The organism is Nonomuraea sp. NPDC049480 (assembly GCF_044465905.1).
Classification (GTDB): Bacteria; Actinomycetota; Actinomycetes; order Streptosporangiales; family Streptosporangiaceae; genus Nonomuraea.
On sequence record NZ_JBITMD010000001.1, the window covers coordinates 698,531 to 755,434 of the forward strand.

Below are 56,904 nucleotides of genomic sequence, written 5' to 3' on the forward strand. Positions count from 1 at the left end.
CCACCTCGGCACCTACTACGCCGCGTACGCCACCGCCGAGATCCCGCGGCCCTGGGACCCCGACGAGCTGATCGAGGCGGTGGGCCTGACCGAGCACTCGGGCAAGAAGATCAAGACGCTGTCCGGCGGCCAGCGGCGCAGGCTGGACGTGGCGATCGGTCTCGTGGGCCGCCCCGAGCTGCTCTTCCTGGACGAGCCGACCGCGTCGTTCGACCCGCAGGCCAGGCACGAGTTCCACGATCTCGTACGCGGCCTGGTCGACACCCACGAGACCACCGTCCTGCTCACCACCCACGACCTGGACGAGGCCGAGAAACTGGCCGACCGCATCCTCGTGCTGAACGGCGGCCGGATCATCGCCGACGGCACGGCCGCCCAGCTCGCGCGTCGGATCGCCGGCGAGGACGAGGTGCGCTGGGTGCGCGGCGGGCGACGCTACGCGGAGAAGACCACCGACTCGACCAAGCTCACCCGGGACCTGTTCGCCCAGTACGGCGACGACGTGCAGGAGCTCGAGGTCCACCGTGCCTCGCTGGAGCAGACCTACCTCGCCCTGGTCCGCCAGGCCGAATCGACCCTGGAGGCGACCCGATGAGCCCCGCCACGACGGCACTGCGCGCGGGCTGGTCCCGCGGCCTGATCGAGCTGCGGCAGTCGTTCACCAACGGCGCCGAGCTGTTCTCGCACTTCCTCTGGCCCGGGCTGATGGTGGCCGCCATGTTCTTCCTCCGGGACATGTCGTTCGGGTCCAGCGGGCTCCTGCTGGGCACCCTGGCACTGCCGGGCATCCTCGGCATGAACGCCGCGACCGGCATGATCAGCATGAGCCAGCAGCTCACCGCCGACCGCGAGGACGGCACCCTGCTGCGGGCCAAGGCGACCCCGCACGGGATGCCCGCCTACCTCGCCGGCAAGGTGATCTCGGTCGCCGGCGGCCTCCTCGCCGACCTGGCGATCTTCCTCGTGCCCGGCATGCTCATCGTCGAGGGCCTGCGGATCGGACCGGCCTCCTGGCCCACCCTGGCCTGGGTGCTGGCGCTGGGCCTGCTGGCGACCCTGCCCCTCGGCGCGGTCCTGGGCTCGGTGTTCGGCAGCGCCCGTGCCCAGGGGCTGATCCAGCTGCCGTACCTCGCCGTGATCGGGATCTCCGGCATCTTCTACCCGCTCACCGCGCTGCCCGAATGGCTGCAGTGGATCGCCCAGATCTTCCCGATCTACTGGATGGGGCTCGGCATGCGCTCGGCCCTGCTGCCGGACTCGGCGGTCGCGGTCGAGATCGGCGAGTCCTGGCGGCACCTGGAGACCGCCGGCGTGCTTGGCGCCTGGGCGGTGTTCGGCCTGCTCGTGGCGCCGATTGTGCTGCGGCGGATGGCGCGCGGGGAGTCCGGTTCGAGCGTGGCGGCGCGCCGCGAGCGCGCCCTGCGGCGGGCCGGGTGACGCCATGACCGTCACGACACTGACCGGCCGGTCGCTGGCGCCTGACCTGGCCCGCGGCTTCATGCTCCTGGCGATCGCGCTCGCGCACGCGCCGGTGTTCGTCTCCGGCGCGGCCCCTGGCGTCCTCGACGGCGTCGCCGCGTTCCTCGATCACCTGCTCGCCCACAACCAGGCCCGGCCCATGTTCGTGTTCCTGTTCGGCTACGCGCTGGGGCAGCTCGCGTACCGGCACAAGGGTGACTGGCCTTCGCTCAAAGGGCTGCTGCGGCGCAGGGGCCGGTGGCTGATCGTCATCGGCTTCGCGCACGGGGTGCTGCTCGTGCCGCTGGACATCGTCGCGGTGTACGGGCTGACGCTCCTGGTGCTCGCCCCGCTGGTGCGGGCCCGCGACTCGGTGCTGTGCTGGACGGCCGCCCTGACCCTCGTCCCGGCGGCGCTCGTGGTCTCCGGGCCGATCATCCTGGCGTACGCCGGCGCGGTGCCCATCACGCCGGCCGAGATCATGCCGGCCGACCTCGGCTCCCATCTCCTCTCCGGCCTCCAGCTGTGGCCGTTCAAGACGGTTCTGGGCACGATCGACGTCGTGCCGGGCATGCTCCTGGGCATCTGGGCGGCCCGCCGCCGGATCCTGGACGAGCCCGAGAGCCACAAGACCCTGCTGCGCCGCGTCACCGTGATCTGCCTCGGCGTCGCGCTCGTGGGCAGGCTCCCGGGGGCCCTGCTGATGGCCGGCGCCTGGACGGCCCCCTGGCCCGGGGCCGTCGTCCTCGCGCACACCCTCACCGGCTACGCCGGCGGCGTCGGCCTGGCCGCCCTCGTCGGCCTCGTCGCGACGCGGGCGGACCGCGGCCGCACCAGTACGCCCGCGGCCATGGGACCCGGCCCCCTCACCACCGCCATGCCCATGGCCTCACTGCGTTCGGCGGGCTCGGTCGCCAGACGCCGCCGCCTTCCCCCGCTCTGGTCGCTCCGCTCCCGCCGCTCCTCCAGGCGACGGCACTCCCTCGCCATCGCCGCGCTCGGACAAAGGTCACTGACGTTCTACCTGTTGCAGTCGGTGGTGTTCCTCGTGCTGTTCTACCCGTTCACCCTGGACCTGGGCGACGACCTGGGGTTCGCCGCCGCGTCCGGGATCGCGATCGCCATCTGGGCGGTCTCGGTCCCGGCGGCGGACCTCATGCGCCGCGCGGGCCATCGCGGCCCGGCGGAGCTGCTGCTGCGGCGGCTTGTCTACCGTTAGGCCCCCGTGTGCGGGAGGTTGCTGGCGGACACCAGCGTGCGGATGGCGCGCAGCGCGACCGAGAGCGTGGCCAGGTCGAAGTTGTCACTCTCCCAGATCTCCGACAGCGTCTGCCTGGCCCGCGCGACGGCCGCCGAGTTGGCCTCCGCCCACCCGGCCAGCCGCTCCTCCGGCGGCAGTCCCGGCTTGCTGTGGGCGAGCACGTCCCTGGTCAGGGAGGCGTGAGCGGCGTACAGGTCATCGCGCAGGGCCGAGCGGGCCATGGAGTTCCACCGGTTGTCCCTGGGCAGCGCGATGATCCGCTCCCTGAGCCTGGCCAGCTGGAGGCGGTCGGCCAGGTCGAAGTAGACCTCGCCCACCTCGTTGACCGGCCGGTCCGTCAGGGAGGAGACCTCGACCAGGTCGAGCGTGGAGTAGGCGGGCACCATGGCGGCCACCCGCTCGGCCAGCTCCAGCGGCACGCCCCTGGCCACGAACGCGTCGCGGCGCTCCTCGTACGCGGCCAGGTCGGGTCCCGTGAGCAGCTTCGGGATGTGGGCCACGAGCCCGTTGACGCCCTTCACGAAGAACCCCACGGACCCGGCCAGGTCCAGCGGCGGGCGGCGGTTGACCAGCAGCCAGCGGGTGCCGCGCTCGACGAGCTTGCGGGCCTCCAAGAGCATGGCGATCTGGACATCGGTGTTCACCTTGTTGTCCAGGGACTCCACGGCCCGGTAGAAGCTCGGCAGGTCGAAAACCTCCCGCGCCACGAGCCACGCCCGCACGATGTCGGGCGTCGAGGCGCCGGTCTCCTCGCCGAAGCGGTGCATGAACGTGGTGCCCATGGAGTTGACCAGGTCGTTCACCACGCCGGTGGTGATGATCTCGCGGCGCAGCGGGTGCGCGTCCATGTACGAACGGAACCGCTCGCGCAGCGCCGACGGGAAGTACGACACCAGCCACGACTCCAGGTACGGCTCGTCGGGCAGGTCGGAGCTCAGCAGCTCGGCGTCGGCCACCAGCTTGGTGTAGGCCAGCAGCACGGAGAACTCGGGCGCTGTCAGGCCCAGCCTGGCCTGACGACGCTCGGCCAGCGTCTTGTCCGACGGCAGGAACTCCAGCTCCCGGTTGACCAGCCCTTCGCGCTCCAGCCGCCGCAGGTAGCGGGCGTGGATGTGGAGCATCTCCACGGCCTGGGCGCGGGCGGCGGCCAGGACCACGTTCTGCGCGTAGTTGTCCCGCAGCACCAGGCGGGCGACCTCGTCGGTCATCGAGGTGAAGACCTGGTTGCGCTGCTTGTCGGTCAGCTCGCCGTCGCGGACGACCTGGTCGAGCAGGATCTTGATGTTCACCTCGTGGTCGGAGGTGTCCACGCCGGCCGAGTTGTCGATGAAGTCGGTGTTGGCCAGCCCGCCGTTGAGCGCGAACTCGATGCGGGCCAGCTGGGTGAAGCCCAGGTTGCCGCCCTCGCCGACGACCTTGCAGCGCAGGTCGGCGGCGTTGACCCGGAGCCCGTCGTTGGCCTTGTCCCCCACGTCGGCGTGGGACTCGGAGGTGGCCTTCACGTACGTGCCGATGCCGCCGTTCCACAGCAGGTCGACCGGGGCCCGCAGGATGGCGCTGATCAGGTCGTTCGGCGCCATCGAGTTGACCCCCGCCGGGATGCCGAGCGCTTCGTGCATCTGCGGGGTGATCTGGATGGACTTGGCCGTCCGCGGGAAGACGCCGCCGCCCGGCGAGATCAGCTTGGGATCGTAGTCCTCCCAGGAGCTGCGCGGCAGCTTGAACAAGCGCTGCCGCTCGGTGAAGGAGCGGGCGGCGTCGGGCGTGGGGTCGATGAAAATGTGCCGGTGGTCGAACGCGGCCACCAGCCGGATGTGCTGGGACAGCAGCATGCCGTTGCCGAACACGTCGCCCGACATGTCGCCGACGCCCGCCACCGTGAAGTCGGTGGTCTGCGTGTCCACGCCCATGGTCCGGAAGTGGTACTTCACCGACTCCCAGGCGCCGCGAGCGGTGATGCCCATGGCCTTGTGGTCGTAACCGACGGAGCCGCCGGAGGCGAACGCGTCGCCCAGCCAGAACCCGTACTCCTTGGCCACGCCGTTGGCGATGTCGGAGAAGGTGGCGGTGCCCTTGTCGGCCGCGACGACCAGGTAGGTGTCGTCGCCGTCGTGCCTGACCACGTCGGGCGGCGGCACGACCTTGCCGTCCACGAGGTTGTCGGTGATGTCCAGCAGGCCCGAGATGAACGTGCGGTAGCAGGCCACGCCCTCGGCGAGCAGCTCCTCACGAGAGCCCCCCACAGGGGGACGTTTGACGACAAATCCACCTTTCGACCCAGTCGGGACAATAACGGTGTTCTTCACCATCTGCGCCTTAACCAGGCCCAAAATCTCCGTCCGGAAATCCTCCATCCGGTCAGACCATCGGAGACCGCCCCGGGCCACCTTCCCGAAACGGAGATGAACGCCCTCGACTCGCGGCGAGTACACGAATATCTCGAACTTGGGCCGCGGCAGCGGGAGCACACTGATGGCCTGCGGGTCGAATTTAAGCGAAATGTACGATTTGTGGCGACCATCTACGGTTTGGAAGTAATTCGTCCTCAATGTCGCCTTGATCATCTCCAGGTACGCCCGCAGGATCCGGTCGTCGTCCAGCGAGGCCACCTCGTCCAGCGCCCCGAGGATCTCCTCGTGCAGCGCGTCCACGAGATCGCACCGCAGGTCGTCGGAGCGTTTGGGGTCCAGCTTGGCCTCGAACAGGTTCACCAGCAGCCGCGCCAGCCGCACGTTCCCGGTCAGCACCTTCTCCATGTACGGCTGCGAGAACGTGCTCCCGGCCTGCCGGAGGTACTTGGCGTACACCCGGAGGATCTGCACTTCCTCCCAGCGCAACCCGGCCGTCAGGATGAGCGCGTTGAAGTCGTCGGCCTGCACCTGCTGCTTCCACAGGGCGGTGAGCCCGTCCTGGAAGAGCCGCTTGAAGTCGTTCCTGTCCACCTCGTCGGAGGGGGTGTAGCGCAGGCCGAAGTCGTAGATCCAGGCGTTCTTGGTGCCGGGGTCGCCGTCCCTGTCCACCTCGTACGGCCGCTCGTCCACGACCTCCACCCCGAGCCGCTGGATCAGCGGAAGGGCATGGGACAGCGAGATGGGCGAGCCGATCTTGTAGATCTTGAGCCGCCGCTCCCCCTCGGCCGCGTCGTACGGCTCATAGAGGTTGATCCCGACCTCGTCGTCATCGCCGGCGGCGACGAGCGCCTCCAGGCGGCGCAGGTCCAAGACGGCCACCTTGGGCGGAAAGTCCGCTTTATACCCTTCAGGGAACGCGGACGCGTACCGCCTGAGGAGCGCCGGCGCCTCCTCCTCCGAGGTCATCTCCCCCAGCGCGGCGGCCAGGTCGTCCTCCCAGGAGCGGGTGAGCGCGGCCAGCCGGGCCTCGAGCTCCTCCACGTCCACGCTCGGCGGCGGCAGCTGCCTGCTCCGCTCGCCCCGCACGACCACGTGCAGCCGGGCCAGCACCGACTCACCGATCATCGCGCTGTAGTCCAGCGACTTGCCGCCCAGGGCCTTGAGCAGGACCTCCTGCATCTTCAGCCGGACCTTGGTGGTGTAGCGGTCGCGCGGCAGGTAGATCAGGCAGGAGATGTAGCGGCCGTAGTCGTCGCGCCGCAGGAAGAGCTTGACCTGCTTGCGCTCGCGCAGCCGCAGCACGCCCAGCGCGATCGGCAGCAACTGCTCGATCGAGGTCTGGAACAGCTCGTCGCGCGGGAACGTCTCGAGGATCTCGATCAGGTCCTTGCCGTCGTGGCTGTCGGGCGTCAGCCCGGCATGGTCCAGCACGTCGGCCAGCTTCCGCCGGAGCACCGGGATCCTGGAGATCGACTCGTTGTAGGCCACGTGCGTGAACAGGCCGAGGAAGCGCCGCTCGCCGACCACCTCGCCCGCGGGCGAGAACGTCTTGACCCCGATGTAGTCCAGATAGGCCGACCGGTGGACGGTCGCCCGGGAGTTGGCCTTGGTGATGATCATGAGGTGCTTCTCGCGTGCCTTGGCCCGCACCTCGGGGGGCAGCACGGAGAAGCTCGCGGAGCCGGGCCTGTCGTCGCGCAGGATGCCCAGCGCCGCCCCGGGCAGCGAACGCAGCGCCTCGCCCTCGTCGGTGTCCTCCAGGCGGTATTCGCGATAGCCCAGGAAGGTGAAGTGCCCGTCGGCGAGCCAGCGCAGCAGGTCGATGCTGTCCTCGACCTCCGCGGGCTCCAGCGGCGGCGGGTTCATGCCCAGGTCTTCGGCGGTCTGCACGGCCAGCGCCCGCATCTTCCTGAAGTCCTCGACCGCGTGCCGCACGTCGGAGAGCACCCGCTGGAGATCGGCCTCCAGCCTCCTGAGCACCTCCGGGTCGGACTGCCGGTCGATCTCGATGTGCATCCACGACTCGACCAGCATCTGGCCGGTGACGTCCTCCTGGCCGCGGCCGAGCATCCTGCCGGTCATGTCGCGGCGCACCCGCATCTGCGGGTGGACCACCAGGTGGATGCCGAAGTCGTGCCGGTCCAGCTCCATCGTCACCGAGTCGACCAGGAACGGCATGTCGTCGGTGACGACCTCGACCACGGAGTGCCCGGGATCCCAGCCGTGCTCCTCCAGGGTGGGGGTGTAGGCGCGGACCACCGCCCGGCCCTGCGGGCGCACCTCGGCCAGCTGGCGCTGCGACATGGCAGGGCCGTACACGTCGACCGGGTTGCGGTCGAGCAGGTCCTCCGGCGCCACGTGCCGGTAATAGAACCGGAGGAAGGACAGCGCCTCCTCGGTGGTCACGTGTTCGCTGCTCGCCGCGCAGCTCTCCGCGGCTCGCTGGAGCAGCTCGTCCTTGGCCTCGTCGAGGGGCATCTGGGTCTCACTCCTTTGTGAGGGTTCGCCGTGGCCGTTCATAGCCAGGCCCTTAGTTCCCACAGCAGCGGGAAGTAGTGCAGGCGCGTTCTATCGCGCAGATAAGGGGCGCCGGTCGAGCCGCCGGTGCCCGACTTGGTGCCGATCTGGCGTTCTACCATCTGGACATGACGCATCCGCCACAGGGCGGCGGTCTCGTCGTGTGTCAGGAGGTCCTCGGCCAGCTGCCACAGGTCGTCGTAGGACCGGCGGTCTCTGGCCACGGCCAGCAGCGAGGCCATGATCTCGTCGTCGGAGACCGGTAGGCCTCGCTGAGAGAGGGCGGCCAGGTAAGCATCCCACAACGTGGGCTCCTCCAGCCTCCGGCGCAGCCTGGCGAGCTCGGTGTCGCCGGCATGCCGGAAGCTGGTGATGTAGCGCTCGTCCTTCAGCCCCGAGATGAACTCCAGCTCGCGGAACTGCACCGACTGGAATCCGCTGGCGGGCGCGAGCTTCGCGCGGAACGCCAGGAAGTCCTGGGGCGTCATCGTCTCCAGGACCTCGATCTGCTCGATCATCACCCGCTCGACCGCGTGCACCCGCCGGAACAGGTGCCTGGCCTGCCACAGCTCGCCGCCGAACATGGCGGCGCGCGTGGCCTCCAGCTCGTGGAGCAGCAGCTTGAACCACAGCTCGTAGACCTGGTGAGTGGTGATGAACAGCAGCTCGTCGGGAGCCTCGGACTGAGGCTGCTGTTGCGCGAGGAGCGCGGGCAGGCAGAGATAACCGCCGTACGACAGCCGGCCGCCTTCCTCTCCGAACTGCCGCTGCGGGGGACCGTGCGCATCACCGTCGATGCCCACTGAACACCTCCCCCTGAACCGCCCGGCCGTGGTTCGCCGGACGCAACGCCTCGCCGTACCGATACCACCCGAAAAGGTGATAGACGTCAACGCGACATCGACATCGGGGGATCGTCGTCGGAGGCCGAGGGGGTGTTCTTGAGCTCGTCGAGCTGCTCGGGCAACTCGGCGAGCTCGACCAGCTCTGCCTGGCACTGCTCGCACGTATCGAGGTGGCGCTCGAACGCCTCGTGCTCCTCTTCATCGAGGACGCCGAGGACATAGGCGGCCACCTCGTCATGCATCAGCCGGCTACCCCCTTGTCCCGCAACTGCTCGCGGAGCGCCCGGATCCCGTAGTAGAGCCGGGACTTCACCGTGCCCGGCGGGATCCCCAGAATCGCCGCCGCTTCATTAATCGTACGGTCTCGAAGGTAGGTCTGCTCTATGACTTCGCGGTGTTCTTCGGACAGGCTGCGTAGCGCGTCGGCGACAACGATCGCTGACAGAGCTCGCTCCGAGCCGTCCGGCACCGCCATCATGTCGACTTCGGGCGGTTCAACCTCCTGGGGTCGTACGCTCTTCCGTCGACGTCCGTCGATGACGATACGGCGGGCTACCGTGAGTAGCCATGCCCATATGAGGCCTGGTTCCCATTGCAGTCTTGCCGAGTTCCGCCAGGCTCGGACGAGCGTCTCCTGCACGACGTCTTCAGCCCATTGAAGGTCGTTACCTGTAGATTTACGTACGTGGCGCAGCAGAGGGCCGCCGAACTCCTGGTAAAGCACCGCAATGCGATGCTCCGCCTCGGCATCCGCACTCTCGAACCTGCCGTCGAGGTGACCTAGCACGGGGCACATCTTTACACCTTTGTTATGGGTCCGGTAGCCACTCCGATAACTCCAGTCATTTCTAACTATCTCGGGCCATAGGTGAACCGGGCTCATGCTGCCCGCGTACCTCCGACCATGCACAGGCTTTTACGTGGCGAGGTCTTCATGCTCGGCGGCTTCGTGCTGGCGGCTGCGGCGACGATCGTGCTGGTCATGCCATCCGCGAGCGATTCCGCGGCCCAGTCCACGACGACGTCCTCCGGCCCGCTTACCGCCGCCGACCGCGACCTCTTGGTCAAGGTGCGGCAGGCCGGCCTCTGGGAGATGCCGGCAGGGGACTATGCGCAGACGCGCGCGGAGTCCCAACGGGTCAAGCAGGTTGCCAGGCAGATCAAGGACGAACACGGGAAGCTGGATCTCCTGGTCCGTCAATCCGCGAAGAAGCTGGGCGTGGACCTGCCTGACGAGCCGAACGCCGACCAGCAGCAGTGGCTGGCCCAGTTGGCCTCCGAGAGCGGCCCCGCGTTCGACAAGGACTACGTGAACCTGTTGCGTGCCGCGCACGGCAAGGTGTTCACCGTGGTGGCGGGCGTACGTTCTGGAACCCGCAACTCCGAGGTACGGAAGCTCGCAGGCGAAGGCATGAACTTCGTCATGCGCCACATGACGTATCTGGAGTCGACCGGCCTGGTCGATCACGGCCAGCTGCCGGAGGCGCCGACGCCCGCCCCCGCTCCACCCGTCGCTCTGGCGGTTGAGGAAAAGAGGAGACACTAAATGAGGAGATCCAGACGCATGGCCGCGGCCATGTCCGCCATGGCCGTGACGGCCACCGGACTGGTGTCCGCGGCCGTCATAGGCGTCGGGCCGGCGCGCGCCGACCACTGCGCCCCGGCTGAACAGGCTTCTCAGGGGCAGAACCGGAACCAAGACCAGGGCCAGCAGCAGGACCAGAACCAGGGACAGCAGCAAGACCAGAACCAGCAGGACCAGAACCAGGGACAGCAGCAGGACCAGACCCAGGACCAAGGCCAGCAGCAGGACCAAGGCCAGCAGGGCGCTGACCAGCAGCAAGGTGCCGACCAGCAGCAGGACGCCGACCAGCAGGCCCCCCAGGGTGGCGGCGCCGCTCTGCTCGACCCCGCCGCCTCGCCCGAGGCCGACGACCAGAACCAGAACCAGGACCAGGGACAGCAGCAGGACCAGGGACAGAACCAGGAGAGCGCGGCCCCCGAGGACGAGCAGGGCGACCAGACGCTCCGCCGCGGCCGCCCGAGGCCGACCCAGAGCCAGAACCCGGGCAACACCGCCTCGCCGTCGCCGTCGGCTTCCCCGACGTCGACCGAGAACCCCGAGGAGTGCGCCGACCTGGGCCCGTTCCCTGAGGACTTCGTCGACATCCGCCAGATCCAGCCGCGCCAGCTCGACAACGCGCGCGTCGGCAGGGACGGCTCCCGCGGCACCTTCGTCTCGCAGTGCGGGAGGAACGAGAACCGCCACAACAACCCGGACAACTTCATCGTCGCCCCCGGCGTGAGCAACGGAGCGCACCACCTCCACGACTACGTGGGCAACCTGTCGACGGACGGATTCTCCACCGACGAGAGCCTTGCCGCAGCGGGTACCACCTGCCAGCGGGGCGACAAGTCCACGTACTTCTGGCCCGTGCTCCGAGACCGCCTGTCCGACGCGAACTCCAACGACCCGGACGGCAACGTCGGCCAGGTGTTGACGGCCCGCTCGGTGCAGCTCCAGTTCCGCGGCAACGCGACCTCCAAGGTCGTGGCCATGCCGAGGTTCCTCAGGTTGATCATGGGTGACGCCAAGGCTGTGACGAACGGCCCGGCCAACGCGCGTGCCGGATGGAGCTGCACGGGATTCCAGAACCGGGTGTCTCCTGACAAATATCCGCTTTGCCCGCGCGGTAGCCAGGTTCTTCGTATCCTGGACTTCCCCAGCTGCTGGGACGGACAGAACACCGACAGTGCCAACCACCGCACTCACGTGGTCTTCCCAGGCCAGAACGGTGCCTGTCCGCAGGGCACCCAGGCGATCCCGCAGCTCCGCATGACCCTCGCGTACTCCGTGCCGCCAGGCCCGTCGTTCGCGGTGGACTCCTTCCCTGAAGAGAAGCACAACCCGATCACCGACCACGCCGACTTCGCCAACGTCATGCCCGACAACCTGATGCGCTCCGTCGTCGATTGCATCAACCAGGGTCGTCGTTGCTGACGGCTTGAGAAAGCGCCCCTAAAGGGCCTAGCCTTCCGAGTCGCACCCTCACCCGATCTTGGAGGGGAACATTGATGCTCCACAGACGGCACCCCCGGCACACGCCCACCAAGCTGGATAACCGAAGCATCCGGCTGGGCGTCAGCGCCATGCTCATGGCCCTCGTCCTCACAGGTTTCGCTGTGACCAGGACGGAACGCGGCATGGCGCTGCTCGGCCGGGCAGTGGGTTTCTTCGAGTACTACATGGGCGTGTTCGCCCTGGTGACGCTGACCGCGACGGTCGCGCTCGGCATCATCACCACCGAACGAGTCTTCCTGTCGCCGCTCAACCGCGTCAGGTCGCAGCTCGCCCACAAGGCCTTCGGCATCATCGGTATGACCTTCCTGGTCACGCACATCTCCCTCATGGTCAGTCTGGGACATATCCCGCCAGGCGCGGTGGTGGTCCCGATCGCGGGCGTGGCCAAAGGCTTCGGCGTACTCGCGTTCGATCTCATGATCCTGGCCGTGGTCACGGGGATTCTGAGGGGGCGCTTCGCGGCAAGGGCCAGGCCATGGATCTGGCGGGTGCTGCACTCCGCCGCCTACGTGGCCTGGCCCGTCGCGATCCTGCACGGACTGACGGCCGGCCGCCCGCCGGCCGGGTGGGTGGCCTGGTCGTACGTGGCCAGCATGGCGGCGGTCGGCTCCGCGCTGGTCGTACGTGTGCTGGCCTCGATGCGCCGCCCGCCGGTGGTAACCGAGCAGGTCGCGGGGCCCGCGGTGACGGCCCCCGTCGCCGTGCCCGTGCCCGCCGAGCGGCCGCAGACGGTCGCGGCGGCGAACCGCGCCGCTGCCGCCGGGGCTGCTGCCGCCGCGGCGGCGGCAGCGGCACAGAACGCGGCACAGAACGCACCGGTGAGCCTCGCCGAGGCTCGGCGCAGATACCGGGAGGCCGGATGAATCCGACCGCAATCGCGAAGGAGCGACCGTGATTCCGGCTCGAGTGCCAAGAGTGTTACGCATGGGTCCGGCACGGCTGACCGCCGGGCTCGACCACACCCGGCGCCTCGACCTGCCGGCCCACCGCACCCTCCACGGCATGACGGAGCCGCGCACGCTGGACGAGCTCATGTCGTACGCCAACGAGGTGGACATGCGCGGGCGCGGCGGGGCGGCGTTCCCGTTCGCGCGCAAGCTGCGTGCCGTCGCTGACGCGGTGCGCAGCATGCGCAGCGAGTGCGTCGTCCTCATCAACGGCGCTGAGGGCGAGCCGGCCAGCTCCAAGGACGCCATGATGCTCACCCGCAACCCCCACCTGGTCCTCGACGGCGCCATCCTGGCCGCCGAGGCTCTGGGGGCCCGCGAGGTGGTCCTCGCCACGCCCGGAGGCGAGGTCTCCGAGGCGTCCGTCAACGCCGCCGTGGCCGAGCGCCAGGCCGCCAACGTGGCCGGCGGCGCCGAGAGCCGTGTGCCGATCCGGGTGGTCGGCATCAAGGAGCGGTTCATCTCCGGGGAAGGCGGCGCGCTCGTCAACGCCGTGAACGGCCAGGAGGGCATCCCGCCCGGCCGCAAGAGGCGGGCCGCGCAGAGCGGCGTGGACGGGCTGCCGACCCTGCTGTCCAACACGGAGACGTACGCGCAGCTCGCCCTGCTGGCCGAGTACGGCCCGGAGAAGTACGCCGAGGTCGGCACGGCCAAGGAACCGGGCACGATCCTGCTCACGGTCAGCGGCGGCGCGGCCAACGGCGCGGTCATCGAGGTGCCGACGGGCGTCATGCTGGCCGACGTTCTCGCCATGTGCGAGGCCGACATCGGCGACGGCGTGCTCTTCGGCGGCTATCACGGCGCGTGGCTGTCGGCCGAGGCGGTCCAGAGGGCCGTGGTCTCGCGCGAGGGCATGAAGGCGGCCGGGGCCACCCTGGGAGCCGGGATCATCGTCCCGGTGGGCTCGTCCACGTGCTCGCTGGGCGAGGCCGCCAGGGTCGCCGCCTATCTGGGGTCCGAGTCGGCGGGCCAGTGCGGCCCGTGCCGCCTCGGCCTCCCGGACATCGGCAGGCTCATGTGCGACCTCGCCGAAGGCAACGGCTCGGTGGACGCGATCCGGCGGGCCGTGCGCATGGTGGAGCGGCGCGGCGCGTGCTCCCACCCGGACGGCACGGCGAAGTTCGTGCTGTCGGCGCTGGACGCGTTCGAGAGCGAGATCACCCTCCACCTGGAGCAGGGCTCGTGCGGGCGCCCGGTGCTGGGTGTGATGCCGATGCCGGAGCGGGAGAAGGAGGTCGAGTACCGCCTGGAGGTGGATTGGTCGCGCTGCATCGGGCACGGGCTGTGCGCACATCTGCTGCCGGAGTTCGTGAAGCTGGACGACTACGGCTTCCCGGCGTTCAGGAAGATCCCCGGGTTCATGGCCAAGGAAGCGCAGCGGGCCGTCGACATGTGCCCGGCGCTGGCCATCAGGCTCTCTTCGGGGGACGGACATGGCGGGCCCGCCCCGAAGCCGAACGGATCGCCGCTGCGGCTGGTGAAGAAGGACGGCACGACGAAGACCGGACCGATTCCGCGGCTCTCGCGGCTAGGGTCAAGGTCTGGCGCTTCGAGAGCCGGAGGGACCGCTGGCTGATCCCTGGATGACAGGCTTCTTGAAGACGAACCCGGTGGGCGATCCGGGCGTCTCACCGGTTGATTGTCGATCGCGTGGGAGGCGTCCGTGGACCACTGGGATTCGGCGTGCCGGGACACGACCATGGTCCGGCGCGATTTTCTGCATGTCGCCGCGATGGCCCCGCTGGCCCTCGCGGCGCCGTCAGCCCTGACCGCGCCAGACTGGGCGCGGTTGCGGCGGCGGCTGAAGGGGACGCTGGTGCGGCCCGGCGACGCCGGGTACGCCGCCGCCCGCCGCCTGTACAACCCGGCCTACGACCGGATCAGGCCGGGCGGGGTCGCGTACTGCGAGAGCGCGGCCGACGTGTCGGCGTGCCTCGCCTTCGCGCGGACGGGCGGCGTCCCCGTCACCGCCCGCTCGGGCGGCCACTCGTACGCGGGCTGGTCCACCGGCACCGGGTTGGTGATCGACCTGTCCCGGATGAGCACGGTCGCCTATGCGGGCGGCCGGGCCACGATCGGGGCCGGGGCCAAGCTGATCGACGTGTACGACCGGCTCGCCCGCCACGGCGTGAGCGTGCCCGCCGGCACCTGCCCCACCGTGGGGATCAGCGGGCTCACCCTGGGCGGCGGGCTCGGGGTGGTGTCCAGGAAGCACGGCCTCACGTGCGACGTGCTGGAGTCCGTACGCGTCGTCACGGCCGACGGCCGCGTGCTGGACTGCGACGCCACCCACCACGCCGACCTCTTCTGGGCCTGCAGGGGCGGGGGCGGCGGCAACTTCGGCGTGGCCGTGTCCTTCACGTTCAGGACCTTCGAGGCCCGCGGCGTGACCGTGTTCTTCCTGAACTGGCCGTGGTCCAAGGCGCGCGCCGCGGTGCGGGCGTGGCAGTCGTGGGCCCCGTCGGCACCCGACGAGCTGTGGTCGTCGCTGCATCTGGCGCGGTCGGCGGGCGGACTCAACGTGGAGCTCGTCGGCGCGTACCTGGGCGGCAAACCGGCGCTCGACCGGCTGCTGGCCCCGCTCGTGGCCGGGGCCGGCCGGCCCTCGTCGCGCTCGGTGCGGGCGGTTTCCCATCTGGAGGCCATGAAGATCATGGGCGGCTGCGGGTCGCGGTCGGTGGCCGAGTGCCGGCGGATCCCGCGCACGGCGTTCGCCGCCAAGTCGCATCTGGCGTACCAGAAGTTGTCGGCCGACGGCGTCCGGGCGCTGGTGAACGGGGTGGCGCGCGGTGGGCGGCACTCGGTGCTGATGGACGCCATGGGCGGTGCGATCGGCCGGGTGAACGCGACGGCGACGGCGTTCCCGCATCGGGCGGCGCTGTTCAGCGTGCAGTATTCCCAGGAAGGGATGGATCGGACGTGGCTCCGTAAGGTACATGCCGATATGTCCCGATATTTCGGAGATCATGCCTATGTGAATTACATAGACCCCGATTTGACGGATTGGCGAGATGCTTACTACGGCGCCAACGCGGCGCGGCTGGCCGCGGTGAGGGCCGCCTACGATCCGGACCGGCTGCTCCGCTTCTCCCAGGGCTTGTAGAACCGCCCGTTGCGGCAATGCCGCGCCTCCCACCGGCCCCGACCGCCGGCCGCCACACGACCGTCTCCGCCGCCTTCACCGTCTCCGCCGACCCCGCTCCGGCGGGCGCCCACCGGGAACGGCATGCCGCAGCCGAGGGCCAGAGCTCGGCACGAAGAAATCCACTAAATGCGACATTTCGCTTTTTGGGGCATTTCGCCTTTTAGGGCATCTGGCGGCGGAAAATGGGTCGCGCCCGGCAGGGGCCGCTGGGAACATGTCGGGGTATGCGTAACTGGCCCTTCTTTGACCTCTCCATCACGACACCGCGCCTGGTGCTGCGGATCCCCTCACTCGAAGACGTCGACGAGCTGGGCGACCGCGCCGCCGAGGGCATCCACGAGGAGGGGTTCATGCCGTTCCTGGTGCCCTGGTCGGACACCGAGCCGGCCGAGCGCGCCAGGAGCACGATCCAGTACCACTTCCGCAAATGGAGCGACTTGACGTCGGCCGACTGGTCCCTGCCGCTCGTTGTCGTGCATGAGGGCCAGGTCGTCGGCACGCAGGAGATCGCGGGCAAGAATTTCCTCGTCACCCGCGAGGTCAGCACCGGCTCCTGGCTGGGCCGGCGCTTCCACGGCCAGGGCATCGGCACGGAGATGCGCACGGCCGTCCTGCACCTGGCGTTCGCCGGCGTGGGCGCGCGGCATGCCGTCACGGAGGCGTTCGAGGACAACCACGCCTCGCTGGCGGTGACGCGCAAGCTCGGCTACCGCGAGGACGGGATCACGATTTACGACCGCAAGGGCGCGCCGGTCGTCAGCCAGCGCTTCCGACTCGCCGTGGAGGACTGGACCGAGCCGGAAGGCTTCGAGATCCACGGTCTGGCGAAGTGCCTGCCCCTCCTCGGCCTCGGCCAGACCTGACCCCCGGCTCCCCCGGCGATCGACCCCAGCCGGACGCATTCCTCCAACGGCCGGCCGCGCAGCGTGCCGTACCGGAAGCCGGAGACGAGACACGCATACCCGGCCGGAACCGGCTGCTCGCCGCGTCGCGCGATGGAGTGCCGCCGGCCGCTCGCCCTTCCTGGGCGGGGTGGCCGAGGACGGCCTGTCGGCCCGTGGCGAGGAGTGCCTTTCGGGTCGAGTCCGCGGACGCCTTACCCTAGAACGGGATTTGGGAGGTGGTCGTGGTCACGGGTGTGCTGATCGACTGGGGTGGGGTGCTCACGACCGGTCTCTCCGACGCCATCGCGAAGTGGATCCAGGCGGACAGGATCGACGGCACTCACTATCGCGACGTGATGCGCGAGATGATCGAGCACGCCTACCGCGGCGTGGACGGCGAGAGCACCATCCACGCCCTCGAACGCGGCGAGCTCGACGGCCCGTCCTTCGAGCGCGACCTCGCCGCCCGCCTGCTGACCCTGGACGGCGTGCCACCGGTGGCCGAGGGACTGCTCGAGCGGATGTTCGCGGGGTTCGAGCGGGTGGAGCCGATGTACGACATGTTGCGCGAGGTCCGCGAGCACGGCGTCAAGACGTGCCTGCTGTCCAACTCCTGGTCCAACGAGTACCCCCGCCACGAGTGGGACGGGCTCTTCGACGCGGTGGTGATCTCGGGCGAGGTCGGCATGCGCAAGCCCGAGCCGCGCATCTTCCGCCACGCGCTCGACCAGGTCGGGCTGCCGGGCGAGGAGTGCGTGTTCATCGACGACATCGAGGCCAACATCGTGGCCGCCCGCACGCTCGGCATGACCGGAATCCACCACCGCGACCCGGACACGACCATCACAGAACTCGAGTCTCTCCTACGCCTCACGTTGCGGCGGGCATGATAGTTCCCTTACCCGCTGAGATGGATCCGCGGCGCAGCCGGGACGTCCATCGCGGCACACCGAGCGGAACCGCTCGGTCACAAAGCTCGAAAGGTTCGTGATGCGCGTCTATCTGCCGTGCACTCTGCCCGCCCTGGCGAGGGCGGTCGAGGCGGGAGAGCTGGGCCCGGCCCCGCTGACCGGCTACGCGGTGACTCCCGCGCTGACCGAGTGGTACGCCTCGGGAGACACCGAGGAGCTCGAATACGTCGCACTGACCGAGGCGGCCCGCGCATCGCTGCGGATGCTGGCCGCCGACCGCGCCGACGGCCTCGAGGCCACGCCCCGCCGCGTGGTGGTGGCGGCCGAGGTGCCGGATCCCTCGATCTCCATGGGCGTCGATCTCGAGGAACGCGCGCGGGTGCGCCTCTCCGAGCCGATCCCGCTGGCCAAGGTGGCCTCGGTGCACATCGACGACCTCTACGCGGTGGCCGACATCGAGGCCGCGATCGGCGCGCTGCCCGCCTCGGACCAGGGCGACGACGACGCCCGGTTCACCGTGGACGGGGCGGAGGCGCACGAGCTCATGTGGTACGCGACGCAGGAGATCCCCGACCTGCTCGGATCATGACATAGATCACTTTTACTTGACCTTGCAGAACCGACTCTCGCTAAGGTCCCGACCCAGCACGTTTTTCTTACGCAAGGAGTCGGTACCAAGTGAAGCTTCGAGTTGTGGCGACCGCGATCGGGGCGGCGGCGGTCGCCCTCATCGCAAGCTCCCCCGCCAGCGCGCAGACGCTCTCGCACTATGACCACAAGGACCCGTACAAGACGGGCTGTGCGAGCGGAGCGCGCGTGGTCGAGACCGCAAAGATCATCAGGAAGGACCGCGGCCCGGTCGGCTCGCTCAAGCTCATGTGGTCGGGCAAGTGCAAGACCAACTGGATCGAGGCCAAAACGCCTAAATCCGCGACCGGGACCATCTTCGTGCGCACGGCTGACGGCAGGAAGGACTCCTTCCGCTTCAGTTCCGGCCGCACCAGGCACTGGGGCAACATGCTCATGGCCAACAACATGTGCGCCTGGGGCGGCGCCTCGATCCGGTGGGACGTCCAGCACGGCCCCGGCAAGAGCGGCTCCGGCAAGAGCGCCTTCGGCATGACCGACACGAAGGGAGCCTGCCGCTGAGCTTCCGAGGGGCCGCGACCGGGACGGTCGCGGCCCCTCGGCGTTCACCGGAATGTCATGGCAGCCCCATAAGCTGTACGCAAGATGACAAAGCACATTGTTTGGGATTGGAACGGCACGCTCTTCCACGACATCGACGCCGTGGTCGGAGCCACCAACGAGGTCTTCAGGCCCTACGCGTTGCCGGAGCTGACCGCCGACGGCTTCCGCGCCGTCTACACGCGGCCCATCTGGGTCGCCTACGAGCGCCTGCTCGGCCGTCCGCTGGACGAGGGCGAGTGGGAGCAGCTCGACGACGGGTTCCACGAGCACTACTTCCGGCTGAGCAACGCCTGCGGGCTGGCCGCCGACGCCGAGCCGGCGCTCGCCGGCTGGACGGGCACCCAGTCGCTCTGCTCGATGGCGCCGCACGCCCACCTGGTGCCCAAGGTCGACTCGTTCGGCATCACCAGGCACTTCACCAGGATCGACGGGCTGCTCGGCACCACGGGCGGCGAGAAGGCCGCGCACATGACGGCGCACATCCAGACCCTCGGCGTGGATCCCGGCGAGATCCTGGTGATCGGCGACAGCGTGGATGACGGGCTCGCGGCCAAGCACGTGGGGGCCAGGGCCGTGCTCTACACCGGCGGGATGACCACGCGAGCCGAGCTGAAGGGCACGGGGCTGCCGGTGGTGGACACCCTGGCCGACGCCCTCGACTACGCATAGGCGTCGAGATCCCGTCCGGCATGCTTAAATCGCTCAGACGGCGGCCCTAAGCGGGGCACCGCCCTTACCCTTGCGGTGTCCCCCTTCAGGAGGCTGTCATCAACCGTCTTGTGCTGTGGAACGTCGACCTGACGCTGGTCGACGTCGCCATCGTGGCCAGAGAAGCCTACGCCGAGGCGTTCCGCGCCGTGACCGGGCGTCCGCTGGTCAAGCTCGTGCCGCCGCGGGGCCGGCCGGACTCGGAGATCGTTTTCGAGACGCTCGCCGTCAACGGCGTCCAGGCCGAGGACGATCACTTGCCCAGGTTCCTGTCCGCGCTCGCCGCGGCCTTCGCCGACCGGCGCGGGCGGCTGGCCAAGGAGGGGCGGATGATGCCCGGGGCCAGGGACGCGCTGAGGTCGGTCTCCAGGCTGGACGGCGTGGCGCAGACGGTGCTGACCGGCACGATCAAGAGCAACGCCGTGCTCAAGTTGCAGGCGTTCGGGCTGGACAAGTACATCGACTTCGATCTCGGCGGCTACGGCGAGGAGCCCTACCCCAAGGCGACGCTGCTGCAGGTCGCCCAGGGACGGGCCAAGCAGCGTCTCGGGACGGCCTTCACGGCGGCCAACACCGTGGTGATCGGGGACTCGACGCGGGACGCGCAGGCCGCCAAGATCGGCGGTGCCGCCATGATCGGCGTCGCCTCGGGCCGCTCGATGACTACGGAGCTGCGCGAGGCGGGCGCCGATCTCGTGCTGCCCGACCTGTCCAACGCCTCGGAAGTGGTGTCCGCCGTGGCGTCCCTGACCTCGCCGGCCGGCCGCAAGGCCGGCTGACCCGCCGCCACAGGACGATCCGTCAGCGGGGACGGCGCCCGCCCGTGAGGTCGGGGAGCCGTCGGCGTTCAGCCCGCTGCCTGAGCGCCGCGGCGGGCCGTCATGGCGGCCGTCACCGCGGCGCCGCTCACGACGGAGGCCGCGCCGAGCAGCACCAGGGCGGCGGACAGTCCGCCCAGCGCCCCACCGGCCGCCAGGATCCCGAGCGGGCAGACGAACTGGCCGATGAAGAAGGCCGCCGTCCACAGGCCGGTCCCGCGCCCGCGCTGCGCGAAGTGCAACGGGGAGATCGCCCAGGTGAGCAGGGTGGGCAGGAGCAGGCCGGTGCCGGCACTGGCGACCGTCGCCCCGGCGGCGACCACGACGACGGACGAACCGGCCGCCATGCCGATGAGTCCCAGGCCTGCCAGTCCGAAGGCCACGGGCAGCAGGACCCGCGTGCCGAGCCGGGCGACTCGGGCGAAGGAGATGGCGCCGGCTGCGGTGGCGACCGCGGCGACGGCGCTGACCTGGCCGATGGCGGCGGTGGAGGTGACCCCGATGCCGGACAGGACGAAGGGCAGCTCGACGATCGGCGCGTAGAAGACGATCCCGCCGAACAGCGTGACGGCGCACGGAACGGCCAGGAGCCGCCAGGGGAACGCACCCGCGTCCGCGGCCCCCGGCGCGGGCTCGTGACCGTCCGCCGGCCGCTCGGGCTGCCAGACGAACAGCGCCACGAGAACTGCGAGGACGAGGCTGGTGGCGTACAGCCAGAACGGCGCTCGCCAGCCGACGTCGCCGAGCGCGCCGCCGAGGCCGAAGAACAGCACGGCGGACAGGCTCGTGAACACGGTCTGCAGGCCGAGATAGCGGTCCCGGTCGCGCCCGCTGAAGTAGTCGGCGATGAGCGTGGTGCAGCAGGTCATGATGGCGGCCTCGGCGACGCCGACGCCGGCCCGGCTGGCGACGATGAGCGGCAGCGCGTCGAGCCACAGCGGCGCGGTGCCGAAGAGCGCGTAGCCGATCAGTGCGCCGACGAGGAGCCGCTTGCGGCCGAAGCGGTCCACGACGGCGCCCGCGAACGGCGAAAGCAACCCGATCACCAGGGCGGGAACGGTCAGGGCGATCGGCACCAGGACCTCGACCCCCGGCGTGCTCGCGAACGCCTGTTGCATCCGCGGCAGCACAGGAGCCAGCAGCACGGCGCCGAGGACGGACAGGCAACTGGCGAACAGCAGGATCACGGCCTGCGATCGGCCGGCCGTACGGGTGCCGCTGGTGGCGTGGCCCGCCGCTACGGGCGTTGAGTCGGGCATGTCCCCTCCGAGCAGGGTTGACGTCGTGCGGTGCGGGCGGCGCCGGGGAGGGCCGCGCATCACCGTGTGACGTGCAGTGCAGCAGCGCAGGGGCGGCGAGCGGAAATCACTTTTGTTTCGGGCACATATCCGTGGCGTTGATGAGCCGTGACGGACGCTCACCCAAGCTGCGGCTCCAGCGTGGCGGCTGCCTCGCACAGCAGGCCGCGCAGCCAGCGGTGCGCCGCGTCGTGGTGGTACATCGGATGCCACCACATCGCCTCGACCAACGGCGCCACATCGAATGGGCAGGGCAGCACCCTGATGTCGAGCGCCTTGGCGAGCCGGCGGGCGAGGCGGGCCTGCAGGAGCGCGATCCGGTCACTGCCCGCGACCATCGGCGGCACGGCGGAGAAGCTGTCCACGACGATCCGGACGCGCGGCTCGGTGCCCAGCCAGGCGAGCTGCCGGTCCGCGGGCGTGTACGCGGTCGGGCGGTGGTACACGAACACCCACGGCAGCCGTTCGAGATTCTCCATGGTGAGCCGCTCCCCCACGGCCGGGTTGCCGGCGGCGACGATGCAGACCCAGGCGTCCTCGTACAGGTCGACGCAGGGCAGGTCGCTCAGGTAGCCGTGCGGCAGCACCATGCCGTCGACGGTGCGCAGCGTCTCGGCGGCGTGGTCGACGGCGGCGACGGTGGGCTGCTCCAGCCGCAGCCGCACGCCCGGCGCCCGCTCGGCCAGCACCGCGGAGACGGCCTGGCCGAGCACGACGGTGGCGTAGTCGGACATGACCAGCGTGAACTCGCGTTCCGAGGTCGCCGGATCGAAGTCGGGCACGGCCGCGAAGACCCGCTCCACCCCGGCCAGCGCGGCGCCGGCGCGCTCGGCGAGCTGGGTCGCGAGCGGCGTGAGCTCGTAGCGGTTGCCGACCCGGTGGAGCAGCTCGTCGCCGAAGTGCCTGCGCAGCCGGCCCAGGGCGGCGCTGACGGCGGGCTGACTCAGACCGAGCCGCGCCGCGGCCCGGGTGACGTTGCGCTCCTGCAGGAGGGCGTCCAGCGAGAGCAGCAGGTTGAGGTCGAGGCTGGTCAGCCGCGTACCGGACTTCATATGACTTGGTATATACGAGGTTGATACCGCAGGTGAACAACACGTTCTTCCGTGATGCGGTCGCGCGCCTAGGGCAGGGCGTTGAGGAAGCGGGCCGCGATCGGGGCGGCCACCGCGGAGCCGGCGCCGCCGCCCTCGACGATCACGGCGAAGGCCAGGTCGTCCCGGTAGCCGATGAACCAGGAGTGGGCGGGTGGCTCCTTGCCGGAGCCGTACTCGGCCGTGCCGGTCTTGCCGGCGGTGCCGGGCGGGAAACGTACGGCGTTGGCGGTGCCGTCCGTGACGACGGCGGGCATGAGTTCGCGCAGGGCCGCCACCACGGGGCGCTCCAGCGGGCGGGGGCGGTCGTCCTTGCCCGCGGTGACGAGGCGGGGCGGGATCCAGGCGCCCGAGGCGATGGCGGCGGCCACCGAGGCCATGTTGAGCGGGCTCGCCAGCACCCGGCCCTGGCCGATCGAGGCGGAGGCCAGGTCGGTGTCGTCCTTGGGGTCGGGGAACTCGGCGCGTACGGCGGCCACGCCGGGGCTGATCGGGATGCCGAAGCCGAAGCTCCGCGCGACCTCCGCCAGCCGGCCGCCGTTCAGCGCGGCCACGCTCATCTCGCCGAACGTGGTGTTGCAGGAGTGGGCGAAGGCCTCCTGGAACGACAGCGTGCCGTAGTCCTTGAAGCCGGCGTTGTGGAACGGGAAACCGCCGATGTTCTTCTCGGCCGGGCACGTGACCTGCTCCCGCGGCTCGGCCCCGCCCGCGACCAGCGCCGCTGCCGTCACGACCTTGAACGTCGACCCCGGCGGGTACTTGCCGAGCAGCGCCCGATTGAACCCGCCCGGTTTGTTGACCACCGCGAGGATCTCCCCGGTCGATGCCCGTAGCGCCACCAGCGAGGCCGGCTTGCGCACCCCCTCAAGGGCCTCGGCCCCGGCGCGGTGGACCGCCAGGTCGATCGTCGTCTCGAACGGCGCGGTCCCGTCTGATTCGACGACGGTCTGGATGGCCTTGTCCCCTTGGTAGAGGTCGATCCTGGAGCGGTTCAGAGGGTTGAAGCCATCCGGGTACGACTGCTTGAGCCCCTCGACGAGCTGCTGCACCGAGCCGGGCGCTTCCGGCGTGTTGACCTGGGTGCCGTCGGCGGCCAGGACCCGCGGCGGTTCCGCCTTGACCGCCACCACGCGCAGCGAGCGGCCCTCCTTGAGCAAGGGGTGGAGGGTGGCCGGGGTCCAGGCGACCTTCCAGGCGCGGCCACGTTCGACGAGCTTGAGCTCACCGCTGTACGTCCAGTCCCGTCCGCCGGTCAGCTTGGCCGAGAAGCCTTGGACGTCCTGGCCGGACGCCGCGAAGACCCCCGAGGGGAGAGGGCGGCGGAAGGCGGCGTCGGTGACCTTGAGGTCGGTGCGGAAGCGCTTGTGCCAGGCCTCGAAGCCGGCCGGAGGGTCGGCGACGAGCGCACGCATGGCGGCGTAGTCCTGCGCGGTCCAGGCCGTCAGATACCGGTCGGCCGTCTCCTCCGGCGAACCCTCCGTGCGCAGCGCCCAGACCACGCCTCCCGCCGCGACGACCGGGACCAGGATCGCCGCCGTGATCCACGGCCATCGGCGGCGCCGTCGCCGGGCCGGCAGCTCCGGCTGGAGGTAGGCGTATGGTGTCCCCGTTTGTGGTGCCATGAGGCAGAGGACACCAGAGCCGCGACGGTGGTGTCCAATACTGATATGACGGTTTCATACATATAAATCTGGATATAGTGGCCGGTCATGGACCTGGTCCGCCATCTTCGCTACTTCATCGCGGTGGCGGAGGAACTCCACTTCGGCAACGCCGCGATCCGGCTCGGCATGGCGCAGCCGCCGCTCAGCCAGCGCATCAAGCGCCTGGAGGAGGAGCTCGGCACCAGGCTGTTCGACCGCTCGGCCCGCCAGGTGCGGCTCACCGAGTCGGGCCGGCTGCTGCTGGCCGAGGCCCGCGAGATCGTGGCCAGGGTGGACCGGCTGCACGAGCTGGCCAGGCACGGCGAGGGCGCCGTGCTCAAGGTCGGCGTGCCGCCCGACCTGGCCGCCGCCGTGATCGCCGCCCTGGTCGCGGGTTTCCGCCAGACCAACCCCGAGGTACGCCTCGCGCCCGCCGAGATCTGGACTGCCGACCAGGTGACCGCGCTGGCCGAAGGGACGATCGACATCGGCCTCGTACGCCATCCCGTGTCCGCGCCCGGCCTGCGGTTCGGCGAGGTCCTCGTCCAGCTCCAGGGCGTGCTGCTGGCGGCCGGTGATCCGCTGGCCGGGGTCGGCGAGGTGCACCTGGCCGATCTCGCCGGGCGGGAGCTGCTGATGCCGCCCAAGGAGGGCGAGCCGGGCATGCACGCCGAGATGTTGTCGGAGTGCCGCCGCCACGGCTACGTGCCCCCGCAGGTGCACCAGGGCGCCGGTCTGGGGTTGGTGCTGGCGGGCGCGGCGGTGGCGTTCGGGCCGCGGGTCGAGGTCCCGGGGCTGGCCTGGCGGCCGCTGCTAGGCTCGCCGATCGCGTGCCGGGTCTCCACGGCCTGGCGTGTGACGACGGCCCCCGTCAATGAGCTGGTCGGCGATTTCTCGGCCGTGGCCGTACGGACGTTGAAGGAGAGCGCCGGGATGAGCGACGACGGCGCCGTGCCCCCGCGGCGGATCAGCCGCAGGCCGGGGATGATGGCATGAGGGGGCCCGACTTCGAGACGCTGTTCCGCGTGGCGGGCGTCACCGGCTGGCTGTACGCGGCCGACATCGACTCCGGGCGGGAGGTCGGCCACGGGGCCGACGAGCGGCTGCCCACGGCGTCGATGTTCAAGGTGCCGCTGCTGGTCGAGTTCTGCCGGCAGGCCGACGCCGGGCTGCTCGACCCCACCGGCAGGGTGACGGTGACGGCCGGCGACCGGGTGACGGGGCCGACGGGGATCTCGGCGATGCTCGACGACGTGACGATCTCGCTGCGCGACCTGGCGTACCTGATGATCGCGGTGAGCGACAACAGCTCGGCCGACGTGCTGCTCGGCCGGGTGGGGATCGACGCGGTCAACGCCATGCTGGCCAAGTTCGGGCTGGAGGCGACCCGGGTGACGCAGAGCTGCAGGGACTTCAATGACAGCATGCGCAGGGACACCGGGCACGGGTGGCCGTACCTGGATCCGGACGAGGTGGCACGGCTGAGCGCGCTCGACCCCGCGCGGGCCAACCGCAGCACCCCGCGCGAGATGGCGCGGCTGTTCGGGCTGATCTGGCGGGACGAGGCGGCCTCGCGGGCGTCGTGCGCCTGGATGCGTACGGTGCTCAACATGCAGGTGTGGCCGCACCGGCTGGCCTCCGGCTTCCCGTACGACGACGTCGCGGTCAGCGGCAAGACCGGCACGCTGCCGACGCTGCGCACCGAGTCCGGCGTCGTCGAATACCCCGACGGCAGGCGCTACGCGGTGGCGGTCTTCACCCGGTCCTTCAGCACCGCGCTCATCCAGCCGCGGGCGGACGCCGTCATTGGCACGGCGGCGCGTATGGCGGTGGACCACCTACGGAGATAGCTAGTTGTGTGGAGGGTACAGGTATGACTCTCCATTGATCGCGCGACAGGATGGGGCACATGGTTGCTGAGGGCGAGCTTCTCTGGGAGCCGAGCGAAGAGGTGATCGCGAAGGCCAGGCTGACCCGCTACCTGGAGTGGCTGGGGCGGCCGGGTGAGGCCTACGAGGACGTGTGGCGGTGGTCCGTCGATCGTCCCGAGGAGTTCTGGGCGTCGATCTGGGACTACTTCGACGTGATCGGGGAGCGCGGCGCCGGGCCCGTCCTGTCCGGGACGATGCCCGATGCCACATGGTTCGCCGGGAGCTCGCTCAACTACGCCGAGAACGCGCTGCGCCGCACCGAGGGCACCGCCCTCGTCTTCGTGTCCGAGGACGGCGCCCGGCAGGAGCTGACCTACGCCGAGCTGCGCGAGGAGGTCGCCCGCGTCCGGGCCGGGCTGGCCCGGCTCGGTGTGCGGCGCGGCGACCGGGTGGCCGGCTACCTGCCGAACATCCCGCAGGCGCTGATCGCCTTCCTCGCCACGGCCTCGCTGGGCGCGATCTGGTCGGCCGGCTCGCCCGACTTCGGGGTGCCGAGCATCGTCGACCGGTTCAAGCAGATCGAGCCCAAGGTGCTCATCGCGGTCGACGGCTACCACTACAACGGCAAGGGCTACGACCGCTCGCACGCGGTCAACGAGATCGCCTCCGAACTGCCCTCGCTGCGCGCGACCGTGTGGATCCCGTATCTGGCGGCGGCTGACGAGGGCCGCGCGCCTCAGCAGGCCGAGCCCACCCCGGCGCACACCGAGGAGCTGCCCCAAGGCGAGGTGATCGGCTGGGAGGGGCTACGGGCCGAGGAGGGGCCGCTGGAGTTCGAGCGGGTTCCGTTCGGCCATCCCCTGTGGATCCTCTACTCCAGCGGCACGACCGGGCTGCCGAAGCCGATCGTGCACGGCCACGGCGGCGTCGTGCTGGAGCACCTCAAGTCGCTCTCGTTCCACCAGGATCTGGGCGAGGGCGATGTGTTCTTCTGGTACACCACCACGGGCTGGATGATGTGGAACTACCTCGTCGGCGCCTTGCTGGTGGGGGCCGTGCCGGTGATGTACGACGGCTCGGCCACGCATCCGTCGCCCACCACGCTGTGGCGGATCGCCCACTCGGAAGGGGTGACGTACTTCGGGGTCGGGGCGCCGTACATCATGGCCTCACTGAAGGCCGGCATCCAGCCGTCCGGTCTGGAGCGGCTGCGGGGCATCGGCTCGACCGGGTCGCCGCTGCCGCCCGAGGGGTTCGCGTGGGTGGCCGAGCAGTTGCCCGGGGTTCCGATCGGGTCGTTCTCCGGCGGTACCGACGTGTGCACGGGGTTCGTCGGGGCGACCGTGCTCCATCCGATCCGGGCGGGGATCATCCCGTGCCGGTCGCTGGGGGCGAAGGTGGAGTCGTACGACCCCCTGGGCAAGCCGATCACCGGCGAGGTGGGCGAGCTGGTGCTGACGCAACCGATGCCGTCCATGCCGGTGATGTTCTGGAACGACCCCTCCGGCGAGCGGTACGCCGAGAGCTACTTCGACGTCTATCCCGGCGTGTGGCGGCACGGCGACTGGATCAAGATCAACGAGGACGGCAGCTGCGTGATCTACGGCCGCTCGGACTCGACGCTCAACCGGGGCGGCGTCCGGATGGGCACCAGCGAGTTCTACCGGGTGGTCGAGCGGTTCGAGGAGATCGCCGACAGCCTCGTGATCGACACGGGGCAGCTCGGCCAGGAAGGAAGGCTCCTCCTGTACGTGACGCTCGCCGAAGGCGCCACGCTCACCGAATCGCTGGAACGGACGCTGTGCGACGCGCTGCGTACCGAACTGTCGCCCCGGCACGTGCCGAACGAGATCCGCGTCGTTCCCGGCATCCCCCGCACCCTTTCGGGCAAGAAGCTGGAGGTTCCGGTCCGCAAGATCCTGCTCGGCACGCCTGTGGAGGAGGCCGCCAACCCGGACGCGATGGCCAACCCGGAGGTGCTCCAGCACTTCAGGCCGCAGTCCTGAGTGGCTTGAGCGCGCTGCTCCAGGCCACGACCTGGTCGAGCATGGTGGCGACCATGGCCTCCTGCCGCTCGGCGGGCCGGAAGACCGTGAAGCCCTCGAAATCGTGCTGCAGTGAGAGCGCGACCTGCGCCGGCACGTCAGCCACCTTGAGCTGGCCGAGCACCTGCCTGAGATGCTCGGCCGCCCGGACGCCGCCGTCCACGCCGTAGCTGACCAGCCCCGCGGCCTTGTCCTGCCATTCGTCGTACAGGTAGTCGATGGCGTTCTTCAGCGAGCCGGAGGTGGAGTGGTTGTACTCCGGAGTGACGAAGACGAAGCCGTCGAAAGAGGCGATGTGCTCCGACCATGCCCGGGTGTGGTCGTGAGCGTACTGGCTCATGGCGGCCGGCATGGGCTCGTCGAGGTGGGGCAGGGCGAAGCCGGCCAGGTCGATCAGCTCGAAATGGGCGTCGTCCCGCTTGACCGCCAGGTCGTGGACCCAGCGGGCCACGTTCTCCCCGTTGCGGCCCGGGCGGGTGCTGCCGATGATGATGCCAATCTTGATCATTTATTGCTTCCTCAAAGATAGATCGTGATTTTTCCGCGGATGTCGCCTGACTCCGCTCTTCGGTGGATTTCGGCGAGCTCGGACAGCGGGTGTGACTCCGCGATCTCGACTGCGAGGTTTCCCGCGTCGATCAGGGCCGCCATCCGGGCGAGCTGCTCGGGCTCGTTCCGCATGACGAAATGCGTGCCGCCCTCGATCGGGGTGGCGATCGTGACGATCATCCGGGCGAGCCCGGCCAACTCCCTGGCCGCGTCCCCGGGGACCGGGATCAGGTTCAGCAGCACGTCCATGTCGCCGGGCAGCGGGACCGCGGTGTAGTCGATCACCTCGTCCGCACCGTGCTGTTTCACCGCGGCGGCGCTGCGCGGGCTCGCCGTGGCGGTCACGTGCGCGCCCGCCAGCTTGGCGAACTGCACGGCGAACACGCCGACCCCGCCGCCCGCACCGTTGATCAGCACGCGCTGACCCTTGGTGATGCGGGCGTGGTCGAAGACCGCCTGCCAGGCGGTGAGCCCGGCCACGGGGACGGCGGCGGCGTCGGCGAGCGGAATGCTCTCCGGCGCCCTGGCCAGGAGGTCCGCGGGTGCCACGGCGTACTCGGCCGCCGCGCCGCTCACCAGGCCGTAGACCCGGTCGCCCGGGGCCAGGGAGCCGACGCCCGCGCCGGTCTCCACGACCGTGCCGGAGACGTCCCAGCCGAGCGTGTGCGGCAGGCTCGCCTGGAACACCTCGGGCAGCAGCCCCGAACGCAGGCCGACCTCCGAGGGATTGAACGCCGTGGCGGCCACCTCGATGAGGACCTCTCCGGGGCCGGGCCGGGGCGGGGGCGTCTCCTCCTGGCGGATCTCGGAGGCGTCCCCGAACCGGCGGATGCGGGCCGCCCGCATCGTGGGCGGCGCCCCGGGGACGGTGCGGAAGTCGCCGGCGTGCTCGGCCGCCCACTCACGGAACGTCCGCGCCGGGGCCTTGGTGACCTCCTCGACCGTCGAGGTGACCGGCGCGGGTTCGGCCGCCTGCGCCCGCAGCACCTCGTCCACCACGCCGGGAGGCCAGCCCTTGGCCAGCAGGTCCGCCCGGGCGCGCTCCAGCGGGACCTCCTCCCAGCGGGCCGGGATCCCGGTGACCTCGGAGATGATCCGCACCTGTGCGGCCTGGGCGATCGATTCGGGGCCGGTGAGCTCGTAGGCGGCGCCGTGGTGCCCGTCGTCCAGCAGCGCCCGTACCGCCACGGCGGCGATGTCCCGCTCGTGCACCACCGGCGCGGCGGCCGAGCCGTACGCGCCGCGTACCGTTCCCGCCCGCACGTGGCGGGCCCACCGCAGCGCGTTGGCCGCGAAGGCGTGCGGGCGCAGGAACGTCCATTCCGCGCCCGACCCCTCGATCAGCCGCTCGACCTCGCGTTCGTGGTCGCGCAGCGCGGCCGAGGACAGGTAGACCATCCGCCGGGCCCGCGACGCGACGGCCTCGACCATCTCCCGTGCCCCTTCGGCCGTGGCGAACGGCCACACCAGGTACACCGCGTCCACCTCGTCCAGCGGCAGCGACCCGGGATCGGTCAGATCCCCTGTGCTCCTGCTCAGGGTCGTGACCTCGGCCCCCGCCTCCCGCAACAGCTCCACCACATGCCGGCCGACCGTTCCGGTCGCGCCGGTCACCAAGACTCGGCTCATCAGGCACCTCTTTCGTTGTCAGCAACCGTAGAGGCGTAAAGAGAGATGACCAATGCGTCATGATCTGCAATTCATACGTCAACGTCTCGCAAGGTAGTGTTCCGCTATGGACGTGCTCAGCGATGTGATCGCCATCATGCGCACCGGGCAGCCCCGCTCGGCCCGCGTCGCATGGCACGCCCCCTGGGGGCAGCGCTTCCCCGCCGTTCCGGGGTCGGCCGGGTTCCAGGTGGTCCTGCAGGGGTCAGGCTGGCTGCTCCCGCCGGACGGGCAGCCGATCGTGCTGTCCGTGGGCGACGTGCTCTTCTTCCCCCACGGACACGGCTACGCCATGGCTGACAACCCGTCCACGCCGGTGGCCGAGCCGGAGTGCGACCCGCTGGAGGACGGCGACCTGTTCACCTCCGCGTCGATCGACGGCCCGGGCGCGGCCACGGTGCTGCTGTGCGGCGGATACCGGCTCGACCCGGCCCGGGCTCACCCGGTCCTGCGGGACCTGCCCGAGATGATCCACCTGCCGGCCAGGCTCGGGCTCCATCCCGAGCTGCGCGCCGCTGTGGAGTTACTGGGCGCCGAGGTCCAGCACCCGCGCCTGGGCGCCGACACGGTCGTCTCTTCCCTGCTGGACATGCTCTTACTGTTCATCCTGCGGGCCTGGTTCGAGGCCGAGCACGGGCAGTGCGAGGTCTCGGGGTGGGCGGCGGCGCTGGCCGATCCGGGCATCAGCGCCTCGCTCGACGCGATGCACCGCGACCCCGCGCGCGCGTGGACGGTGGCGGAGCTCGGCTCACAGGCGGGGCTGTCGCGGGCGGCCTTCGCGCGCCGGTTCGCCGCGCTGGTGGGGCAGCCGCCGTTGACATACCTCACCTGGTGGCGGCTGGCCAGTGCGGGCCGCCTGCTGCGGGAGACGGACGCGCCGCTGAGCGAGATCGCCGCCCGGGTGGGCTACGGGTCGGAGTTCGCCTTCGCCAACGCGTTCAAGCGGGAGTACGGCATGGCGCCTGGCAGGTACCGCCGCGATGGCTGCCCGACGCCGCTTCCCTCGAGTGAAGTTGTTAAAACGTAACAATTCACTCAAGGCCCGTGTCCATCGGATCTCTTGTGAAATCTCCCGTTAACTGGTCATTGACGCGCTGCCGGTCGCTGCCTTACTTTCCTCCCACCGATTAAAACGATTTTTCCGGGAAAGTCGGATGGATCATACTCCCGTCCTGTCCCTCTCACGGGTCAGTAAGGCGTTCGGCGCGGTGCGCGCCGTACGCGAGGTCTCTCTAGAGCTGTACGCCGGCGAGGCGCATGCCCTCGCCGGCGAGAACGGCGCGGGCAAGTCCACGCTCGTGAAGATCCTCTCGGGCGTGCACCGGCCCGACTCCGGGCAGATCCTGCTGGACGGCGCGCCGGTGGAGTTCGCCGGGCCGGCGGACGCGCAGAAGGCCGGGGTCGCGGTGATCTTCCAGGAGCCGACCCTGTTCCCCGACCTGTCGGTCACGGAGAACATCTTCATGGGCCGCCAGCCGCGCGCCCGCCTCGGCATCGACCGGCGGGCCATGCGGACGGCCGCCGCCGAGCTGTTCACCCGGCTCGGCGTGCAGCTCGACCCCGACCAGCCGGCCCGCGGCCTGTCGATCGCGGACCAGCAGCTCGTGGAGATCGCCAAGGCGCTGTCGCGGCAGGCGCGGGTGCTCATCATGGACGAGCCCACCGCCGCGCTGTCCGGCAAGGAGGTCGCCCGGCTGTTCGGCGTGGCCAAGGCGCTGCGCGAGCAGGGGTGCGCGGTGCTGTTCATCTCGCACCGGCTGGAGGAGATCTTCGAGCTGTGCCAGCGGGTCACCACGCTGCGCGACGGCGCCTTCGTCGCCGCCGACATGATCGCCGACATCACCCCCGACGACCTGGTACGCCGCATGGTGGGCAGGGAGCTGGAGGCCCTGTTCCCCAAGCAGGAGACGGACGTGGGAGAGGTGGCGCTCAGCGTACGCCGGCTCACCCGCGAAGGCGTCTTCACCGACGTGTCGTTCGAGGTACGACGGGGCGAGATCGTCGCTCTGGCCGGCCTGGTCGGGGCCGGCCGCAGCGAGGTCGCCAGGGCCGTCTTCGGCATCGACCGGTGGGACGCCGGAAGCGTGGAGGTGGACGGGAAGCGGCTGCGGTCCGCCAGCCCCACCGCGGCGATGGCGGCCGGGCTGGCGCTGGTCCCCGAGGACCGGCGGCAGCAGGGCCTGGTCATGGACCTGTCCATCGAGCGCAACATCGGGCTCGCCGGCCTCGCCGCCCTGCACCGCGGCCCGCTGATCTCGCGGCTCGCCGAGCGGGAGCGGGCCAGGGACTGGGCGGTGCGGCTGCAACTGAAGTTCGCCCGCCTGACGGACGCGGTGAACGTGCTGTCCGGCGGCAACCAGCAGAAGGTCGTCCTGGCCAAGTGGCTGGCGCGCAAGCCGTCGGTGCTCATCGTGGACGAGCCTACGCGCGGGATCGACGTGGGCACCAAGGCCGAGGTGCACCGGCTGCTGTCGGAGCTGGCGGGCAACGGGGTGGCGGTGCTGATGATCTCGTCAGAGCTGCCCGAGGTGCTGGGCATGGCGGACCGGGTGCTGGTCATGCACGAAGGACGGCTGGTGGCCGAGATCGACCGCGCGGACGCGACGGAGGAGACCGTGATGGCGGCAGCGACCGGAAGGAGCGTCGCGTGACCACCACAGCCACCAAGACGGAGACGGCCACGCGCAACAGCGGGAGGCGGCTCGTGGACCGGGTCGCCCGGGTGCGCGAGCTGGGCATCGTGGTCGCCCTGGCCGTCCTGTTCGGCGTCACGGGCGCGGTGAACCCGAGCTTCCTGACCTACGCCAGCCTGCGCGACATCCTGCTCAACTCAGCCATTATCGCCCTGCTCGCCGTCGGCCAGACCCTCGTCGTGATCACCCGGAACGTGGACCTGTCGGTCAGCTCCGTGGTGGGCCTGTCGGCGTTCGGCGGCGCGCTGGTGCTCGCCGACCACCCCGGCGTGCCGATCCCGGTCGTGATCGCCGGGTGCGTGGTGCTCGGCGCGGTCTGCGGGGCCGTCAACGGGCTGCTCGTCGGGGCCGCCAAGGTGCCCGCGCTGGTGGCCACGCTCGGCACCCTGTACGCCTTCCGCGGCATCGACTACGCCTGGGCGGGCGGCCGGCAGGTGAACGCCGCCGACATGCCTGACGCCTTCCTGGCCCTGGGCACGCGCTCGGTGCTCGGGGTGCCGCTGCCCGCGCTGGTCGCCCTGGCCGTGCTGCTGGTCGTCGGCTGGATGCTGCGCAACCTGCGCTCCGGCCGCGAGCTGTACGCCATCGGTTCCAGCCCCGAGGCCGCGATGCTGGCCGGGATCCAGGTCCGGCGCAGGATCACCGCGGCGTTCGTCGCCAGCGGCGCGCTGGCCGGGCTCGCGGGGGTCATGTGGGCCGCCCGCTTCGGAACCGTGGACGCGACCGTGGCCACCGGCAAGGAGCTCGACGTGGTCGCGGCCGTGGTGGTGGGCGGCGTGGCGATCTTCGGCGGCAGCGGCACCGTGTACGGAGCCGCGCTGGGGGCGCTGCTGCTGACCGGCATCACCAGCGCGCTGGCCGTGCTGCGAGTGGACGCGCTGGCGCAGACCGCCATCAACGGCGCCCTGCTGATCGCCGCCATCGTCCTCGACCGGGTGCTCGCCCTGCGCGTCGCCGCCGCGCTCCGCCGCCGGAGGTTCCACGATGACCGCTGATTCAGGCACAAAGGGGCGGCGCCCTGCTGGGCGGCGGAGTGGCATTGGTTGGCCCTGTTCCGGGGCGGTCGATCGTTGGAGGTGTTTCGATGAGCGTTGACCTTGGGAAGGTCGCCCGCCGCTGGGAGGGCCTGATCCTCGCCCTGCTCGTCGGCGTCGCTGTCTGGGCGTCGCTGGGCGTGGATGGGTTCGCCAACGGCTCCAACGTCTCGTTCCTGCTCCTCGACACCACCGAGATCGCCCTCATGGCCCTGACCATGACCTTGGTCATCGTCGCGGCCGAGATCGACCTGTCCGTGGCGTCCACACTGGGCCTGTCCTGCGCCGTGCTCGGCTGGCTGTGGAACGCGGGACTCTCGATCGAGATGATCATGCCGATCTGCCTGCTGGTCGGAGCCGCGTGCGGCGCTCTGAACGGCCTGCTCGTCACCCGGCTCGGCCTGCCCTCGCTGGCGGTGACGATCGGGACGTTCGCCCTGTTCCGCGGCCTGGCGTACGTGATGCTCGGCGACCAGGCGGTCGCCGACCTGCCGCCCGCCTACACCAGCCTGGCGACGGCCTCGGTCGGCCCGGTCCCGCTGATGACGGTGCTGGTCGCGGTGCTGGCGGCGGTTGCGGCCGTGGTGCTGCACGCGACGGGCCTCGGCCGATCGATCTTCGCGCTCGGCTCGAACGAGGAGGCCGCGTACTTCTCCGGCATCCGGGTCAAGCGGATCAAGTTCTGGCTGTTCGTGGCCTCCGGGGTCATGGCCTCGCTGGCGTCCCTGGTCTACACGTTCAGGTACGCCAGCGCCCGCGCCGACAACGGCGTCGGCCTGGAACTGGCCGTGGTGGCCGCCGTGCTGCTGGGCGGGGTGTCGATCTTCGGCGGCCGGGGAACGCTGCCCGGGGTCCTGATGGCGGTGCTGCTGCTCGGCGTCGTACGCAACGCGCTGATCCTCGCGGACGTAGCCAATGAGGTCCTCAACTTCGTGACGGGCCTGCTGCTCGTCGCATCCGTGCTGGCGCCGAACTTGGGGGCGTTCTGGCGGCGGCGCACATCACCACAAATGGAAGGGAAGTCCGTTTCATGACTACGCGTACCCCCTGGCGGCACACAGCTCTCCTGGCCGGGCTCGTTCTGATGACTGCCGCGTGCGGCGGCGGCACCACAAGGAGCGACGTCCAGCAGGAGCAGTCCTCCGCCCCGGCCGCCACCGCCGCGTCGTCGGCCGCGGCCGACCCGAACGCCCCGCTCAAGCAGGGCTTGAAGATCGCCTTCCTGCCGAAGCAGGTCAACAACCCGTACTTCACGATCGCCGACAACGGCGGCATCGAGGCGGCCAAGGAGTTCGGCGGCGAGGGCAAGGAGGTCGGGCCCTCCGACGCCAACGCGTCCTCGCAGGTGTCCTACATCAACACGCTGATGCAGCAGAAGCAGGACGCCATCGTCATCTCCGCCAACGACCCGAACGCCGTCGTGCCCGCGCTCAAGCAGGCCAAGGCGGCCGGGATCAAGGTCGTCAGCTACGACTCCGACACCGCCCCCGACGGCCGCGACGTGTTCGTCAACCAGGCCAGCCCCGAGGACCTCGGCCGTACCGAGGTGCAGCTCCTGGCCGAGCAGATCGGCCACAAGGGCAAGATCGCCGTCCTGTCCGCCACGCCGAACGCGACCAACCAGAACACCTGGATCGAGTTCATGAAGGACGAGCTCAAGAAGCCCGAGTACAAGGACATGGAGCTCGTCAAGGTCGCCTACGGCAACGACGACGACCAGAAGTCGTTCACCGAGACCCAGGGACTCCTGCGCTCGTACCCGGACCTGGCGGGCATCATCTCGCCCACCACGGTGGGCATCGCGGCGGCCGCCCGCTACCTGTCGGACTCGCCGTACAAGGGCAAGGTCAAGCTGACCGGGCTCGGCACGCCCAACCAGCTGCGGAAGTTCGTCAAGGACGGGACCATCGAGGCGTTCGAGCTGTGGAACCCGGCCGACCTGGGCTACCTGGCCTCGTACGCGGCCGCCGCCCTGGCCTCCGGGCAGATCACCGGCGCCGAGGGCGAGAAGTTCAAGGCCGGCAAGCTCGGCGAGTACACGATCGGCGCGAAGGGCGAGGTGCTGCTCGGCAAGCCGACCGTGTTCAACAAGGACAACATTGACAAGTTCGACTTCTGATTCATGACCGGCTGCGCGGCACGACCAGGCCCGTCTCGTACGCGGCGACGACCGCCTGCGTCCTGTCGCGCAGCCCCAGCTTGTTCAGCACCCGGCTCACGTGGGTCTTGACCGTCTCCTCGGTGACCATGAGCCGGGTCGCTATCTCGGGATTGGACAACCCCTCGGCGACCAGCCGGAGCACCTGGGTCTCGCGCGGGGTGAGCGTGGACAGCGCGGCCACGGACGCGTCGGCTCGCGGGCCCAGGCGGGCGAACTCGCTGATGAGGCGCCTGGTGACGGCCGGGGCCAGCAGCGCCTCGCCGGCCGCGATGACGCGTACGGCGTCGAACAGCCGCTCGGCGGTGACGTCCTTGAGCAGGAAGCCGCTGGCTCCGGCGCGTAGCGCGTCGTAGACGTACTCGTCCAGGTCGAACGTCGTCAGGATGAGCACCCGCGGGCCGTCGGGTCCGGCCAGCTCCCTGGTGGCCTCGATGCCACCCATGCCGGGCATGCGTACGTCCATGAGCACGACGTCGGGGGCCAGCTCGCGGCAGATCCGCACCGCCTCGGCACCGTCGGCCGCGGTGCCGGCGACCTCGAAGTCCGGCTGGGTGTCGAGCAACTCGGCGAACCCCGTGCGGACGACCAGATGATCGTCGGCGATGACGATGCGGATCATGGAACGCCGGCGTCCTCTCCCGGTAGGCGGATCATGCGCTCTCGTCCCTTCCCGGCAGCCGGACCTCGACGAGGAAGCCGCCGCCTGGCGCGGGGCCGGTGCGCAGCTCGCCGCCGACGGCCGCGGCGCGCTCACGCATGCCGGACAGGCCGTGCCCGGTCGTCTCCTCGCCGGCCGGTCCGGGCCCGTTGTCACGCACGGCCAGCCGCAGGGCGTCGTCAGTGTAGTGCAGCTCCACGTCGACGGCCGCGCCGGACGCGTGCCGCCGCGCGTTGGTCAGGGCTTCCTGGATGATCCGGTACGCCGCCAGCTCCACCCCCGGGTCGAGCTCGGCCGGGACGCCGCGGAGGATGAGCCGGGTGCTGCTGCCGGACGCCTCGCGAGCCTCGTCGAGCAGCTCGTTGAGCTCGTGCAGGCGCAGGCCGGGCTGCGGCCGCCAGGTCGCCTCGGCCTCGGCGTCCTCGCGCAGCACGCCGAGCAGCCGCCGCATCTCGGTCAGCGCGGCCCTGGCGGTGTCGCCGATCGCCAGCAGCCGCTCCGCGCCCGCGGCCGGCATTCCGGGAACGGCCAGCCGGGCGGTCTCCGCCTGCACGGCGACCATGGAGATGTGGTGGGCGACGACGTCGTGCAGCTCCCGGGCGATGCGCGCGCGCTCGCCGCGGGCGGTGTGCTCCAGCAGGCTGTCCGCGACGACCTGTTGCGCGGCGGTCTCGGCCAGCGCCTTGCCGTGGGCCCGGCGGGCGATCCCGGCGAGCGCCGCGACGGGGGCCAGGCAGGCCAGCAGCAGCGTGAGGACCCGCAGCCGGTCGCCCACCTGGCCCACGAGCTCCAGCACCATGGCGATCAGCGGGAACGGCACGGCCACGAGCAGGGCCGGAACCGGGCGCGCATGGCGGCCGCACCGGTAGGCGGTGATCAGCTGCGCGACCATCCCGGCCACGGTCAGCGTGTGGAAGGCCGCGATCGACAGCACGCTCGCCCCGCTGACCAGGACCGCGGCCACCAGCGGCTGGGCCCAGAGAAGGGGCAGCGGGAGCGTGCCGGCCAGGGCCAGCAGGGCGAAGATCATGACGTAGAGCGGCCCGTCAGCGGCCCCCGCCGGCGGTGCGCCGTCGGCCGGGGCGTCACCGGGGCCTGGGACAGTCCCTCCGGCAGCGGTCGGCACGGGTCCGCCCGTGGACGCCGCCGATGATGGGGCGCCGAGGTGTCCGTGCGGATCCCCCGCGGGCGCGCTGACCGTCTCTCCGAGCGCGGGCTGCGTCGTGCTGCCGCCCTGGAAGACAACCTCCGCCACCGCGAGCAGCGCCGGCAGCACGCCGGCCCAGACGGGCGCGTACCGGGTGGCCTGCGGGAACCTGGTCGCGATCCGGCGCCCCCACCCGGCCCACCGGCCGCCCCCGTCTCGCACTCGCTGCACAAAAGCCATTGTCACGGGCATAAGCCGTCCTGGCATCCCTCGTGGGAGGGACCCGCCGTAGCTGCCGCCAGCGACGGCGAAGATCGCTCCCCCGCGTGACGACCACGGCTGCGCCCGCTGCCTAGTCTGCCTGGCGTGGAAGCAACCATCGAAGTCACCGGGCTGCGTAAGCGGTTCGGCCATACCCTGGCGCTGGACGGGATGTCGTTCACCGTGCTGCCCGGTCAGGTCACCGGGTTCGTGGGGCCGAACGGGGCGGGCAAGTCCACCACGATGCGGGTGGCGCTCGGCCTGGACGCGGCCGACGAGGGCCAGGCGCTGATCGGCGGGCAGCCGTACGCGAGCCTGCGCACCCCCCTGCGCCACGTCGGCGCCCTCCTGGACGCCGGCGCGCTGCAGCCGAGCCGCACCGCGCGCAACCACCTGCTGTGGCTGGCCCACTCCCAAGGGCTCGGCGCCCGCCGGGTGGACGAGGTCCTGGAGCTGGCCGGGCTGGGATCGGCGGCGAGGCGGAAGGCGGGCGGGTTCTCGCTGGGCATGCGCCAGCGACTCGGGATCGCCGCGGCGCTGCTCGGCGACCCGCCGGTGCTCATGCTGGACGAGCCGTTCAACGGCCTGGACCCCGAGGGCATCGTGTGGATCCGCGGCTTCCTGCGGTCGCTGGCCGCCGAAGGGCGGGCCGTGCTGGTGTCCAGCCACCTGATGAGCGAGCTCCAGGACACCGCCGGCCATCTCGTGGTGGTGGGCCGGGGCCGGGTGGTGGCGGACGCCGGCGTGGCCGACCTGATCACAGCCGCGTCGAACGGCCGGGTGACACTGCGTACGCCGGCGCGGCCGGAGGCCATGCGGGCGCTGGCCCACGCGGGCGCCACCGTGACCGTCACGGACAGGGACACGCTCACCGTCTCCGGACTGGCCGCCGAGCACGTCGTCCAGCTGCTCGGCGGCCAGTCGATCCCGTTCTCCGAGGTGGCCGCGCACCGGGCCACGCTGGAGGAGGCGTACCTGGACCTGACCAGGGACGCCGTCGAGTTCAGGGGGACGCCGCGATGACGCCTTATCGTTCGCAGGTGCGGGACGGGCGCGACGGCTTCGCGCAGCTGCTGCACGCGGAATGGACGAAGTTCCGCACGGTACGCGGCTGGACGGCCGGGCTGGCGGTCGCGGCGCTGCTCGTCCTGGCGCTGGGGCTGGTCTCCGCGTCAGGCAGCCACTCCTCATGTATGAAGGGCACGGTCGAGGTCCCCTGCCCGGTCCCTCCGACCGGTCCGGGCGGCGAGGCTGTGAGAGACCGGTTCTACTTCACGCACCAGCCGCTGAACGGGGACGGCGCCATCACCGTGCGTGTGAACTCCATGACGGGACAGATCCGCAAGCCGGACGTCACCCCTGGCATCAGACACGTCGTCAGCGGCGTCGTGCCCTGGGCGAAAGCCGGCGTCATGATCAAGGAGAGCATCGAACAAGGCGCCCCCTACGCGGCCGTGATGGTCACGGGCAGCCACGGCACCCGGATGCAGCACAACTTCACCGAGGACGTGGCGGGCCGCCCCGGGGGCGTCTCGCCGGAGTCCCCGCGCTGGTTGCGGCTGACCCGCAGCGGCGAGACGATCACCGGCGAGGAATCGCCTGACGGCAGGCAGTGGACCAAGGTCGGCACAGTTCGCCTGGCCGGGCTGCCGGCGCAGGTCCGCATCGGGCTCTTCGCCGCCTCCCCCGGCGATCTGACGGTGTCGTCGAACGTGATCGGCGGCTCCATCGCGGCGTCGCGCTTCACGGAGGCGACCGCCGTGATGGACGAGGTCAGCCTGCGGGGCGAGGGCACCGGCGGCACCTGGAAGCGCGACGACATCGGAGTCACGACGGGGCTCGACGGGGTGACGCCCCATCACCCGGGCAGGCTTGAGCACTCCGGCGGCACGTTCACCATCACCGGAGTCGGGGACATCGCCCCGCTCACGGAAGAGACCTCCATCGAGCGCACGCTGACCAGCGCGATGGTCGCGCTGATCGCCGTGATCGTCGTGGCGGTGCTGTTCGTGACCGCCGAGTACCGCCGGCACCTGATCCGCACCACGCTGCTGGCCAGCCCGCGGCGCGGCCGGGTGCTGGCGGCCAAGGCCGTCGTGGTCGGCGTGGTCACCTTCGTGGCCACGTTGGCCGCCACCGCCGTGACGCTCCCGATCGCGCGCCGGATCTCCGAGGGAAACAACATCCACATCCTGCCGGTGACCATGCTCACCGAGCTGCGGGTGATCGCCGGGGTCGCGGCGGTGCTGGCCCTGTCCGCCGTGCTCGCCCTCGCGCTGGGCGCGCTGTTCCGGCGCAGCGCGATGGCCGTCATCGTGGCCATCGTGGCGATCCTGGTCCCGTACGTGCTCGCGACCGCGTCCCTCCTGCCGGAGTCCGTGTCGGACTGGCTGCTGCGGATCACCCCGGCCGCAGGCTTCGCGGTCCAGCAGAGCGTGCCCGAGTATCCGCAGGTGCTCTCCCACTACGCCCCGGCGGCCGGCTACTACCCGCTCCCGCCCTGGGCCGGCTTCGCCGTGCTGTGCGGCTACACGGCCCTGGCCCTCGCCCTGGCCGCGCGCCGCCTGCGCAGGAGCGACGTATGAGGGCGGAGCTCCACGCCGAGTGGACGAAGCTGCGTACCATGCCCGGACCCGGCTGGCTGCTGGCCGGGATGGCCGAGCTGACCGTGGCCTTGAGCGCCGTGGCGGCCGCCGTCGCGACCTGCGGGTCGGCCGGCTGCGGCCACGACGCCACCCGGCTCGGCCTCATGGGTGTGTACCTGGGCCAGGCCATGGTCGCCCTGCTGGTCGTGATGGCGGTCTGCGGTGAGTACAGCACCGGCCTGATCCGCATCAGCCTGGCCGCGATGCCGCGCCGGACCACCGTGCTGGCCGCCAAGGCAGGCGTGCTCACCGGCCTGACGCTGGCGGCGGGGACGGTCGCGGTGGCCGGGTCCGTGCTGGCCGGGCGGCTGCTCCTGCCGGGCAGCGGCTTCACGCCGGCGCACGGCTACCCGCCGCTGTCCCTGGCCGACGGCCCGACGCTGCGGGCCGCCATCGGCTCGGTGCTCTATCTCGCGCTGATCGCCCTGTTCAGCCTGGGGATCGCCATCGCCGTGCGGGACTCCGCGGCGGCCACCGGCATCGTGCTCGGCCTGCTCTACCTGTTCCCGATCGTCATCCACATGATCGCCGACGAGGACACGCAGCGCCTTCTCTGGAGCCTCTCCCCTTCGAACGCCGGGCTGGCGATCCAGGCCACCACCGACGCCGCCGTCCTGCCCCTCTCCCCATGGGCGGGCCTGGGCGTGCTCGCCGCGTGGACGGCCGCGGCCCTGCTCCTTGGAGGGCTGCTGCTGCGACGGCGTGACGCCTGACCAGATACCACCAAAAAGGGTCGACCAATTCGGTCGTTAGGGTGATCTTCCAGCGCAAAGGACGCTACCCAGAAGGGACCGCCGTGCGGACGACGATCCTGATCACCTCCGATGGCCTGTTCGCCTCCCCTGACCAGTGGCACGCCCCGGGCCTCGACCTCTTCCAGTTCTCCCCGATCATCTCCGGCGGACCCGCGTGGTTCACCAAGCCGGTGCTGATCGCCCTGCTCAGCTCGGTCGTCATCATGGCCGTGTGCTGGGCCGCGTTCGCCAAGCCGAAGCTCGTGCCACGGGGCTGGCAGAGCATCGGCGAGTACGCCTACATGTTCGTACGCGACCAGATCGCCCGGCCCACCCTCGGCAAGGACGCCGACCGATGGATGGGCCTCCTCCTCACCATCTTCCTGACCGTCCTCGTGTGGAACCTGATGGGCATCATCCCGCTCATCCAGTTTCCCGTCGCCGCGCACATCGCCTTCCCCATCGTGCTGGCGGTCAGCGTGTACGGCATCAAGGTCTACCTCGGCGTCCGGCACCACGGCGTGCGCGGCTACCTGAAGGGCATCGTGCACCTGCCGGGGCTGCCCGGCTGGGCCTACGGGCTCTACGCCCCGCTGATCCTGGCCGAGGTGTTCATCAACTCGCTGTTCACCCACTTCCTCCGGCTGTTCGCCAACATGTTCGCCGGCCACATCATCGTCGCCTTCTTCAGCTCGGTGGGATTCTGGTTCCTGTTCGAGCAGCTCACCCCGCTCGGCGTGGGCCTGGGCATCCTGGGCGTGGTGATGACGATCCTGATGACCGCGCTGGAGATGCTCATCCAGTTCCTCCAGGCGTTCCTGTTCGCCGTGCTGGCCTCGATGTTCATCGCCGGCGGGCTGCACGGCGAGCACTAGCGCCCGGCCCGGGCGGCCAGCTTGCGGTGCTCGGCGGAGCGCAGCACGCCGGCCGCCTCCTCCGCGGACGCGACGGGCGCCTTGGCCAGCAGTCCCCTCTCCTGCTTGAGCGTGAGCAGCCGGGTGACCGACTGGTCGAGGCGCTCCTTGCTGATCCGGCCGGACTTCACCGCCGCCAGCACCGCCTGATAGGCCTTGGACAGGTCGTTCGGCATGAGCAGCAGATCGGCCCCGGCCAGCACGGCGCGTACGGCGATCTCACCGTCGTTGTACTTCTGGCGCACGCCCGCCATGTTGAGCGCGTCGGTGGAGATCACGCCCTTGAAGCCGAGCTTCTGCCTGAGCAGGCCGGTCAGGATGGGCTTGGACAGCGTCGCCGGGTCGCCCGACGGGTCGAGCTTGGGGAAGACGATGTGGGCGCTCATCACGGCGTCCACCCCTGCGTCGATCGCGGCCTTGAACGGCGGCGCGTCGATCTTCTCCCACTGCGCCTTCGTGTGCTTGATCACGGGCAGCCCGGTGTGGCTGTCGACGGTGGTGTCGCCGTGCCCGGGGAAGTGCTTGGCGGTGGCCGCCACCTCGGCGTCGGCGAACCCCTTGACCGCCGCGGCGACCATCGTGGCCACCCGCTGCGGGTCCTTGCCGAACGCCCGCGTGCCGATCACGGGGTTATCCGGGTTGACGTTGACGTCGGCGACCGGGGCGAAGTCCAGGTTCACGCCGAGGACGCGCAACTCCTCGCCGGTCGCCTTGGCCACGGCGCGCGACAGGTCCAGGTCCTTGGTGGCGCCGATCCGGGACGCGCCGGGGAAGTCGGTCATCAGCGCGGACATCCGCGACACCAGGCCGTTCTCCTGGTCGGTGCCGATCAGGAGCGGGACCCCCTTCGACGCCCGCTGCAGGCCGTTGGTCAGGCCGACGACCTGGCCGACGCTCTTGACGTTGTGCGGGAAGAGGATCACGCCGCCCAGGTGGTATTTCGCGATCACCTTGGCGGGGGTCTGGGCGGCGTATCTGGCCTGGTTCTCGCCCGAGACCGTGTCGGCGGACGTGCCGTACAGGACGGGCATGAGCAGCTGGCCGACCTTCTCCTCGACGCTCATCTTCGACAGCGTGCGCTCGACCGGGCTCGGCTGGGCCCGCGTCTGGGGCGGGCTCTGCGGGGGTGGCGTGGTCTGAGCGGGCGGCGCGGCCTTGCCCCCGCTCGGGGTGGCGGCCGCAGGGCCGCCGCCACCGCCGCAGGCGGCGAGAGCGATCACGAGGAGGGTTGCCGTGCCGATCCGTCGAAGCATGCCTCCAAAGGTATCCATGCGACGACCCGGCTGGCTCCGTCCCAGGACCAAACCGCCCCACTACGACCCGGCCGCCCGATTCCGCGCCCGGCGAAAGCCCCGATCCGACCAGCTGCCGCCCGGCCGAAGCGGCCGCCTGGGCCGGCCGCCTGGGCCGGCAGTCTCGGCCGACAGTCTCGGCCGGCAGTCTCGGCCGGCAGTCTCGGCCGGCCCGAACGGGCCGGTTCCTCCGCCCCGAACGGGCCGCAGCATTGAACCCGAGCGTCTTCGGTTCTCTGTGTTACCTCTATAACGGACAGCGGCGCAGTCTCGTCGCACGCCGGCCGAGGCTGGGCGGCGATCCGATGGAAGCCGAAAGCCGTGTCCGGCAGGCCGGCGCCGCCGCCCAGGCCGGCGTGGGCCAGGAGCCCGGTCCGATCCGCAGGCCCTCGACGATGAGCATGCCCGGCACGAGAAAGATCGCCAGGTCGGCGAGGAGGCCGCCGGCGATCGACATCACCTTGCCGGCGAGGTAGGCGGGCATCCCGTGCGGGGTCGCCTTGGCCCGCAGCAGCGTGCCGTCCTCGCGGCAGGCGGTGAGCCGCCGGATCATGCCGATCATGGCGGTCGCGGCGCCCGCTCGGAGGGGAGTGCGGCTCTTGGGCCACCGCCCCCGCCGGACGCTGTTCCACGGACGTGGCTGACGCCGAAACGTCCGTGCGGGATCTGCCGGGCCCAAGGCGACGGGGCCCGTGCTCGCCAACGGTGACGCCGGAGGAGTTCGCCCCTACAACCCGAGCCGATCGAGTCCGGGCAGCTGGGCGCGAGCCGCCGCACGGGCCTCGGCCGCCGTGGTCCGTGCCCGCGCGGCGTCGGCGGCCAGCCCGCACTGCGCGAGCGTGTGCGCGGCCAGCGCGGCGCGTACGGCGGCCAGCGCGCCGGCCGCCATCGACAGCGTCGAGGCGCCGAGGCCGGCCAGCACGCAGGCCATGGCCGGGTCGGCGGCCGACTCGCCGCAGATCCCGCACGGCTTGCCGACCCGGGACGCGGCGGTCGCCGTCATGGCGACCAGGTCGAGCAGCGCCGGCTGCCACGGGTCCTGCAGCGCGCTCACAGCCCCGAGCTGCCGGTCGGCGGCCAACGCGTACTGGGCGAGGTCGTTGGTGCCGATCGACACGAAGTCCACCGACGCGAGCACGTCCTTGGCCCGCAGCGCGGCCGACGGAATCTCGATCATGACGCCCGCGCCGGGCAGGCCCTTCGCCCGGCACGCCCGCGCGAACCACCCCGCCTCCTCGGCCGTGGCCACCATCGGCGCCATCACCAGGAGATTTTCCGACGCCACGGCCGCGAGCGCGTCCAGTTGCGCGTCCATCACACCAGGGAAGCGCCGGAACCTGCGCAGACCACGCACCCCGAGTGCCGGGTTCGTCTCGGCCGGAGCAGGCAGGAACGCCAGAGGCTTGTCCGCGCCCCCGTCCAGCGTTCGCACGATCACCTTGCCGCCGGGGAACGCCTCCACGGCCGCCCGGTAGGCCCGCGTCTGCTCCTCTTCGGAAGGCGGCTCGGCCCGGCCGAAGAACAGGAACTCGGTCCGGTAGAGCCCCACGCCCTCGGCGCCGGCCGCCACGGCGGCGTCCAGTTCGGCGGGCCCGCCGACGTTCGCGAGCAACGGAACCGGGTGCCCGTCGGCGGTCCGGCCCGGGCCCCGTGCCGAAGAGAGCGCGGCCTGCCTGGCCGTGGCCGCGCTGACCGCGTCGGCGACGTCGGACTCGGCCGGCTCCACCCGTACGTCGCCGGAGGTGCCGTCGGCCATGACCCGCACGCCGTGCGGGATGCCGGTCGCGCCCGGGCAGGCCACCACCGCGGGCACACCCATGGCCCTGGCCAGGATCGCGGTGTGGCTGGTGGGGCCGCCCTCCTCGGTGACGAACGCGGCGACCTGCTCACGGGACAGCAGCGCCGTGTCGGCGGGCGCGAGATCCCTGGCGACCAGCACGTACGGCTCCGCAGGCGCGGCCGGCAGCCCCGGCATGGCCTGCCCGTACAGCAGCGCGATCACGCGATCCCTGATGTCGTTCAGGTCGGCGGCCCGCTCGCCCAGGTAACCCCCGGACCCGGCCAGCACGTCCCGATATTTCGTGAACGCCTCAAAAACCGCCCGGGGAGCGGCCAGGCCGCGGTCGATGAGGGACCGGACCTTCACGACCAGACCGGGGTCCTCGGCCATCAGCGCCTGGGCCTTGAGAATCTCCTCGGCCTCACCGCCCGCCCGGTTGCCGCGGGCCTCCAGCTCGCCCGCGACCTGCGTGAGCGCGGCCGTGGCCCGCTCCTTCTCCTGATCCGCCTCGCCGGTGTACGTTGCGCCCTCGGGGGGTTCGGGCACGGAGACGGCCAGCACGTACGCGGGGCCGTGCCCGATGCCCGGGCTGACCCCCACCCCCCGCAGATTCACGGCGTTCCGGCGATCTCGGCCAGCTCGTCGAGGATCTCTTCGGCGCCCTCGCCATCCGCCTTGATCACCACGGTCTCGCCCTGCCTGACGTCCAGCGCCAGGATCCCGAGGATGCTCTTGGCGTTGACCGGGGGCTTCCCGCCTGACGCCTTCGCCACGGTGATGTCCATCGGGGCCTTCATCGCCCGCTGCACGAACGTCGCCGCGGGACGGGCGTGCAACCCCACCTCCGCCGCCACGGTGACCTTGCGCTCACCCATCGACTCCTCCTTCTAAGCCGGTCCAGACCAGCTGGACGCGCGTGACTGATGCCCACCGATCGGGGGGCGGAATCGGCGGCCGTGCCTATTGTGTCGTCTTCTCGACCGGAACGAGGCGGTGCCTATTCCCATTGGAAGAGCTCGTCCCCCACGTGCACCGCCCCACGGGCGACCCTGGTCACCGCCTCGGAGAGGGCGTCCAGCGCGACCACCGGGCAGACCGGCGAGCGGCCGCCGGCCTCGATGGCCGCCGGGTCCCAGGCCACGACCGGCTGGCCCGCGCTCACCCTGTCGCCCTCCGCCGCCAGCAGCTGGAATCCCTCCCCCTTGAGCTGGACCGTGTCGATACCCAGGTGCACCAGCACGCCTCTGCCGTCGTCCCCCACGATGACGTACGCATGCGGATGCAGTTTCATGATTTTTCCCGCTATGGGGGCCACGGCCTTGCCCGGCCCCCTCAGCGGATCGATCGCCGTTCCCGGACCGACCATGCCCGCGGAGAACACCGGATCGGGCACGGCGGCCAACCCCACAGCTGCCCCCTCAACCGGGGCGAGAACAGTCGTCATCGTCTCGCCTCAGCCGATGATGTCCTCGATGTCGCTGGCGATCGTGTCCGCCTCAGGCCCGACCACGACCTGGACCACGTTCCCCGCGGCCATCACGCCGTGCGCGCCCGCCGCCTTGAGCGCGGCCTGGTCGACCTTGGACGCGTCGTGCACCTCCGTGCGCAGGCGGGTGATGCAGGGCTCGATCTCGATGATGTTGTCCGCGCCGCCGAGCCCGGCGATGATCGCGTTCACATCCGCCGCCATCCGGCCTCCCTAGCTTTCTCACTCAGACTACCGATTGACTCGCGACCTGCGTAATCGTACAGTTACGCGCCGTAAGCACCCCGTGGCGCCGGATCAGTCGGTCTGAGTGACCTTGTTCAGCCCGCGCGGCGCGTCGGGGTCGATGCCGAGCCGGCGGGCCAGCGCCTCGGTGAGCAGCTGCCCCGGGACGATCAGGCCCATGGGCGCCACCCATTCGGGCAGGTCGGGCCCGTTGAGCGCGGCCGTGCCCGCCTGCGCCAGCGCCGCGCCGCCCCCGATCGTGTACGCGGCCGCACCCGCCGCCACCACCCGCTCGGCCAGCGCTACCGTGCCGGCCAGCGTCGGGCTGTTCTCGGCGGCGACCAGCAGCGCCGGGGTGTCGGCGTCGACCACGGCGATGGGGCCGTGCAGCAGGTCGGCGTACGACAGGCCCATGGCGTGCAGGTAGCAGGCCTCCTTGAGCTTGAGCGCCGTCTCCAGCGCCGTCGAGAACGCCAGCCCGCGCCCGGAGACGACCACCCCCGGCTTGTCGAGCAGCCCTTCCACCACGGCCTCGACGTCGCCGGGCTCGGCGATCAGCTTCTCCACCGCCTCGGGCACCCGCCACAGTTCAGCCACGTCCACGTCGGCGCCCAGCCCCAGCGCGAGCACGGCCAGAGCGGCGAGCTGCGTCGTGTACGTCTTGGTCGCCGGAACAGCCTTCTCCTCGCCCGCCACCGTGCACAGCGCCACGTCGGCGGCCTGTGCGAGCGGGCTGTCCTCGCCCCCGTTGGTGATGCCGACGGTCCTGGCCCCGCAGTCCTTGGCCCAGGCCAGGGTCTCGACGATCTCCTCCGTGCGCCCCGACTGCGAGATCGCGACCGCCAGCACCCCGTCCAGGTCCAGCTTGCGCTTGTACGTGGTCGCGATCGACGGGGCGGCCAGCGACGACAGCCGTCCCGCGTGCGATTCGACCAGGTAACGCCCGTAGACTGCTGCGTTGTCGGAGGTACCACGCGCGATGAACAGCAGTTGGCGAGTGCGCTCGCCCACCGCCTTCACCTCGCCGATCCTGGGGAGCAGGGAGTCCAGTGTGGCCCGCAACGCGGCCGGCTGCTCGGCGATCTCGCTGCGCATCTTCGTGGTCATCGTGGGCTCATCCCTCAAATCAGTACGGCTCGGACTTGACCGTCTTTCGCCACCTATGGTGGTCTAGTCCGGACTAGACCAGTACGAACCATAGCTCATTGCCCATGGTGTTACGAGGGGAGGATCCGTGGCGCACATCGATCCGGACAGCCCGGTGCCCAAATACTTCCAGCTACGCGAGATCCTGCTGGACCTCATCGACAGCGACGAGCTCAGCATCGGCGCCGCCATCCCGTCCGAGCGCGAGCTGTGCCAGCGCTTCGGCCTGTCCAGGATGACCGTGCGCCAGGCCGTCGACCATCTCGTGTCCGAGGGCCGCCTGCACCGGGTGCCGGGCAAGGGCACGTTCGTGGCCCGGCCGAAGATCGAGCTGGCACTGCAACTGACGTCGTTCACCGACGACATGAGGGCCCGCGGTATGGTCCCGGGCTCGCGCGACCTCGACAGGAGGACCGTGCGCGCCAGCGCCCACCTGGCCAAGGAGCTGGGGATCCAGCCGGGCGAGGAGGTGCACTTCATCGAGCGCCTGCGTACCGCCGACGGGGAGCCGCTGTCCATCGAGCGGGCGCACATCCCGGTCAAGCTCGCCCCGGACCTGGCTTCTCATGATTTGTCGGATAAATCACTGTATGGGCTTCTGGAGAGCCACTACGGCCTGGTCATGGACGCCGGCGAGCTCACCATCGACGGCGGCATCGCCGACCCGAGCGACGCCGACCTGCTGAAGCTGCCGCGCGGCGGCGCTGTGCTGCTCCTGCAACGCAGATCCTTCTCCGGCGGCGTCTGCGCGGAGCTGGGCGTGTCCACCTATCGCGCCGACCGCTACCAGCTGCGTACCGTTCTCGAAATGCCCGTAAGACGGGGCTGAGGGCCTTACCGCGCCGCTCCCACCCCCCGGAGGAAAGCCCGGTGAACGAGACAGCCGCCGCCCGGCCCTCGCCGTTCTCGCGCGTCATGACCGTGCTGCAGCGGCTGGGCCGCTCCCTGATGCTGCCCATCGCCGCCCTGCCCGCCGCCGCCCTGCTGCTGCGCTTCGGCCAGCCCGACATGCTCGGCTCCAACGGCGCCGAGCCGGGCGGTCTGGCCGACGTGGCGGGATTCGCCTGGATGAACCAGGTCGCCGAGGTCCTGGCCGCGGCCGGCGCGGCGCTGTTCGAGAACCTGCCGCTGCTGTTCGCCGTGGGCGTGGCGATCGGGTTCGCGCGCAAGGCCGACGGCAGCACGGCGCTCGCCGCCGTGGTCGGCTACCTGGTCTTCGACCGCGTCACCAAGGTCATGTTCTTCGGCTCGGACATCAGGGACACCGTCCTGATCAGGGAGGTCCAGGACCAGGGCATCCGCGAGATCATCAACTACGGCATGCAGAACCCCACCAAGGTGCTCGGCGGCATCGTGATAGGCCTGGTCGCCGCCCTCCTCTGGCAGCGCTTCCACCGGATCAAGCTGCCGTCCTGGCTGGCCTTCTTCGGCGGGCGCCGGTTCGTGCCGATCATCACCTCCATCGTGGCGCTGCTCATCGGCGTGCTGTTCGGCTGGCTCTGGCCGGTGATCGGCGAGTGGATCCGCCACGCGGGAGAGGCCCTGACCGCGATCGGCCCTGTCGGCACCGGCATCTACGGCCTGATCAACCGCCTGCTCATCCCGTTCGGCCTGCACCACTTCGTCAACTCGGTCGTCTGGTACGTCGTCCCGCAGTGCGAGGTGGGCGGCCGGGTGCTCGGCGGCGACTGGAACTGCTACTTCGGCGGCGCGCCGCACTCCGGCCAGTTCATGGCCGGCTTCTTCCCGATCATGATGTTCGCCCTGCCCGCCGCCGCCCTGGCCATGTGGCGGGCGGCCCCCAAGCACCGGCGGGCCTCGGTGGGCGGCATCCTGCTGTCGGCGGCGCTGGCGTCGTTCGTCACCGGCATCACCGAGCCGATCGAGTTCGCCTTCATCTTCGTGGCGCCGCTGCTGTTCGCCGTCCATGCGGTGCTGACCGGCCTGGCCATGGCGCTGACCACGCTGATCGGCGGCCAGCTCGGCTTCGGGTTCTCCGCGGGCCTGCTCGACATGCTGCTGAACGCCAGCAAGTCGAACACCGAGAACCTGCCCGGGATCCTGCTGCTGGGCGTGGCGTACTCCGCCGTCTACTACGCCGTGTTCACGTTCCTGATCCGCAGACTCGACATCATGACCCCGGGCCGCGAACCCGAGCCCGATGTCGACTCCGGCGAAACCTGACACCCGGCCCCGCACCACCGGCCCGACCCGATCGCCCCTCCCGGGTCCCCCAAGCCGCCCCGTGCCCAGCAGCACGCGCCCAAGCCGGCGCGCCCCGCCGGAGAACGGCACCGCAACCCATGGCCGCCTCTCCAGCGAACGGTCGTTCGATTTCGCCCCTGGAGCAGACACCTCGGAGACCCGCAAACACCAATGGGGCGGCGGGCCGGGCAAAGGCCGGGGTCCCCGCAGGCTCCGGGTTTCTCCGCAGGCGGCCGTGGTAGGAACCCACCAGTCCCCCGCGAACGGATCAGCGAGCGGGGGTTGATGCACCGATGGGCGCTGACGGCTCGGCCGGGTCCGCGGCGTTCGCGGTGCTGCAGCGCATCGGCCGTTCGCTCATGATGCCCATCGCCGTCCTGCCCGCCGCCGGCCTCCTCTTCCGTTTCGGCCAGGACGACCTCCTCGGCGCCCACGGCCTCGGCGGCGTACTGCCCTGGCTCCTCCCCGTGGCGAGGGTGCTGGCGGCCGCCGGCGGAGCGCTCTTCGAGAACCTCCCCATGTTGTTCGCCATCGGCGTGGCGATCGGGTTCGCCCGCAAGGCCGACGGCTCGACGGCTCTGGCCGCCCTGGTCGGCTACCTGGTCTTCGACCGGGTCACCAAGACGTTGTTCTTCGCGGCGGGCGAAGGAGCGGTCTACGAGAAGGTCCTGCTCGTCCTCCGTGACGGCACCCATACGCTCAACGTGGGCGCCCAGAACCCGACGGGTGTCCTGGGCGGCATCGTCATCGGCATCACGGCCGCCCTGCTGTGGCAGCGCTTCTACCGGGTCAGGCTCCCCTCCTGGCTGGCCTTCTTCGGCGGCCGCCGCTCGGTCCCCATCGTCACCGCCGTCGCCGCCCTCCTCCTGGGCGTCGTCTTCGGCCTGCTGTGGCGCCCGGTCGGTGACTGGCTGACCGGGGTGGGAGACTGGCTCTCCACCCACGGCACGGCCGGCACCGGCATCTACGGCGTCGCCAACCGCCTGCTCATCCCCGTGGGCCTGCACCACTTCCTCAACACCATCGTCTGGTTCACGCTCCCGGAGTGCCGCGCGGGCGTGAACGGCGCGACCCGCGACGCCACCGGGGACCTGAACTGCTATTTCGCCGGCGAGCAGGGCGCGGGCGTCTTCATGACCGGCTTCTTCCCGGTCATGATGTTCGGCCTGCTCGGCGCGGCCATCGCCATGTGGCGGGCCGCCCCGCCCGACCGCCGCCGGCCGGTCGGGGGCATCATGCTCTCGGCCGGTCTGACGTCCTTCATCACCGGAATCACCGAGCCGCTGGAATTCGCCTTCATCTTCGTCGCGCCCCTCCTTTTCGCCGTGCACGCGCTGCTGACGGGGCTGTCGATGGCGCTGATGGCCGAGCTGGGCGCCCGCCTGGGCTTCACCTTCTCGGGAGGCGCCATCGACCTGCTCCTGAACGCCAGCAAGTCGAACACGCACGGCCTCGGGCTGATCATCGCCTTCGGGATCGTCTATTTCATCATCTACTACGTGATCTTCGCAGTCCTCATCCGCGCCCTGAACCTGCCCACGCCGGGCCGCGAGGTTACGGCCGAGACATAGCCGGCAGCCGCCCGCGCCCGAAACTACGGCACAGGAACCCAACTCGCCCATCACTTTCTTCACCGGTATGGACGAAAAGCATCGGAAATCGGGGAAGCTGGCGCCCGCCGTATATCCGAGCAGGGCCGAAAACTCCTTATAAGCGATTCTTTCTCCGCCCAGGAATTTGGAGGACGAGTGTCGGCAGCACCTCGAAACCCGCAGGTCGACGGGGCCCTGGCCCTGGACTCCCATCCCTTGATATGGGGAGCTCCGGGCTCTGTCCCGGACGAAAGGAAATTGCGCCACCTCGGGCAGGCTCTGGCCGAAGTATTGGCCGGCCGCCGGCCCCCGGAAACGGTGGCCGACCGGCTCACCGACCGCGCCTACCGCGAACTGGTCCAGGCGGGACAGATGATCCAGACGAGCCGCACTCCGTTCGCCGGCAGCATGCACGTGAAGGAGCCCCGGGACGGCGCGATCGAGATGTGCGTGCTCGTCCACTGCGGCGAGCGCAACCACGTCCTCGCCGTACGGCTCGAACGCCGCGGCGTCCAATGGCTCTGCACGGACTTCGAGACCGCCTAGGCACAGCGGAAGGGCCCCCACCTCGGACGGAGTGTGGGGGCCCTTTCAGCTCTTGCTCAGGAGGCGTGCTTCGGGTCGCCGTGGCAGCGCTTGTACTTCTTGCCCGACCCGCACGGGCACGGCGCGTTGCGCTCCACGTTGCCGTACGCGGCCCGCTCCTCCGAAGTCGTGCGCACCTTGGTGTGCTCGACCCCGCCCTGCTCACCCGGCGCGGTGTACTCCAGCTCGGCAGGCCTTTCGGGCCCGCGCAGCCCGCGCGCGATGATCGAGCGGGTCTCCGCGATGACCGCGTCCTCTTCCTCCACGATCGGGTTTTCCTGCACCTCGACCTCGAGGTTGAACAGGAAGCCCACGGAGTCCTCCTTGATGCCGTCAAGCATCGCGGCGAACATCTCGTAGCCCTCACGCGCGTATTCGATCTTGGGGTCCTTCTGCGCGTAGGCCCGCATGCCGATGCCCTCGCGCAGGTAGTCCATCTCGTAGAGGTGCTCGCGCCACTTGCGGTCGAGGACGGACAGGATGACCCGGCGCTCGATGTCGCGCATGGCCTCCGGGCCGAACTCCGCCTCGCGCCGGTCGTACGCCTCCAGCGCGTCCTTCTTGATCTTCTCGCTGATCAGCTCGGCGGTCAGCTCCTCGCTGCTGCCGGCCTCCTCGACGACGTCGTCGATCCTGACCGTGACCGGGTAGAGCTCCCCGAACGCCTTCCACAGCTTGTCGAGGTCCCACTCCTCGGCGAAGCCCTCGGCCGTGGCGCCCTGGACGTAGCCGTCGATCACTTCGCCGATGAAGTCGCGCACCTGCTCGTGCAGGTCGGCGCCCTCCAGCACACTGTGGCGCTCGGCGTAGATGACCTTGCGCTGGCGGTCCATCACCTCGTCGTACTTCAGAACTTCCTTGCGGATCTCGAAGTTCTGCTGCTCGACCTGGTGCTGGGCGGAGGCGATGGCCTTGGAGACGATGCCCGACTCGATCGGCTGGTCGTCCGGGATGTTGAGCCTCGTCATGATCATCTCGATGCGAGGCGAGTTGAACAGGCGCATGAGGTCGTCGCCGAGCGACAGGTAGAACCGCGACTCACCGGGGTCGCCCTGACGGCCGGAGCGGCCGCGCAGCTGGTTGTCGATGCGGCGCGACTCGTGGCGCTCGGTGCCGAGGACGTAGAGGCCGCCCAGCTCGGTGACCTCGTCGTGCTCGGCCTTGACCGCGGCCCTGGCCTTCTCCAGCGCCTCCGGGTAGGCCTTTTCGTACTCCTCCGGCGTCTCGACCGGGTCCAGGCCGCGCTGGCGCAGCTCGAGGTCGGCGCGGAACTCGGAGTTGCCGCCGAGCATGATGTCGGTGCCTCGACCGGCCATGTTGGTGGCGACGGTGATGGCGCCCTTGCGGCCCGCCTCGGCGATGATCGTCGCCTCACGCGCGTGGTTCTTCGCGTTGAGCACCTCGTGCGGCACGCCACGGCGCTTGAGCGCCTTCGACAACCGCTCGGACTTCTCCACCGAGGTCGTGCCGACGAGCACCGGCTGGCCGCGCTCGTAGCGCTCCTTGATGTCCTCGACCACCGCGTTGAACTTGGCGTCCTCGGTCTTGTAGACCACGTCCGCCTGGTCCTTGCGGATCATCGGCCGGTTGGTCGGGATGGGGACGACGCCCAGTTTGTACGTCTGGTGGAACTCGTTGGCCTCGGTGGCGGCCGTACCGGTCATGCCGGCCAGCTTTTCGTAGAGGCGGAAGTAGTTCTGCAGGGTGACCGTGGCGAGCGTCTGGTTCTCGTCCTTGACCTTCACGCTCTCTTTGGCCTCGATGGCCTGGTGCATGCCCTCGTTGTAGCGGCGCCCGTGCAGGATGCGACCGGTGAACTCGTCGACGATCAGGACCTCGCCGTCGGAGACGATGTAGTCCTTGTCCTTCTTGAACAGCTCCTTGGCCTTGAGCGCGTTGTTCAGGAAGCCGACGAGGTGGGTGTGCTCGGGCTTGTAGAGGTTGTCGATGCCGAGCCAGTCCTCGACCTTCTCGACGCCCGCCTCCAGGATGCCGACCGTGCGCTTCTTCTCGTCGACGATGTAGTCGCCGGTGCTCTCCTCGCCGGGGTTCTTCGCCTCGACGCCCCTGCGCAGCCGGGGCACGATCTTGGCGAACTCCTGGTACCACTTGCCGGACTGCTCGCCCGGGCCGGAGATGATCAGCGGCGTCCTGGCCTCGTCGATCAGGATCGAGTCGACCTCGTCGACGATCGCGTAGTTGTGACCGCGCTGCACGCACTCCTCGAGCGACCACGCCATGTTGTCACGCAGGTAGTCGAAGCCGAACTCGTTGTTGGTGCCATATGTGATGTCGGCTTCGTACTGCTTGCGGCGCTCGTCGGGCTGCTGGCCGGAGACGATGCATCCGACCTCGAGGCCGAGGAAGCGGTGGACGCGCCCCATGGTCTCCGCGTCGCGCTTGGCCAGGTAGTCGTTGACTGTCACGACATGGACGCCCTTGCCGGCCAGCGCGTTGAGGTACGCCGGGAGCGTACAGGTCAGTGTCTTGCCCTCACCGGTCTTCATCTCGGAGATGTTGCCAAGGTGGAGGTTGGCGCCGCCCATGACCTGCACGTCGTAGGGTCGCTGGCCGAGCACGCGGCGGGCCGCCTCGCGCACGGTCGCGAACGCCTCGGGAAGCAGATCGTCCAGGGTTTCGCCGTTGGCGTAGCGCTGTTTGAACTCGTCCGTCAGCGCGCGCAACTCCGCGTCGGACATGCTCGTGAAATCGTCCTCAATGGAGTTGACCTGGTCTGCGATCCGCTTGAGCTTGCGCAGGATCTTGCCTTCGCCGGCACGTAGGATCTTGTCGAGAATGGCTGCCACTTTATGTAAAGCTCCTCGCAGGTCTACCCCGGCGGCGTCGCCAGGAGGAGAGGCCGAGACAAACTTCCCCGATGCCATCGTAGGCGCTTCCGCCACCAGACACAGCCACCGTGCCGACGAGGGCGCCGGACCCGTCTGGGAGAATGGGGTCAAGGCAGAGGGTATGCCGGTTGAGCGCCGGCCCGCATCAATAGCGGATAACCGGCAAAGGAAGGATTTGTCATGGTTGAGGGGAAGAAGTCGGAGCATACGGAGAATCTCGGCAGCCACGGCGGGCGCGCGTCTTCGTGGCTGGCGGTGACGGTCATGCTGGCCGGATTCACCGTCGCCGGCTTCGGGCTGGTCGCCACCAGCTGGACGCTCATCTGGATCGGCGTCGGGGTGTTCGTCGTAGGAGGCATCCTGGCCCTCGTCTTCGATATCTTCACCGACGTCGTGATCGACGCCCCCCGCGTGGGCATGCGCGCTGAAGATCACCGCTGAACCCAGGCTTCACAGGCGGGCACCGACCATCGGCTGCCCGCCTTTTCCTTGCCGCCCGACGCGCCACCGTCACGAGGCGACGGTCCCCGGCCGGGCGGGCACGCCGTCCCGGGGAGCCGCAGGGCGCCGGCAAGCGCCAATGCCGCCGAAGCCCTCGTGGAGCACGCCCGGCGATTTTGTCGGTGCCCGCCGCTAAATTGCTCGCATGCATCGCCCTACCGAAACCACAGAACCGCGGACATGACCGGTTCGACCGACCTGACCGCTGACGAAGCACGCCGGATCATCCTGCGCGCACAGGGCCTGATCGGCGCCGACGCGCGCAAGGGCGGAGTGCACGCCATGCTGCGCAGGCTGGGCGCCGTGCAGCTCGACACGATCTCGGTCCTCGCCCGTTCCCACGAGCTGGTCGCGTACGCCCGCCTGGGCGCGGTGGGCAGGGCCAAGGTGGAGCGGGCCTACTGGCACAACCCCGCCCAGAGCTTCGAATACTGGTGCCACGCCGCCTGCATCCTGCCCGTCGAGCACTGGCCTCTGTACGCGTTCCGGCGCCGCGCCTTCCGCGACCGGAAATACCGCTGGCACGAGGTTCCGGACAGCGTGGACAAGCTCCTGGAGCAGGTCCGCGAGTCCGGCCCGCTGATGACCTCCGACGTCGGCGGCGCCAAGAACGGCGGCCCGTGGTGGGACTGGTCCGACTCCAAGATCGGCCTGGAGTGGCTGCTGGACATCGGCGAGCTGGTCTGCAGCCGCCGCGTCGGCTGGCGCCGCGT

The 56,904-nt window shown here is 70.4% G+C and carries 51 protein-coding genes (2 of these 51 only partly in view); 32 read left to right on the top strand and 19 right to left on the bottom strand.

Features of this window, described 5'->3' with window-relative positions:
- The 3 genes in view from ACIBX3_RS03295 to ACIBX3_RS03305 are tightly spaced (at most 4 nt apart) and all read left to right on the top strand, a layout consistent with a single transcriptional unit that may run on beyond the window.
- Positions 1-595: the 3' portion of an ABC transporter ATP-binding protein gene (locus ACIBX3_RS03295; protein ID WP_397113384.1), read on the top strand. 308 nt of this gene lie to the left of the window's left edge; only the last 595 of its 903 coding nucleotides appear in the window; its start codon lies beyond the left edge, outside the window; the stop codon is at positions 593-595.
- The gene (locus ACIBX3_RS03300) at positions 592-1,437 is read left to right on the top strand and encodes an ABC transporter permease (protein WP_397112553.1); all 846 of its coding nucleotides are present in this window, start codon (positions 592-594) and stop codon (positions 1,435-1,437) included. The genes ACIBX3_RS03295 and ACIBX3_RS03300 overlap by 4 nt, the downstream gene beginning before the upstream one ends.
- 4 nt (positions 1,438-1,441) lie before the next feature.
- Complete coding sequence (locus tag ACIBX3_RS03305; RefSeq protein ID WP_397112555.1) at positions 1,442-2,677, top strand: DUF418 domain-containing protein; 1,236 nt, start codon at positions 1,442-1,444, stop codon at positions 2,675-2,677.
- On the opposite strand, the gene ACIBX3_RS03310 is transcribed toward ACIBX3_RS03305, so the two are convergent.
- The 4 genes from ACIBX3_RS03310 to ACIBX3_RS03325 form a co-directional block, all read right to left on the bottom strand.
- Positions 2,674-7,548 carry an NAD-glutamate dehydrogenase gene (locus tag ACIBX3_RS03310; protein ID WP_397112557.1) on the bottom strand — a complete coding sequence of 1,625 codons (4,875 nt, stop codon included), beginning with the start codon at positions 7,546-7,548 and terminating at the stop codon, positions 2,674-2,676. The two genes, ACIBX3_RS03305 and ACIBX3_RS03310, sit on opposite strands and share 4 nt — an antisense overlap.
- Positions 7,549-7,586: 38 nt before the next feature.
- Positions 7,587-8,390 (bottom strand): tryptophan 2,3-dioxygenase, encoded by an 804-nt coding sequence (locus ACIBX3_RS03315; RefSeq protein ID WP_397112559.1) that lies wholly within the window; start codon positions 8,388-8,390, stop codon positions 7,587-7,589.
- A gap of 86 nt (positions 8,391-8,476) precedes the next feature.
- Positions 8,477-8,674, bottom strand: a complete 198-nt coding sequence (locus ACIBX3_RS03320) for a zf-HC2 domain-containing protein (protein WP_397112561.1) — start codon at positions 8,672-8,674, stop codon at positions 8,477-8,479.
- The gene (locus tag ACIBX3_RS03325; RefSeq protein ID WP_397112563.1) at positions 8,674-9,219 is read right to left on the bottom strand and encodes a sigma-70 family RNA polymerase sigma factor; all 546 of its coding nucleotides are present in this window, start codon (positions 9,217-9,219) and stop codon (positions 8,674-8,676) included. Before ACIBX3_RS03325 ends, ACIBX3_RS03320 begins: the two co-directional genes overlap by 1 nt.
- A gap of 147 nt (positions 9,220-9,366) precedes the next feature.
- Between ACIBX3_RS03325 and ACIBX3_RS03330 the strand changes: the two genes are divergently transcribed.
- The 11 genes from ACIBX3_RS03330 (at position 9,367) to ACIBX3_RS03380 (ending at position 20,079) form a co-directional block, all read left to right on the top strand.
- The gene (locus tag ACIBX3_RS03330) at positions 9,367-9,978 is read left to right on the top strand and encodes a DUF4142 domain-containing protein (RefSeq protein WP_397112565.1); all 612 of its coding nucleotides are present in this window, start codon (positions 9,367-9,369) and stop codon (positions 9,976-9,978) included.
- Positions 9,979-11,433 (top strand): DUF1996 domain-containing protein, encoded by a 1,455-nt coding sequence (locus tag ACIBX3_RS03335; RefSeq protein ID WP_397112567.1) that lies wholly within the window; start codon positions 9,979-9,981, stop codon positions 11,431-11,433.
- Positions 11,434-11,507: 74 nt separating this feature from the next.
- Positions 11,508-12,377, top strand: coding sequence for a hypothetical protein (locus ACIBX3_RS03340; RefSeq protein ID WP_397112569.1), 870 nt, complete (start codon positions 11,508-11,510; stop codon positions 12,375-12,377).
- 61 nt (positions 12,378-12,438) lie between these two features.
- Entirely contained in the window at positions 12,439-14,037 is a 1,599-nt protein-coding gene (locus tag ACIBX3_RS03345; RefSeq protein ID WP_397112571.1) for an NADH-ubiquinone oxidoreductase-F iron-sulfur binding region domain-containing protein, read from the top strand.
- A gap of 87 nt (positions 14,038-14,124) precedes the next feature.
- A complete protein-coding gene (locus ACIBX3_RS03350; protein WP_397112573.1) occupies positions 14,125-15,564 on the top strand; it encodes an FAD-binding protein in 1,440 nt (479 codons plus the stop codon).
- Between the two features lie 266 nt (positions 15,565-15,830).
- Entirely contained in the window at positions 15,831-16,469 is a 639-nt protein-coding gene (locus ACIBX3_RS03355; RefSeq protein ID WP_397112575.1) for a GNAT family N-acetyltransferase, read from the top strand.
- Positions 16,470-16,732: 263 nt separating this feature from the next.
- Positions 16,733-17,380 carry an HAD family hydrolase gene (locus ACIBX3_RS03360; RefSeq protein ID WP_397112577.1) on the top strand — a complete coding sequence of 216 codons (648 nt, stop codon included), beginning with the start codon at positions 16,733-16,735 and terminating at the stop codon, positions 17,378-17,380.
- Between the two features lie 100 nt (positions 17,381-17,480).
- Positions 17,481-17,990 (top strand): DUF6912 family protein, encoded by a 510-nt coding sequence (locus ACIBX3_RS03365; protein ID WP_397112579.1) that lies wholly within the window; start codon positions 17,481-17,483, stop codon positions 17,988-17,990.
- 89 nt (positions 17,991-18,079) lie between these two features.
- Positions 18,080-18,550, top strand: a complete 471-nt coding sequence (locus ACIBX3_RS03370; RefSeq protein ID WP_397112581.1) for a hypothetical protein — start codon at positions 18,080-18,082, stop codon at positions 18,548-18,550.
- Positions 18,551-18,634: 84 nt separating this feature from the next.
- Positions 18,635-19,261: an HAD family hydrolase gene (locus tag ACIBX3_RS03375; protein ID WP_397112583.1), complete on the top strand. Its 627-nt coding sequence runs from the start codon at positions 18,635-18,637 to the stop codon at positions 19,259-19,261.
- 110 nt (positions 19,262-19,371) lie between these two features.
- Complete coding sequence (locus ACIBX3_RS03380) at positions 19,372-20,079, top strand: HAD family hydrolase (protein WP_397112585.1); 708 nt, start codon at positions 19,372-19,374, stop codon at positions 20,077-20,079.
- Positions 20,080-20,147: 68 nt separating this feature from the next.
- Here ACIBX3_RS03380 and ACIBX3_RS03385 read toward each other — a convergent pair whose 3' ends face one another.
- From ACIBX3_RS03385 to ACIBX3_RS03395, 3 genes are all read right to left on the bottom strand, one after another.
- On the bottom strand, positions 20,148-21,377 hold the full coding sequence (locus ACIBX3_RS03385) for an MFS transporter (RefSeq protein WP_397112587.1): 1,230 nt from the start codon (positions 21,375-21,377) through the stop codon (positions 20,148-20,150).
- Between the two features lie 158 nt (positions 21,378-21,535).
- Positions 21,536-22,468: a LysR family transcriptional regulator gene (locus ACIBX3_RS03390; protein ID WP_397112589.1), complete on the bottom strand. Its 933-nt coding sequence runs from the start codon at positions 22,466-22,468 to the stop codon at positions 21,536-21,538.
- A 68-nt stretch (positions 22,469-22,536) separates the two neighbouring features.
- Positions 22,537-24,129 (bottom strand): penicillin-binding transpeptidase domain-containing protein, encoded by a 1,593-nt coding sequence (locus ACIBX3_RS03395; RefSeq protein ID WP_397112591.1) that lies wholly within the window; start codon positions 24,127-24,129, stop codon positions 22,537-22,539.
- Positions 24,130-24,216: 87 nt separating this feature from the next.
- Here ACIBX3_RS03395 and ACIBX3_RS03400 point away from each other — a divergent pair, with 87 nt between their 5' ends.
- From ACIBX3_RS03400 to ACIBX3_RS03410, 3 genes are read left to right on the top strand one after another with little or no spacing between them, the layout of a single operon-like run.
- Complete coding sequence (locus ACIBX3_RS03400; protein ID WP_397112593.1) at positions 24,217-25,146, top strand: LysR family transcriptional regulator; 930 nt, start codon at positions 24,217-24,219, stop codon at positions 25,144-25,146.
- Positions 25,143-26,000, top strand: coding sequence for a serine hydrolase (locus ACIBX3_RS03405; RefSeq protein ID WP_397112595.1), 858 nt, complete (start codon positions 25,143-25,145; stop codon positions 25,998-26,000). The genes ACIBX3_RS03400 and ACIBX3_RS03405 overlap by 4 nt, the downstream gene beginning before the upstream one ends.
- 59 nt (positions 26,001-26,059) lie before the next feature.
- Positions 26,060-28,027 (top strand): acetoacetate--CoA ligase, encoded by a 1,968-nt coding sequence (locus tag ACIBX3_RS03410; RefSeq protein ID WP_397112597.1) that lies wholly within the window; start codon positions 26,060-26,062, stop codon positions 28,025-28,027.
- Here the strand turns inward: ACIBX3_RS03410 and ACIBX3_RS03415 are convergent.
- Together ACIBX3_RS03415 and ACIBX3_RS03420 are read right to left on the bottom strand one after the other, a co-directional pair.
- Positions 28,011-28,574, bottom strand: a complete 564-nt coding sequence (locus ACIBX3_RS03415; protein ID WP_397112599.1) for an NADPH-dependent FMN reductase — start codon at positions 28,572-28,574, stop codon at positions 28,011-28,013. The genes ACIBX3_RS03410 and ACIBX3_RS03415 overlap by 17 nt on opposite strands.
- 11 nt (positions 28,575-28,585) lie before the next feature.
- Entirely contained in the window at positions 28,586-30,244 is a 1,659-nt protein-coding gene (locus ACIBX3_RS03420) for an alcohol dehydrogenase catalytic domain-containing protein (protein ID WP_397112601.1), read from the bottom strand.
- Between the two features lie 106 nt (positions 30,245-30,350).
- Between ACIBX3_RS03420 and ACIBX3_RS03425 the strand changes: the two genes are divergently transcribed.
- The 5 genes from ACIBX3_RS03425 to rhaS all read left to right on the top strand — a co-directional run bounded on the left by ACIBX3_RS03425 (position 30,351) and on the right by rhaS (position 36,129).
- Positions 30,351-31,310 (top strand): AraC family transcriptional regulator, encoded by a 960-nt coding sequence (locus tag ACIBX3_RS03425; protein WP_397112603.1) that lies wholly within the window; start codon positions 30,351-30,353, stop codon positions 31,308-31,310.
- A gap of 127 nt (positions 31,311-31,437) precedes the next feature.
- Positions 31,438-32,934 (top strand): sugar ABC transporter ATP-binding protein, encoded by a 1,497-nt coding sequence (locus ACIBX3_RS03430; RefSeq protein WP_397112605.1) that lies wholly within the window; start codon positions 31,438-31,440, stop codon positions 32,932-32,934.
- Positions 32,931-33,971, top strand: coding sequence for an ABC transporter permease (locus ACIBX3_RS03435; protein WP_397112607.1), 1,041 nt, complete (start codon positions 32,931-32,933; stop codon positions 33,969-33,971). The genes ACIBX3_RS03430 and ACIBX3_RS03435 overlap by 4 nt, the downstream gene beginning before the upstream one ends.
- 89 nt (positions 33,972-34,060) lie before the next feature.
- On the top strand, positions 34,061-35,044 hold the full coding sequence (locus ACIBX3_RS03440) for an ABC transporter permease (protein WP_397112609.1): 984 nt from the start codon (positions 34,061-34,063) through the stop codon (positions 35,042-35,044).
- On the top strand, positions 35,041-36,129 hold the full coding sequence (gene rhaS / locus ACIBX3_RS03445) for a rhamnose ABC transporter substrate-binding protein (protein WP_397112611.1): 1,089 nt from the start codon (positions 35,041-35,043) through the stop codon (positions 36,127-36,129). Before ACIBX3_RS03440 ends, rhaS begins: the two co-directional genes overlap by 4 nt.
- Before the next feature lies 1 nt (position 36,130).
- Here the strand turns inward: rhaS and ACIBX3_RS03450 are convergent, their stop codons facing one another.
- Both ACIBX3_RS03450 and ACIBX3_RS03455 read right to left on the bottom strand, forming a co-directional pair.
- Positions 36,131-36,790 carry a response regulator gene (locus ACIBX3_RS03450; protein WP_397112613.1) on the bottom strand — a complete coding sequence of 220 codons (660 nt, stop codon included), beginning with the start codon at positions 36,788-36,790 and terminating at the stop codon, positions 36,131-36,133.
- A 31-nt stretch (positions 36,791-36,821) separates the two neighbouring features.
- The gene (locus ACIBX3_RS03455) at positions 36,822-38,207 is read right to left on the bottom strand and encodes a sensor histidine kinase (RefSeq protein WP_397112615.1); all 1,386 of its coding nucleotides are present in this window, start codon (positions 38,205-38,207) and stop codon (positions 36,822-36,824) included.
- 135 nt (positions 38,208-38,342) lie between these two features.
- On the opposite strand from ACIBX3_RS03455, the gene ACIBX3_RS03460 reads away from it, so the two are divergent.
- The 4 genes from ACIBX3_RS03460 to ACIBX3_RS03475 all read left to right on the top strand — a co-directional run bounded on the left by ACIBX3_RS03460 (position 38,343) and on the right by ACIBX3_RS03475 (position 42,491).
- Positions 38,343-39,260, top strand: a complete 918-nt coding sequence (locus ACIBX3_RS03460) for an ATP-binding cassette domain-containing protein (protein WP_397112617.1) — start codon at positions 38,343-38,345, stop codon at positions 39,258-39,260.
- Entirely contained in the window at positions 39,257-40,822 is a 1,566-nt protein-coding gene (locus tag ACIBX3_RS03465; RefSeq protein WP_397112619.1) for an ABC transporter permease subunit, read from the top strand. The genes ACIBX3_RS03460 and ACIBX3_RS03465 overlap by 4 nt, the downstream gene beginning before the upstream one ends.
- Positions 40,819-41,595, top strand: coding sequence for an ABC transporter permease (locus tag ACIBX3_RS03470; protein ID WP_397112621.1), 777 nt, complete (start codon positions 40,819-40,821; stop codon positions 41,593-41,595). Before ACIBX3_RS03465 ends, ACIBX3_RS03470 begins: the two co-directional genes overlap by 4 nt.
- Before the next feature lie 83 nt (positions 41,596-41,678).
- Positions 41,679-42,491, top strand: a complete 813-nt coding sequence (locus ACIBX3_RS03475; protein ID WP_397112623.1) for a F0F1 ATP synthase subunit A — start codon at positions 41,679-41,681, stop codon at positions 42,489-42,491.
- Here ACIBX3_RS03475 and nagZ read toward each other — a convergent pair.
- The 7 genes from nagZ to ACIBX3_RS03510 all read right to left on the bottom strand — a co-directional run bounded on the left by nagZ (position 42,488) and on the right by ACIBX3_RS03510 (position 48,420).
- Complete coding sequence (nagZ, locus tag ACIBX3_RS03480; RefSeq protein ID WP_397112625.1) at positions 42,488-43,783, bottom strand: beta-N-acetylhexosaminidase; 1,296 nt, start codon at positions 43,781-43,783, stop codon at positions 42,488-42,490. The two genes, ACIBX3_RS03475 and nagZ, sit on opposite strands and share 4 nt — an antisense overlap.
- Positions 43,784-44,069: 286 nt before the next feature.
- Positions 44,070-44,375 (bottom strand): hypothetical protein, encoded by a 306-nt coding sequence (locus ACIBX3_RS03485; RefSeq protein WP_397112627.1) that lies wholly within the window; start codon positions 44,373-44,375, stop codon positions 44,070-44,072.
- A 174-nt stretch (positions 44,376-44,549) separates the two neighbouring features.
- Positions 44,550-46,202 (bottom strand): phosphoenolpyruvate--protein phosphotransferase, encoded by a 1,653-nt coding sequence (gene ptsP / locus ACIBX3_RS03490; RefSeq protein ID WP_397112629.1) that lies wholly within the window; start codon positions 46,200-46,202, stop codon positions 44,550-44,552.
- An 11-nt stretch (positions 46,203-46,213) separates the two neighbouring features.
- Entirely contained in the window at positions 46,214-46,477 is a 264-nt protein-coding gene (locus ACIBX3_RS03495) for an HPr family phosphocarrier protein (protein ID WP_397112631.1), read from the bottom strand.
- 122 nt (positions 46,478-46,599) lie between these two features.
- The gene (locus ACIBX3_RS03500; protein WP_397112633.1) at positions 46,600-47,046 is read right to left on the bottom strand and encodes a PTS glucose transporter subunit IIA; all 447 of its coding nucleotides are present in this window, start codon (positions 47,044-47,046) and stop codon (positions 46,600-46,602) included.
- 9 nt (positions 47,047-47,055) lie between these two features.
- Positions 47,056-47,292 (bottom strand): PTS glucose/sucrose transporter subunit IIB, encoded by a 237-nt coding sequence (locus ACIBX3_RS03505; RefSeq protein ID WP_352349299.1) that lies wholly within the window; start codon positions 47,290-47,292, stop codon positions 47,056-47,058.
- 93 nt (positions 47,293-47,385) lie between these two features.
- Positions 47,386-48,420 (bottom strand): SIS domain-containing protein, encoded by a 1,035-nt coding sequence (locus ACIBX3_RS03510; RefSeq protein ID WP_397112635.1) that lies wholly within the window; start codon positions 48,418-48,420, stop codon positions 47,386-47,388.
- 127 nt (positions 48,421-48,547) lie between these two features.
- Between ACIBX3_RS03510 and ACIBX3_RS03515 the strand changes: the two genes are divergently transcribed.
- From ACIBX3_RS03515 to ACIBX3_RS03530, 4 genes are all read left to right on the top strand, one after another.
- A complete protein-coding gene (locus ACIBX3_RS03515) occupies positions 48,548-49,288 on the top strand; it encodes a GntR family transcriptional regulator (protein WP_397112637.1) in 741 nt (246 codons plus the stop codon).
- 41 nt (positions 49,289-49,329) lie between these two features.
- A complete protein-coding gene (locus ACIBX3_RS03520; RefSeq protein WP_397112639.1) occupies positions 49,330-50,643 on the top strand; it encodes a PTS transporter subunit EIIC in 1,314 nt (437 codons plus the stop codon).
- A gap of 314 nt (positions 50,644-50,957) precedes the next feature.
- Positions 50,958-52,235 (top strand): PTS transporter subunit EIIC, encoded by a 1,278-nt coding sequence (locus ACIBX3_RS03525; protein WP_397112641.1) that lies wholly within the window; start codon positions 50,958-50,960, stop codon positions 52,233-52,235.
- Between the two features lie 279 nt (positions 52,236-52,514).
- Positions 52,515-52,802 (top strand): Rv3235 family protein, encoded by a 288-nt coding sequence (locus tag ACIBX3_RS03530; protein ID WP_397112643.1) that lies wholly within the window; start codon positions 52,515-52,517, stop codon positions 52,800-52,802.
- A gap of 56 nt (positions 52,803-52,858) precedes the next feature.
- On the opposite strand, the gene secA is transcribed toward ACIBX3_RS03530, so the two are convergent.
- A complete protein-coding gene (gene secA, locus ACIBX3_RS03535; RefSeq protein ID WP_397112645.1) occupies positions 52,859-55,648 on the bottom strand; it encodes a preprotein translocase subunit SecA in 2,790 nt (929 codons plus the stop codon).
- A gap of 222 nt (positions 55,649-55,870) precedes the next feature.
- Between secA and ACIBX3_RS03540 the strand changes: the two genes are divergently transcribed.
- Together ACIBX3_RS03540 and ACIBX3_RS03545 are read left to right on the top strand one after the other, a co-directional pair.
- Positions 55,871-56,131, top strand: coding sequence for an HGxxPAAW family protein (locus ACIBX3_RS03540; RefSeq protein WP_397112647.1), 261 nt, complete (start codon positions 55,871-55,873; stop codon positions 56,129-56,131).
- Positions 56,132-56,371: 240 nt separating this feature from the next.
- Positions 56,372-56,904: the 5' end (the start) of a winged helix-turn-helix domain-containing protein gene (locus tag ACIBX3_RS03545; RefSeq protein ID WP_397112649.1), read on the top strand. It continues 661 nt past the right edge of the window; the window shows 533 of its 1,194 coding nt (coding positions 1-533); the start codon lies at positions 56,372-56,374; its stop codon lies off the right edge, out of view.

What these genes read in the sequence shown, in the direction of transcription:
- ACIBX3_RS03410 (WP_397112597.1), top strand. Translation starts at nt 26,060, where the DNA reads ATGGTTGCTGAGGGCGAGCTTCTCTGGGAGCCGAGCGAAGAGGTGATC.
- ACIBX3_RS03305 (WP_397112555.1), top strand. Translation starts at nt 1,442, where the DNA reads ATGACCGTCACGACACTGACCGGCCGGTCGCTGGCGCCTGACCTGGCC.
- ACIBX3_RS03465 (WP_397112619.1), top strand. Translation starts at nt 39,257, where the DNA reads ATGACGCCTTATCGTTCGCAGGTGCGGGACGGGCGCGACGGCTTCGCG.
- ACIBX3_RS03495 (WP_397112631.1), bottom strand. Translation starts at nt 46,477, where the DNA reads ATGGGTGAGCGCAAGGTCACCGTGGCGGCGGAGGTGGGGTTGCACGCC.
- ACIBX3_RS03425 (WP_397112603.1), top strand. Translation starts at nt 30,351, where the DNA reads ATGGACGTGCTCAGCGATGTGATCGCCATCATGCGCACCGGGCAGCCC.
- ACIBX3_RS03540 (WP_397112647.1), top strand. Translation starts at nt 55,871, where the DNA reads ATGGTTGAGGGGAAGAAGTCGGAGCATACGGAGAATCTCGGCAGCCAC.
- ACIBX3_RS03395 (WP_397112591.1), bottom strand. Translation starts at nt 24,129, where the DNA reads ATGGCACCACAAACGGGGACACCATACGCCTACCTCCAGCCGGAGCTG.
- ACIBX3_RS03390 (WP_397112589.1), bottom strand. Translation starts at nt 22,468, where the DNA reads ATGAAGTCCGGTACGCGGCTGACCAGCCTCGACCTCAACCTGCTGCTC.
- ACIBX3_RS03470 (WP_397112621.1), top strand. Translation starts at nt 40,819, where the DNA reads ATGAGGGCGGAGCTCCACGCCGAGTGGACGAAGCTGCGTACCATGCCC.
- ACIBX3_RS03375 (WP_397112583.1), top strand. Translation starts at nt 18,635, where the DNA reads ATGACAAAGCACATTGTTTGGGATTGGAACGGCACGCTCTTCCACGAC.
- ACIBX3_RS03345 (WP_397112571.1), top strand. Translation starts at nt 12,439, where the DNA reads ATGGGTCCGGCACGGCTGACCGCCGGGCTCGACCACACCCGGCGCCTC.
- ACIBX3_RS03440 (WP_397112609.1), top strand. Translation starts at nt 34,061, where the DNA reads ATGAGCGTTGACCTTGGGAAGGTCGCCCGCCGCTGGGAGGGCCTGATC.
- ACIBX3_RS03430 (WP_397112605.1), top strand. Translation starts at nt 31,438, where the DNA reads ATGGATCATACTCCCGTCCTGTCCCTCTCACGGGTCAGTAAGGCGTTC.
- ACIBX3_RS03355 (WP_397112575.1), top strand. Translation starts at nt 15,831, where the DNA reads ATGCGTAACTGGCCCTTCTTTGACCTCTCCATCACGACACCGCGCCTG.
- ACIBX3_RS03320 (WP_397112561.1), bottom strand. Translation starts at nt 8,674, where the DNA reads ATGCATGACGAGGTGGCCGCCTATGTCCTCGGCGTCCTCGATGAAGAG.
- ACIBX3_RS03505 (WP_352349299.1), bottom strand. Translation starts at nt 47,292, where the DNA reads ATGGCGGCGGATGTGAACGCGATCATCGCCGGGCTCGGCGGCGCGGAC.
- ACIBX3_RS03510 (WP_397112635.1), bottom strand. Translation starts at nt 48,420, where the DNA reads ATGACCACGAAGATGCGCAGCGAGATCGCCGAGCAGCCGGCCGCGTTG.
- ACIBX3_RS03385 (WP_397112587.1), bottom strand. Translation starts at nt 21,377, where the DNA reads ATGCCCGACTCAACGCCCGTAGCGGCGGGCCACGCCACCAGCGGCACC.
- ACIBX3_RS03500 (WP_397112633.1), bottom strand. Translation starts at nt 47,046, where the DNA reads ATGACGACTGTTCTCGCCCCGGTTGAGGGGGCAGCTGTGGGGTTGGCC.
- ACIBX3_RS03415 (WP_397112599.1), bottom strand. Translation starts at nt 28,574, where the DNA reads ATGATCAAGATTGGCATCATCATCGGCAGCACCCGCCCGGGCCGCAAC.
- ACIBX3_RS03340 (WP_397112569.1), top strand. Translation starts at nt 11,508, where the DNA reads ATGCTCCACAGACGGCACCCCCGGCACACGCCCACCAAGCTGGATAAC.
- ACIBX3_RS03450 (WP_397112613.1), bottom strand. Translation starts at nt 36,790, where the DNA reads ATGATCCGCATCGTCATCGCCGACGATCATCTGGTCGTCCGCACGGGG.
- rhaS (WP_397112611.1), top strand. Translation starts at nt 35,041, where the DNA reads ATGACTACGCGTACCCCCTGGCGGCACACAGCTCTCCTGGCCGGGCTC.
- ACIBX3_RS03335 (WP_397112567.1), top strand. Translation starts at nt 9,979, where the DNA reads ATGAGGAGATCCAGACGCATGGCCGCGGCCATGTCCGCCATGGCCGTG.
- ACIBX3_RS03405 (WP_397112595.1), top strand. Translation starts at nt 25,143, where the DNA reads ATGAGGGGGCCCGACTTCGAGACGCTGTTCCGCGTGGCGGGCGTCACC.
- ACIBX3_RS03400 (WP_397112593.1), top strand. Translation starts at nt 24,217, where the DNA reads ATGGACCTGGTCCGCCATCTTCGCTACTTCATCGCGGTGGCGGAGGAA.
- ACIBX3_RS03420 (WP_397112601.1), bottom strand. Translation starts at nt 30,244, where the DNA reads ATGAGCCGAGTCTTGGTGACCGGCGCGACCGGAACGGTCGGCCGGCAT.
- ACIBX3_RS03310 (WP_397112557.1), bottom strand. Translation starts at nt 7,548, where the DNA reads ATGCCCCTCGACGAGGCCAAGGACGAGCTGCTCCAGCGAGCCGCGGAG.
- ACIBX3_RS03525 (WP_397112641.1), top strand. Translation starts at nt 50,958, where the DNA reads ATGGGCGCTGACGGCTCGGCCGGGTCCGCGGCGTTCGCGGTGCTGCAG.
- ACIBX3_RS03485 (WP_397112627.1), bottom strand. Translation starts at nt 44,375, where the DNA reads ATGATCCGGCGGCTCACCGCCTGCCGCGAGGACGGCACGCTGCTGCGG.
- ACIBX3_RS03300 (WP_397112553.1), top strand. Translation starts at nt 592, where the DNA reads ATGAGCCCCGCCACGACGGCACTGCGCGCGGGCTGGTCCCGCGGCCTG.
- ACIBX3_RS03330 (WP_397112565.1), top strand. Translation starts at nt 9,367, where the DNA reads ATGCTCGGCGGCTTCGTGCTGGCGGCTGCGGCGACGATCGTGCTGGTC.
- nagZ (WP_397112625.1), bottom strand. Translation starts at nt 43,783, where the DNA reads ATGCTTCGACGGATCGGCACGGCAACCCTCCTCGTGATCGCTCTCGCC.
- ACIBX3_RS03365 (WP_397112579.1), top strand. Translation starts at nt 17,481, where the DNA reads ATGCGCGTCTATCTGCCGTGCACTCTGCCCGCCCTGGCGAGGGCGGTC.